Source organism: Vibrio renipiscarius (genome assembly GCF_000827885.1).
Taxonomy (GTDB): domain Bacteria; phylum Pseudomonadota; class Gammaproteobacteria; order Enterobacterales; family Vibrionaceae; genus Vibrio; species Vibrio renipiscarius.
The window spans coordinates 807399-863803 of sequence record NZ_JTKH01000024.1; the positions used below are offsets into that span (position 1 = coordinate 807399).

Genomic DNA, 56405 nt, shown 5'->3' on the forward strand with positions numbered 1-56405 from the left:
CGTGCCACTAATAATGAAGGAAGCGCTCATGAATGAAGAATTTATGACCGATGAAGAAAGAATTGAACTGCAGCAGAACAATCCGCTGCACGGCCTAAAATTGGAAGACATGCTGCAGCAGCTTGTTGATCAGTACGGCTGGGTAATTCTAGATACCGCAATGCGCATGAACTGCTTTAACACTAAGCCTACGATTGCCAGCAGTGTGAAGTATCTGAAAAAGACAGAATGGGCTCGTGAACGAGTAGAAAACTTCTATTTGTACCGTTTTAAGCGCATGCCTAAAGCGTCAGAGTATGAATACAACTTGCCACCACGCGCTCGTACATTCCCGCATGGTTTGACTCCGCGTGAGCCAATGGAATTGACGGTTGAGTCTCTTTTAGCTTCTCAAGCGAAAGCGGCGTCTGCGCATAAAGAACGCGCATCAAGACAACGTGCAGAGCGCGCTCGTTTCCATCGTCGCTAGTTATCGCCAGTGGCGGTTTTGAATGGCATGACGTCGTCATTGCTCTTTGATTCCCGTTCAAAACGTCGAAAAGCCAAACGTAAATCGTTTGGCTTTTTTGTGCCTGTTTTTCGTCGAAGCGATCATATAGATGCAAGGTGAACTTAGATCCAAGACGAACGTAGCCACTTTTCATTTGATTGAACACGCCTCTTAAATTGACCTTAAAGTACGCTCATTTCTTTTTCGTGGTTAACACCTTATCTCGTGATCATGGGTGAATATTTGGCTCATTGAATGGGCGTTAATAGGCACATTCATCTGGCCACATAGCCCGACCGATTGGGTGGTTTAGCGTGTGATTTTTCAGGGTGATTTCTCACCCTGTGATTTTGTTGGTTTTAGGTATTATGGCGAAAATGTAAGCATCCAAGTGCACTTGCTTTTCATTTTATTCTCATTAAATGAGATGAAATTGGCTATAATATGCTGCAAATTCTTATTTTTTGAGAATGCGAGGGGTTTGCTTACTAGTAATGTCCGGCATCAGAAGGCAACCTAAATATTCGAGTTATAGATCACATTATGAATCTGTGATGCAGGGAATGAGAAAAAGGAAGAAAGAGATCATATGAATCAGGTTATATCTGTCGGCCCACAGGAGTCGTTTTTAGTCGCAATTTTCGTTCTATTTTTAGGTCAATTCATTAATGCGAAACTGCCGATACTAAAAAAATTCAATATTCCTGAACCGATTGTCGGTGGCTTGATCGTCGCGTGTGCAATTACGAGCTTGCACTTCCAAGGAATCGATTTAGTTTTTGATTTGCCATTGCAAAACACCTTTATGTTGATGTTTTTCGCCACGGTAGGTTTGGCGGCAAATTATACTCAGTTGATCAAAGGTGGCGTTAAAGTCTTTTTGTTTCTAGCAGTAGCCTCTGTTTACATCCTAATCCAAAACGCGGTAGGTGTGTCGCTTGCGAGCATGTTCGGCTTAGACCCACTAATGGGATTGATCGCCGGTTCGATTACCCTTTCTGGTGGTCATGGTACGGGCGCTGCGTGGTCACAAACGTTCCAAGACGTGTACGGACTGGATAACGTATTAGAAATCGCGATGGCCTCAGCAACCTTTGGTTTGATCATGGGCGGCATTATTGGCAGTCCTGTTGCTCAGCGTTTAATTGAGAAGCGCAAATTAGAATCCGACTACGGCCATACGAATCAAACGCACCAAGAGTTTCCTGAGTTGGTGACGTACAACGAACATGAAGAAGATCGTGTCACGGCGAAGAAAGTCATCGAAAGCTTAGCGCTGATTCTATTTTGTGTGGTTGGTGCTGGTTACGTAGAAGAGTGGGTGAGTTTATTTGGCATTAAATGGCTGATGATCCCAGATTTTGTTTACGCCTTGTTTATCGGTGTTGTCATCACGAATACGCTGGAAGTGACCAAAGTACGTAAGCTAGATCTAGAAACCGTCGATATTCTTGGCACTGTGTCACTGGCGCTGTTCTTAGCGATGGCATTGATGAGCCTGAAATTGTGGAACATTTTTGACTTAGCGATTCCGTTCCTTATCATTCTTGGCGTGCAATCGACGATTCTGGCGGTATTTGCTTACCACGTAACATTCCGTATCATGGGCAGTAATTACGATGCGGCGGTGATTGCAAGTGGTCATTGTGGCTTTGGCCTAGGCGCAACGCCTACTGCGGTCATGAATATGGGCTCAATCGTGAGTCGCCATGGTCCATCACCACAAGCGTTTATGGTGGTGCCAATCGTGGGCGCATTCTTTATCGATATCGTCAACTTAATGATTCTACAAGGTTGCATTGCTTTTATTCATTAATGCCCCAGTAGAGTGCGATGAAAGACAGGTTTAGGCCTGTCTTTTTCTATTTTGGCGGCAACAAAAAGCGCATTGAATGCGAATGATGCAGTCGTCAGTGCAACTCAAGAGAAAAGCAGGATATACTGTTACTGTATCTATGATTTAAAGGCAACTTATGAGCGACTCATCTACTGTAACTGTTCCACAAGATCCAATGGCACGCTTTGATGCATTTTTTAAAGCGATTATTGAAAGCAAAAAAATCTGGCTATTGATTGATGAGCACGGAAGTGTATTGCTGAACACGGATGATGAAGAATGTGTGCCAGTATGGCCATCTGAAGCGCATGCGCTGCAATGGGCAACGGAAGAATGGGAAGGCTTTACTGCGGAACCGATTTCTCTTGCGAAGTGGAAGAGTCGTTGGACTCGCGGCCTAGAGCAAGACGACCTGTCGTTAGTGGTATTCCCAGACGCTGAAGGTGAAGGCTTAGTGCTTTACCCAGACGAATTTGAAGCTGAAATGATGAAGCGTGAGCGTCGTTAAGAACAGCGATTGAAATACGTCATCATGTGAATGGTCACGATTTTGTTTAAAAGCGGGTGGCATGAAAGTGTCGCCCGTTCTCTTTGTGATTTTCCCCTGAAATACCCCTCTGTCATTCTTCTTTATTCTCTCACGCCCTCAACGATGCTCTCACTCCGTCAACCACGCACAGATGCTCCTTATGGTGGTTGTCTGTTTTGATGTCGATGTTCTTTTGAATCTTTACCTGCATTTGTTAGAATGCCGCCCTTCGCAGGCAGTGCCATGCCTTATCATGCAAGGTTAGAGAGACAAGATGAACGATACACTCACGATGATTGGATTAATTAACCCGAAAAGCCCGGAAAATGTGGGTGCAGTAATGCGCGCGGCGGGATGTTATCAGGCTAATGCCGTCACTTATACGGGTGAGCGTTACGACCGCGCAGTTAAGTTTGCCACGGACACGAAGAGCATGATTCAAAGCATCCCATTAACCGGAGTGGATTCGGTTTTGGATGACTTACCAGCGGATATTAAAGTGGTTTGTGTTGAATTGGCGGAAGGTGCGACACCGTTGCCGTATTTCCAGCACCCAGACAAAGCCATTTATGTGTTTGGCCCTGAAGATGGTTCGATTCCCCAAGAGGTGGCCAATCGCGCGGATCACGTGGTTTATGTACCCACCATTGGTTGTATGAATCTAGCGGCATCGGTCAACGTATTGCTTTATGACCGTTTAGCGAAATCTGAAAATATGATTCAAGGTGACGACTTGATTCGTCGCAGCCGTGATAACAAAAACAAACTGGTGATCAAAGCGGCGAGTTGCGCGGAATAAGCTGTGTTTCGGCTGCGTGATTAGAGTGGGTACTTAGCGGGTATCGATTCTATTCTTTCGTTTGAATCTTTGGTTTCGTATGATTTTCTGGCTTCGTATGAATAAATAAGGGCTTTCACAGAGAAGCCCTTAAGAACAATCAAGACGAGACTAGAGCATCTAGTGTCGGCTACTTATTGCGATTGTCGAGATAAGTATCTTGCAGGATATACATGCGTTTCACATCGCAGTATGCGCCATTAACGAATATCTCTTTGACTAAATGTCCTTCCTCAACAAAGCCACTTTTTTCGTATAGGTGGATGGCTTTTTCATTATTAACCGCGACGTGTAAATAAATCTTATGCAGGTTTAATATCGTAAACGCGTAGTTTAACGCTTTATTAATTAGCTGACGGGCATAGCCGCAACCTTGGTAGTCCGGAGCAATAATGATTTGGAATTCAGCGTTACGGTGAATTGAGTTAAGTTCGACTAATTCGACTAAGCCAATAGATTGCTGCTCCGAATTTTCTGCGATAAAGCGACGCTCGTTGCTGTCGTGAATATGTTTACGAAACAGGTCTTCCAACTCGTAGTAAGATTCATACGGCTCTTCAAACCAATATGACATGATTGAGCGGTTGTTGTTGAGTTGGTGAATGAAGCGAAGGTCTGTTTGCTCAAGAGCGCGTAAGCGGATTTCGTTATCCATGTTACTTTCCATTTATGAATTAAATAATGCATGCGGCATAGATTGCAGAGAATTATGCTGCGACGGAAACATAGCACTATTGCTTGAAGCAGGGAATCAAATTTATGCGGTTCTGGTCATCTCAAACGGTCGTGATTTTTAAAGCAAAACTGACTATTCTTAAGTCGATGAATTTTAGGGTGTATTAAGGCTATGGAAAAGGTCGTCGATTTAAATCATTGGCAAAAAGCGCACGTGAAGTCCCAGGAAGAGCTGCAAGCGTTGTTTGAGGCATTACAGACCCGATTTCACGCTCAGCCTTACTTAGCATTGCCTCAACGTTTGCAGTTATTAAAGCAGCTTAAGGAGGCGTTAGTTAGCCACCAGGCGGCGCTGCTTGAGGGGCTCAATGACGATTATGGTTATCGCAGTGAGTTTGATAGCACTCTGTGTGACTTGCTGCCATCAATTGAGCACATTCATTATACCTGTAAAAACCTTAAAAAATGGGCCAAACCCTCTCGACGCCGAGCCGGTTTAACGCTTGCTCCTTCACGAATCAAAGTACGTTATCAGCCACTGGGCGTTATCGGGGTGATGGTGCCGTGGAACTTTCCTATTTTCCTAAGTATCGCTCCGGTTGTGACGGCCATTGCCGCGGGAAACCGTGTAATGGTAAAGCTGAGTGAAAATACCCCTCACACCAACCAAGTTCTGAGTAAAATTTTTGCCCAGCTTGATCACCACGTGTGTGCGATAGAAGGGGATGTCGGCATCTCGCAACACTTTTCGCAGCTGCCGTTTGACCATTTGTTGTTTACGGGGTCTACCAAGGTAGGCCGACTGGTGGCGGAGCAAGCCGCTAAAAATCTCACGCCAGTGACGCTGGAACTTGGCGGAAAATCACCGGTGATTATCGCACCCGATGCCGATATTGATCACGTCGCATCGATAGTGTTGATGGGGAAATCACTGAATGCGGGGCAGATTTGTGTCGCACCAGACTATGTATTGTTGCCTGAAGATAAACAGCAAGCGTTTGTGGAAAGCTACCTGAGGCAGTATCGGCAAGCGTATTTGAATCAGCCCCAAGAATTAGGCATGACGCGGATCATCAACCAAGCGCAGTTTGAGCGCTTAACGAGTTATGTTGATGACGCCAAATTAAAAGGTGGCAAGGTGTATACGATTGACGATGTTGATTTGGCTGAGTGTGAAATGCAGCCCCATCTCATCACAACGCTAAGCGATGACATGTGGGTAACGGAAGAGGAAATCTTTGGTCCGATTTTGCCTATTATCGGCTATCGTCACGTCAATCAAGCATTGGAATACATTGGTAATCGACCGCGCCCGCTTGCGATTTATTTGATGAGTCGAGATCAACAACTCATTGAGCAAGTGAGCCAACAAACGCACAGCGGCGGGTTGTGTATTAACGATGCTCTATTGCATGTCTCTGCTCATGACGCGCCTTTTGGCGGCATCGGCGATTCTGGCATGGGGCATTATCATGGGGTGGAAGGTTTTCGTCGCCTGTCTCATGCTAAAACCGTATTGAGCACGCCGAGTTGGTTGCCCCGCGCTCGATGGATTATTCACTATCGTGTGTGGATGAAAAAAGCGTTGGCGGCCATGTTCATTAAATAAACAGGCATCAAATAAAAAGGTATTAAATAAACAGGCATCAGATAAATAGGCATTAAGTAAAAAAATCAGGCCCAATGGGCCTGATTTGATGAGTGCATTTTATATTCTGCCGAGTTACCTCAGTCTTTTAACCCTTAATTACGGCGCTTCAGAGATAGGTTCTGGTGCGTAGTGTGTTGGGTTTAAATTTGTCAGCTCAGGGATAATGGTGGCGACAGTCATGGTTGACCATGTTCCTGCAACAATACCGATGAACATGGTGATCGAGAACCCGAATAGTGGTTCTCCACCCAGTAGCCACAGAGAGGCCACTGAGATTAGGGTTGTCCCCGAGGTGATGAGAGTACGCGACAAGGTATTCAAGATCGCTTGGTTATTCAGCTCAGCGATGGGCAACTTCACATTGGCTCTAAGCAGTTCGCGAATTCGGTCAGAGATGATGATCGAGTCATTCAGTGAATAACCCAACACCGCCAGCAGTGCGGCCAGTACGGTGAGGTTAAACTCCATTCCTGTTAGCGAGAAGAAGCCGAGCAGAATAAACACATCGTGCATTAGCGCCAGTAAGGCTCCGGATGCGAGACGCCATTCAAAACGGAAACTCAGATAAGCCAAGATCACCATGAGCGTGATCATCACCGCGAGGCCACCTTGCTCGGCCAGTTCTTGCCCCACTTGTGGGCCGACTAAACTGACATTAATCATTTCCACATTGTCTGAAAAGCTAGCAAGTAGCTGACGAATTTCAGGCTGCTGTTGGATGTCTTCGGTTGCGGCATAACGGAGCATCCATTGACCGTCATCACCGGTTGATACGACGGAGACAGGCTGGTGCAGAGCCGCTTCTAGCTTGGTTTGAATCTGCGACGCAGTTAGGCTGGTATCTAAACGCACTTCACTGATCATACCGCCGGTAAAATCCAAACCGAAATTAAGGCCTTTGGTCGCGAGTGAAAAAATCGACACCAAGATCAAAAGGCAAGAAATGAAGCTACCGGCATGACGCCATTTGGTTAGTTGTTTATTGGTAATCATAATTAAACTCTCACTCCGCGACGTGAATCTTTACCCCAAATTAAATTGATCATCGCGCGAGACGCGAAAATGCCCGTAAACATACTGGTGAGCAAGCCAAGGCCAAGGGTCAAAGCAAAGCCTTGAATTGGGCCATTACCAATCATGTATAACGTCGCCGCAGAAATCAGCGTCGTAATATTGGAGTCAAGGATGGTGGCGAAAGCACTGCTAAAACCGAGATCAATTGACTGAGCAAGGCTACGACCTTCACGAAGTTTTTCTTTAATGCGTTCAAAAATCAGCACGTTGGTATCCACCGCCATACCGATGGTCAACACCAAACCGGCAATGCCGGGTAGGGTTAATACGGCGCCGGGAAGTAAGGCGATAAGACCAAGCAGCATCACCATATTCACCACCAAAGCCGCATTAGCGACCCAACCCAATTTACGATACCAAACGGCCATAAAGAGCAGAGTAAGACCCATGCCTAATGCCAAGGCGGCAAAGCCATTTTGAATATTCTCCGCCCCTAGAGATGGACCGATAGTGCGTTCTTCTACGATGGTGACAGGCGCGGTCAATGAACCCGCACGAAGCAGTAGCGCCAGATCTTGTGCATCGTTCAGTTGGCCTACGCCGGTGATTCTAAAGCGGTTCCCGAGTTGTGATTGGATGGTCGCAACGCTGATGATGGTGTTCGATTGCTCGACATTTCCTTGAGCATCGCGGCTGTATTCGCTGTACCCGGTCGCCATTGGTTTACCGATGTGGTTGCCTGAGAAATCAGACATCATTTTACCGCCGGCAGAGTCGAGGCTGATGTTGACTTCTGGCATGCCCATTTCACCCATTCCCGCACGCGCATCCACGATGTGCTCGCCGCTTAAGACTGGCTTACGAGTTACGTGTACTGGACGGCCCTCTTTGTCCATGATCATTTCTGTGCCATTGGTGCGCTCAGGTTTGACTTCATAGAACGCAAGGCTTGCGGTGGCACCAATCACATTTTTTGCGGCTGCTGGATCTTGTACACCAGGCAGTTCAATACGAATGCGATGTTCACCTTGACGCTGAACGGCCGCTTCAGTGATGCCGAGTTCTTCAATACGGCTGCGCATGGTTTGCAGGTTTTGCTGCACGGTTAAGCTGGTTAGCGTTTGTTTTTCTGAATCCGCGAGCGCCATAATCAGGTCGTTATCACCGTTCCCTTTTACCACCCACTGTGGGTATTGGGTTTTAATGTAATGACGTAGAGTGGCAACCGATTCTTCATTAGGCGCTTTGATGCTGATGTCTGCATCGCGATCCGCTTCAATACGCACGCCGCGAATGCGTTCTTCGCGCGCATAATCTTTGATCGAATCTTGTGCTTGCTCTGCATGAGAACGGAAGACTTCGTTCATATCCACATCAAGCAAGAACTGTACACCGCCGCGTAAATCTAGACCAAGTTTGATCGGCGTAAAGCCCATATCCAATAGCCACGTTGGCGCCGCGGGCACCATCGCTAACGTGACGATGTCTTCTTTTGGTGCAAACTCTTCTAAGATGTTTCTGGCTTTGTTTTGATCGTTGTTGTGCTCAAGTACAACGGTGGTTTCGTTGTCTTTTTGGCTGATGCGTTTGACGACGATGTTGTGCGCATCAAGCTGTTGTTGTGCCGTCACCACAGAGATTGGCGCGGCTTTATGATTGAGAATGACAGCGGCATTTTCACCAAACCATGACGGTAATGCGCTTAATAACATAATGATAATGGTGGTGATGAGGACCACGTACTTCCATGCCGAATAATGATTCAACACACTTCGATTGATTTTTTGTTTTTGCATAACACTTTTCTCTTCGGCAACGCCGATAGGAGTGAAATAGTGCCGCACCTAATCGCTAAGTTACAGGTTCTCTAAGAACCACTTTTATCGCCTAATGCACGTGTTTACGCGGCATGAGACTCAAAATTTAGGTGTGACAAATTGTGCCCAGAGAGGGCAAGAGAAAGAGGTTAGGCGTCGGCTTGGCTAATAAACCGATAGAGTAGGTTGGATTCTTTCCAGCCAGCGATGCGATGCGAGGTCGCGGGTGGATTAAGCGTCCAGTCGTGCCATTCATCGAGCGCGAAGTAGACACTCAAGCGCAGGGTCTGAGCATGGCTATCACTGAACTCAAACACTAACTCATAGTTAGGTTCTGCTTCATGCAAACGCTCAGGGATAAATGAGCCATTCCGTAAAATGGACGCAAGACTAGGAGAAAGCGATTTTGCTGGGGCACGCTGCTCGATATGCACTTTGTGCGCAGGGCTAGGAACGTGCTGTTCGCTGGTATCGTGATGAAGATTGGTATCATGATGAACGATCAGCTGAATCGGTTGGGTGAGTAGCGGTTTCGTGATAGGCGCATTGGCATCACTGGCTGCTATTGCTGCGCTAGCTGAAAAACAGGCGAGCAGCAGGCTAAGCATTACGCTCAACATACGACACCGCTTTATCCACTGCTTAGGCATACAATAACTCACAATATGATTCGCGATCATCATAAGCCTGAGTTTCAAAATCGACAAGCAGTGAATTGTTTTGTAATCAGAATTTTTACTTCTTTGGCCGTTGTCTTGTGTTTTTAAGTGAGGATGACTTATTTTAAGTTTCTGATTTCACTAGTTTTGTATTTTATTGCGAATACACGAGCGGGGGTTGGTCTGCTTTTGTGTGAATTTTGCGCATTTGAGCCTGTTATTGGGATAAACGCGTTATTTTTCATCGAATGATGAACCTCTTAACGAGAAAAAGCGGATAAATTGAACGTGGAATTCTGCCGTGTTTAGGGGTTTACAATATTCAGTAGATGCCGCAATCTCAATGCTCCGCTTCTAATTGAGTTCAATTACATGTACGCACAATCGTCTTCTCATAATATCAAACTGATTGCCTGTGATATGGATGGCACCTTGCTCGATGAATCCTCGCAACTAGACCCGCAGTTTTTCGATATCTATCGCCAGTTGTCTGATCAAGGCGTTATTTTTGCGGCGGCGTCTGGCCGTCAATATGCGAGCTTGCAACAAACGTTTGCACCAATTCAACATCAGATGATGTTCATTGCTGAAAATGGCACCTTGGTGATGCATAAGGGGGAAGAGCTTTATAGTTGCCCGCTAGACACGAAGACTGCGCACGACGTTATTGTTGAGACGCGTAATATTGAAGGGGCGTACATCGTATTGTGCGGTAAAAACTCAGCTTACATTGAAACGCAAGATCCTATCGCGGTGGCTGAATTCAGTAAGTATTACCATGCTTGCCACTACGTTGAAGATTTACTCGACGTCGATGATGAGTTTATCAAAGTCGCTATTTGCCATTTTGACAGTACAGAGAAGCATGTGTACCCGTCGTTGAATGCAAAATTTGGCGCAACCAATCAAGTGGTCGTCAGTGGCAAAATTTGGTTAGACATCATGAACGCCCAAGCCTCAAAAGGGGCGGCGATTGAACATTTGCAGAATACATTAGGCTTTACTTACGAGCAGACGATGAGTTTTGGTGATTACTTTAACGATGTTGAGATGTTAAAAGCGAGCTACCACTCTTATGCGGTCGAAAACGCCCACCCAGAAGTGAAGAAATTGGCACGCTTTATTGCACCGAGCAACCGTGAGTCGGGAGTGATTCAAGTCATCAAACAAACGGTGTTGAAATAAACGCATTCGGCAACGGTGAATAACGGTTGTCGATAAGTCATTCAATTTTTGATGCTTTCTATGATGACAAAGTCCCAATGCGAGTACGAGCCTTGGGACTTTGTTTTTGAATGGAGCAATGGCCGTACAGCCTAGCCTAATTTTGTCATTCTATTAATGGTAAAGCTGGCGACAGCACCCTCTGTGGCTTTCATGTACGCCGCTAAATGATCGTTGTTTAAATGCGTTTGTAACAGCGCTTCTGATGCCCAGTTTTCGTAAAAAACAAAATGCGCTGGGTTTTCGTTGTCTTGGTGCAAATCGTAGTTAATGCAGCCTTCCTCTGTACGCGTGATCTCAATTAATTTGAGCAATTCGCTTTTTACAAATTCAACTTGATCGGGTTGTGCGACGATATTCGCGACGATCGTTAGATTGGCCATCGAAGATTCCTCTATTTATCAATTTATCTATTTTCAGCCTTGGCTGTTTGCCCATGTCGGCTGTTCATCATTCATAATTCACCGTAAGCATAGCCTGTGATGGAAAAAGAAAAATGGTACGTGGCTAAAACCTGTTTCAAATAAAATTTGATAATCCCATCAAGAACCGACTTATCCCTCACGATTGAATTGGTCGCGATACTGCGTCGGCGACACGCCGACAATGCGCCGAAAGTGGTGGCGCATACTCTCTGCACTGTTAAAACCGGCTTGTACCGCCAGTTGTTCAATATTATGGGATTCACTTTCCAAAAGTCCTTTGGCTAATTCGGTGCGCTGAATGACTAACCATTCTTGTGGCGTGAGGCTCATGCTGGCGCGAAATTTTCGGTCAAACGTGCGGCGTGACATATTGGCTTTTTGTGCCATTAAATCAATCGTGATCGGTTGTCTTAAATTCGCTTTGGCCCATTGTAGTGATTCTGAAAACTGGTTAGGAACATGCAGCATCGGTGTATCGACAAATTGAGCTTGGCCTCCGGTTCGGTGCGCTGAAACCACTAGCCGCTTGGCGACTTGGTTGGCAATCGCATAGCCAAAATCTTGCCTGATAACGGCCAATCCTAAATCGAGTCCTGCGGCGCTGCCGGCAGAGCAGCCATATTGGCCATCAAATACATACAATACATTGCTGACGTAGTTCACATTGGGAAAGCGCGCACGAAATTGGGATTCAAAGGCCCAGTGTGTTGTGGCTTTCTTACCATCGAGCAGCCCCAGTCCACCAAGCAGAAACGCTCCGGAACAAAACGAAATGATGCGTTTATTTTGCTGGGAAAAGTGCAGTACCTCGGAGGCGGTCAGAGCATCGATAGTGGTGTTTCGAGTTGGCCAACTGGGGACGACCAGCATATCGTAATCGTTCAGATCGGTAACGTACTTGGTTTGCATGACGATGTTGCCAGTGGTGGTGATGGCTTGGTTGGTCAGGTTAACGATTTCCGCCTCATACCATTGTTCAAATTCTGGCCGAGACAGGGCAAATATCTCGACGGCACAGCCGAGCTCAAAGAGGGACACATCGGGGTGGGAAAGTATGGCAACGCGCATGAGTGTCTTCCTTAACATTCATTTAACTTGGCTTGATATTAACGATCGTTGACTTAAAAGCCAATGGTCGAGCGTGACGTCGCAATGAATAATGGTTAAACACAAACCGTTATCGATGAACAAGGAGAGGTTATGTCGAGTGTTGTATCAAGAGTACCTGCGGCACCCAGTGAGGAAGCGTTGCGCCATTTTAGAGGGTTACTGGCGTTTGAAACGGATTGTTGGGATGTTCACCATGCACTATCTAATCAAAGACAAGATTTTGTTTTAGTCGATATCCGTGGTCGTGAGTGGTTTGATCGAGGGCATATTGCCGGTGCGATCAATATCCCCCACAGCCGTTTGAATGAAAAAACCTTAGCCGAGTTTAAAGCTGACTGCCTTTTTGTGGTCTATTGCGCGGGACCTCATTGCAATGGAACCGAAAAAGCCGCGATTCGTTTGGCTACATTAGGTCGCCCGGTGAAAAAAATGATAGGCGGCGTTACCGGTTGGCTTGATGAAGGTTTCAACTTAATCGGCTCATAATTGCATCATGCTGGTGGTTGCTTGTATCAGGTGACGTTTTTCTATGCTGACACGGTCTTAATGTTAATGAATCTATGCATAAACTGCATAGATTAGCTGACGAAATATCATTAGGAAGTTATCACGTTGAGCCCTAAACTCCGCGCTCATTTTTATCTCATGGACTTTGTATGTTCTCACAATCGCTGACCGCGCAACTCACCCGTATGGTGTTGTTGCTGGTTTTGACGCTCGTTGTCGTTCATCACAGTGAGCCATTACTTGAATTGCTTGCACAGCAAGCCGTGGATATGGGTTGTCATCAACAAAATGGCGCGGCAGCACCTGATGCCCATGCACACCATCACTAATTGATCAGTAAGCGTTTTACTGATCAGCACATTTAGATGAGTTAATAAAAAATAATATGAGTATTTTCCGCTTTCCATTATTGGTATGGCTTGGGATCGGCATTTTGATCACCAGCCTCGGTATTCGTCAGTCATTTGGTATCTTTATGATGCCAATTTCTGAACACTTTCAAACGGGTCGTGAGTTCTTTAGCTTTGCGATTGCGTTGCAAAACTTGTTGTTTGGCGCTTTTCAGCCCTTTATTGGTATGGCAGCGGACAAATTTGGCTCAAAACGCATTATCTTTTTAGGTGCACTTTCTTATGCGTTGGGTCTTTATTTAACCTCGATTACCTCTGAAGCGAGCATGCTTTACGTGTCGCTAGGCGCATTGGTTGGTCTTGGCTTAAGTTGTACCAGTTATGTGATCGTGCTGGGGGCTGTGGCGAAAGTCGTTCCGGCTGAGCATGCGGCGAAAGCCTTTGGTTTAACGACGGCGGCAGGTTCGTTTGGCATGTTTGCTGTGATCCCTGGTGCGCAGTGGCTAATGATGGATTTTGGCTGGCAACAAGCGATGCAAGTCTTTGCGGTGTTGTGTACGGTGATCATGGCGTTGAGCTTGTTCATGAAAACGGCGCAAAGTAACAGCGGTGCAAACGCTCAAAATGGTCAAGAAGAACAGACATTGGGTCAGGCGATTAAAGAAGCATTTAATCATCGCGGCTATTGGTTGATCCATGCGGGTTTCTTCGTGTGTGGCTTCCACGTGATGTTTATTGCCACGCACCTGCCAAGCTACTTAGCGGATAAGCATTTGCCAGCGTCTAGTGCGGCGATGGCACTGGCGTACGTGGGTATCTTTAATATTTTCGGTTCATACTTCTGGGGTGTGATGGGCGATCGCTTTAATAAGCGTTACGTGATGTCTGCATTATACCTAATGCGTACAGTGGTTATTGCGGGCTTTGTGACTCTACCCATTACTGAAAACACCGCCGCCATTTTTGGTGCAGCGATCGGCTTTTGTTGGTTAGGCACGGTGCCGCTGACGTCTGGATTAGTACGTCAAATTTTCGGTGCGCGTTACCTTTCAACGCTCTATGGTTTGGTTTTCTTTACGCACCAGGTTGGCAGTTTCCTTGGCGCGTGGGCGGGCGGTCGTATTTATGATTACTACGGCAGCTACGAACCTATTTGGTGGTCGACGGTTGTATTGGCATTCATTGCCGCACTGCTGCATATTCCAATCAATGACAAGCCTGTCGCTCGTTTAGCAACGGCATAATCATTAACCGTAATATTACCGGTAATCAAAGAGCTGAGTTATACTCGGCTCTCTTTTTATTTATCGTTTATGGATTATCATGTTCTCGGAATGGATTACCTCTGAGGCTCTGATTGCAGCAGCTTTGATCTTTGTTGGTTCGTTTGTCCAAACATCGATTGGATTTGGCTTGGCTGTTGTTGCATCACCGCTGCTATTTCTTGTTTCTCCTGATTACGTTCCAGCGCCAATTTGTTTAGTGGCCTTGTTTATTTCGCTGTTGAATGCACTGAAATACCGTTCGAGCATTGAAATCGGTGGCTTAAAAATGGCCCTGATCGGCCGTGTTCCTGGCTCGATCGCTGGCGGCGCATTGTTAGTGATGGTGTCTGGGAGTGCCTTGGCGCTTTGGTTGGGGGTGTTAGTACTCTTTGCTGTCTTAGTGAGCTTATTGCCGATACGTATTGAACCTACCCCTATGCGCATGGGTATTGCCGGTTTCTTCTCTGGTTTCTTCGGCACCAGTAGCGCGATTGGTGGACCACCGATGGCGTTGTTATTGCAGCATCAAGAAGCTAACCAATTGCGTGGCAACTTGTCGGCCTTTTTTGTTTTCAGCTCGCTGATTTCATTGGGTGTGCAAATTCCGGTTGGTTTTCTAAACTTGCATCATCTATGGATTACATTGCCATTGTTGCCTGCGGCTTATCTAGGTTACCGATTGGCGCGTGCAACCACAGACTCGCTACCGAAAGAGAAGATTCGTATTGGTGCATTGGCACTTTGTTCGGTCAGTGGCGCAACAGCTGTCTGGCAAGGCCTGATGGCGCTATAATTCATGTTAGGTTCATCGTAATGATGAATACTGGGTGTCTGATTGATGGGTAAAGCCATCAAAAAAAGCAAAACGATCGCTAACAGAACATTAGATGAACCAGATTCACTCTCTATGTTTTCAATGTTCATTTTTTAAAAGAGGGTAATGAATATGCGTACGCTAGGTAACATCATTTGGTTTTTGTTCGGCGGTGTTTTTATGGGATTAATGTGGTGGATGTTTGGTTTACTCGCCTTCATTAGTATCATTGGTATTCCATGGGGCCGTGCTTGTTTTGTTATGGGTAACTTTTCTTTTTTCCCATTTGGCCAAGAAGCGATTTCTCGTGATGAATTAACGAACGAGCGTGATATTGGTACCAGCCCACTTGGTGTGATTGGTAATGTTATTTGGTTCCTATTAGCGGGCATTTGGCTGGCGATCGGTCATATATTATCGGCGGTGGCTTGCTTTGTTACCATCATCGGTATTCCATTTGCGTTGCAGCACTTGAAGCTGGCGGTGATTTCGTTAGCCCCAATTGGTAAAACGGTGGTCTCGAAAGAGGAAGCGGCGGCGGCGCGTTACTCCATGCGTCGATAGTTTTACCCGTAAAAATTAGACACTAAAAACGCCGCGATTTCGCGGCGTTTTTTTATATTAGAGAAGCGGCGCTTAGTAGGCTTTAATGCCAAACGCTCTTAGCTTGCTCGGCAAGATCTCATCGAGCCTGTCAATGTCATCGCTGGTGACTTCAATTAAGGCAAACTGGTGCTGTTGGTAGAGCGCAGTGATGTCTTGCTTTTGTTGTTCGTCCGTCGCCTCGGCGTCATCGCCCCAGTATTTCAGGTAAACCTTGCCGCTCGGTAGGTAAAAATCACACGCTTGATTGTGTTCGATCGGTAACGGGCGGTCATAAGCATGCACGATGCCATTCATATAGAGCCAATTGTCGATAATCAGCTCACCGCGTGAACGCACATAGTGCCCATCTAAGGTACGGTGTTTTGCCGCGAATTTTTGTTGAAAATTCACATACGATTTATCGGTGGCATTGTTGCTTGCTTCTTGGCCGGTAAACTCTATGACGGTTTGCTTTAAGTGTGGATTGTGAACCGCAGTATCATGCCAAATGACATAAGCTTGCTGACTCTGGTTATCAATGCGTTGCTGGCCGCCATGCATTAATCCTGAGGGCGTCACATGCCAGCCGTTGTCTGTTTTGTGTATCCAACCGAGCTCATTGAGTAACTGGTTTATCTTTTTTGCATTGAGTTGGAATCGTTCGCCTATTTGCGTGGCGGTGAGATGTTTGCCCGCCGTTAAAGCGTCATCAATGAAGAGATTTTCCGGCCAGATAATGTATTGACCAAATTTGGGGTGAGCGAAGTACTCCCCGCCGAACTTACGGCCGATGTCGGTTAAAACCCAGTTGTCTTCACTGCGATTGATATAGCCCGCGTGCTTTAGGTCACTAAACAGTTGCTTCACGTCGACATCGCGCATTTTCGCCAGTTGTGAAGTGGATACCTTTTGTTTCGTCATGGGTTCACCTAAGCGGTCATCAATGTGGAATCGCCTTGGTTGAGCGATATAAAGAGAAGTGAATCGGCAGGCGGGTAGTGTGACAGTTCTATGGTCAATACGCTATGGTTTCGCTGCGGTTTTGAGTTGGGGCTCGCGCAGAATGGACGCGGGGGGACGCCGTCCATTCTATGCCTTCTTATGATGGCGAGTGTTACGCGTGGTGGCAGGCCAATCGTTATGATTTAAACGTGTTTAAAACCACTTGATTGCGACCGAGCCCTTTTGCTTGATAGAGCGCCTTATCCGCTTGATCTATCGTAATATGTTGGCTAACCCAAACGCGAGTGACCCCCATACTGATCGTATAATGCAAGGGTTGGTCATTGTGTAAATAACCTCTTTTTTCAATCAGCTGGCGGAAAATGTCGCACTGCTCATACGCGTCGTTTTCATCCGTGGCGTGGAACAACACACAGAATTCGTCGCCCCCATAACGAGCATGACTAATCGCACGTGGTTTTGAGAAACACGTCTGCATAATCTCCGCGGTTTCTCTAATGATTTTGTCGCCACATTTATGCCCATGCTCATCATTAATACGCTGAAAACGGTCGATGTCGACTAGGGCAAAAAACACATGTTCATTATCAATATTTTGATCAATGGCCGCTCGAATGATGTGTTTATTATCCAACTGCGTCATCACATCTTTACTCATGAGTTTTTTATGCAATAGCACATTCGACAGAGCGATTTCAGAGTAATCGCGGATCATTCGCACAAGGGTATGAAAATTAGGAAAAAAAGCCTTGATATAGATAACGGCAATCAGCTCCTTGTTACTAAACAGAGGAAGGCTGTAATGACGTGAACGAATCATGAGTTTTTTCGCCAATGGGTCCGCTTGGTGTTTCCCTTTATATTGAATGTCTCCCGGCATAAAGTACGACGCTAAGTTCGCATCACACATGATGATGGTGCTATTACCATGAAAATCGAGTGTGCTGAATTGGTCATTTTCACTATCATAGAGACAAAATTGAACCCCTTGATGGGAGAGAAAACGGTCTACGGTAGCCCGGAATTGAGACTTAAAATCGGCCACTTCAGTTTGTTGGTTAAGCAATCTCAACGCATGGTTGAGTTGATGAATCAAATAACTGATTGAAATAATGATAAAAAGCAACGAAGCAATAAAAATGCCCGTTAACGTGAATTGATTGGACGCCGCCAAAATATCAGAACGATCCGTCCCCGAAATAAACACCCAGTCTAATGGGTTGTTGGCATCAAACACGGTCATCTTGAATTGATCTTGGTAATAATATTCGTGGCGGCCAAATTGTTGGCCTGATGCGATTAATTCACTAACGCCCCCATGATAACTGATAGAAGGCGAACCGATACGAGTCGGGTCGGGATGGAAAATCAGTCTTTCAGTATGACGATCAATCACAAATACATAGCCATCATTGAGCGTGCGTAATCCGCGCAAGCTTTGCGTGGCATGCATCAAATCGAATTCAAGCCAAATTTGGTGTTGATGATCAGGGGAGTATTTCACTGCGAAAACCCAGTACCCAGGCGTCTTTTCATACAATGAAGAAATCGCGATATTCGGCGACATTTTAACTAATGGCGTCCAAATAATATTGGGGTCTTGTTGAGCCTTTGTCGAATGCAAGAGAACGGAGCGGGTCTGCATTGTCTCATTATTGACATAAATAACATCCGCGTAAATTGGGGAGTGCTTCAGTATGCGCTTCGCCGTGTAATTAAACTGAGTGATCGATTTTGCATCGTCCAACAGAAAAAGTTTACTAGAGGCGGCTTCTATTTGAGCTGAAACCAAATGAGAAGCGGTGTTTAGGTTGGCAAAAGATTGAAGATATGCGTTTTGCTCAGAGGTTTTAAATTGCTGATAAGCGAAATAAGCCATACAAAAAGATAGCAGTATGACATACGGCCTGAGGGCGTGCGCGACGAGTTTAGGTAAAGCCATGGTAAAGATGTGCCAACATTTTATAAATTAGTGTGATTTGTGTCGTATCTTAAACGTATTCGTTATGCGCTTCAATGCGTAAATTATCAGCAAAAGTGGACAGGTGACGGTGGTGAGTAGAATTTAGGAGCAAATAAGTTTGCTCCTAAATTGGGGTGGAAAGGGGGCTCTATTCTGGTGAATAGTGGAAAACGGCAATCGAGGTTGGCTCAAGCAATACCTCTTTGCCATCAATAGTTTGATGAAGGTCAAAATGGCTGGTATTACAAATCATGGTCCATTGTTGAGCATCGTCCGTTGGGAGAGTGAATCGGGCAGGCGCATTTGTCTGATTGATGCAGTACAGTAACTCTTCGCCTTGCTCGCCTATACCCAGGTGCAGTGCCACCGCGGTTAATCGGTTCCAATCATCGTGCGAAAGGTCGGTACCATCTAAGCGACGCCAAAAAATGCGATTATGATTACGTTGCTCACCACTAAAGGCGCGAATAAACGGCACCATGTAAGTTTGGCGCGCACTGACCATATTGGCTAACCATTCTTTAAATGCTTGTTGGGTTTCCTTCAATTCCCAATTTAACCAACTGATCTCGTTATCTTGGCAGTAGGCGTTGTTGTTGCCTTTTTGAGTATGAGAGAGCACATCTGCCATCAAAAGGTGTGGAATACCAAATGAAAACAGTAAGGTAGCAATAAAATTACGCTTTTGTTTTTCACGCACCGCGAGAATCGAAGGGCGATCGCATTCGCCTTCTAAGCCATAATTTTCTGAACGGTTATCGCCATGACCATCTCGATTTTGCTCGCCATTGGCTTCGTTGTGTTTTGATTTATAGGAGACTAAGTCTTGTAGGCAAAACCCATCATGATAAGTGATGTAATTGACCGTTAAACGGTAGGGCCAGTTGGCCGCACTGTAGAGATCTCTCGATCCCATCATGCGCGTTGCTAACTCTGTTAAATAGCCGCGATCACCTCGCCAGAAGCTGCGGCTGATATCGCGCAATCGGTCGTTACACTCATTCCACCCGTTCGGGAAATTACCGACTTGATAACCATTTGGGCCGATATCCCAAGGCTCTGCAATCAGCTTGGTTTGTTTTAGAACAGGGTCTTGAGCAACCGCTTTGAAAAAGCCGCTGTTGGGATTGAAGTTATCGCCTTCGCGGCCAAGGGTGGCGGCCAGATCAAAGCGGAAGCCATCAATTTGGTACTCTTCCACCCAATAGCGCAGCGTATCCATCACTAAGTTTAATGAGGGCTGATAGGCCATATCGAGCGTGTTACCACAGCCGGTATAATTGGCAAAGTGATGGCCATGCTTAATGTAATGGCGTTTATCGAGCGCTTTGAGGTTGAATACAGGGCCATCGGCACCGGCTTCGGCAGTGTGGTTGTAGACAACGTCGAGGATCACCTCAATACCATGGCGATGCAGTTCGCGGATGGTGGTTTTAAGCTCAAATACGGCGTCGTATTCAGCGTAACGTGGATCGGGAACCATAAAGAGGTAGGGGTTATAGCCCCAATAATTCACTTTATTCATCGTGATCAGATGAGGTTCATGCATACAGGCAGCAATCGGGAGTAGCTGCAATGTATTGATATTCTGTTCGCGATAAAACGCCAGCATGGGTTCACTGATCAAACCGAGGTAGCGACCTTGCTGACTGGTTGATATTTCTGGATGGCGTTTGGTGACCCCTTTCACATGCGTTTCAAAGAGAACCATTTCATCTCGAGGACGATTCGGTTTTACCACATCTTGCCAGTCAAACTTAGTGTTGATGACAACACACTTGGCAAGTTGGTGGCTCTTCTTCGAATTGAACGGCAAGGTGTATTTCAACTCTCGCTCTAACGCTTTGGCATAGGGATCGGCGATATAGTGCTCATCGCCATTGATGGCGGTGATGTAACCGTATTTTTGTCCCGGTTGAATATCAGCAATATAGGTATGTTTAATGCCGGCGTATTCGTTCTCGAGTGAGTAAAGCGTGGCTGCGCCGTCATCGTCGAATAAGGCTAACTGGATATCCGCGCAGTTAGGCGAGTGGATCGCGAAGTTACACCCTTGTTCATCAAGAGTGGCTCCGAGTGGGAATGGGCTAGAATTAGGCACTGTCATCGATTCAATAATTTTGTCTTTGTTTTCGTGAAGTAAAAATTGTTATCGTCCTTGGATTACAAGTTTCAAAGACCACATAATTTTATATCAGAGATGAATGATTGATGCAGCATACCGCTATCTCAGTACCTAAATAGTGAACTGTATGGCATTTTGTACGACATATTCGTATGCGAATTTTGAGTATTTTCCTCTCCGTCGCAAAATTAAGCCAAAAAAACAGCAGACTCAGGTTGAGTTTGCCCATGAAAGGGCTGGAAATAAGAGTAACCCAAGACTTGAGAATCCTTTCATGGTTAGGGGGCGAGGCAAGGGCGTAGGATCGCAATGAAGATTTTTGTTAACAAATTTCCAACCATCTAATTATCTGATTAATAAATGGTTATGTCATCTGTTTCATCAATGATGCAATTAAATGCCATGTGGGGCTTTGACACTCTTCGCTGTTTTCCTACGCTTAATAGACGTCAATGTAAGGAGAACAAAATGGCGACTTTAAAACAGGATATACCAAATCGAGTGACGATTTATCATGATGACCTTGATCAGGAAAAGGCAGTGAAAAATGCGCTTTCTCCGGAAAAACCCCGTTATTTCAATGGCTCACCGACTTATCAAGCAGAAAGTGTTGAGTCATTTAAGCAAAAATTAGCCGACGTGGGTTTGTCACTTGATCGGTAGAGATAGCGATGATTAAACGCCAAAGGTCACCTTGTTGTGGCCTTTTACTTTTCTGCGCAGAGGGTTTTGTGCCGCAATTAGGCTCGGAGAGAGACCATCGTCCGAGGTTTTATGCGTAGATTCGGCGAATAACTTACGCTAAGGTGAATTTCAATCTTGCCAAGATAGAGGGGAAGAAAGGTTGGATATTTCTGTTGGTCAAGTCGCTGAACGTACCGGCGTGGCCGTTTCTGCATTGCATTTTTATGAGCAAAAAGGGCTGATCAGTTGCTGGCGCAATAATGGCAATCAGCGTCGATATGATCGTAGTGTGATTCGCCGTGTTGCCGTCATTAAAGCGGCGCAACAAGTGGGTATGTCTTTAGACGAAATCGGCCGTGCATTTGCGTCGTTACCCAAACATAAAGCCCCAACGAAAGCGCAATGGGAGGCGATGGCAACGCAATGGCATGCGGATTTAGAGCATCGGATACTTCAACTTAAATCATTGCAGAATGACTTAAATGGTTGCATTGGATGTGGTTGTTTATCACTTGATAGCTGCAATTTGCGTAACCCGGAAGATTCGCGGGCAACGGAGCACAGTGGTGAGTCTCTATTAACGCATCCTGAAGACGCTCTTTAGTGACGATATGAGTTGGCTGAGGTGTATAGCGATGACCACAAAAGAGGGTGTTCGCCTCTCTTGTGGGTTTGGATCAGAATTAGGCCGTTGTCACTAATTCATAGCTGATCATATACAGCTGGTCGAGGTTAGGATAAATCTCACCGATTAATCGCTTTAACTCATCTAATGGTAGCGCTTCTTGTTCGGCATGGAATTCACTAATGTCATCGAACAACAAAGGTTCTACGGACAAAATCTTAATTTCACATACTTTCTGGTCGGTTTCTAAAGTAAACACTTCGACTTGTGTACCCGGAACATAGTGACTTTCTGCTTCATCTCGAATCGTAATGGTCTTCATGCCTGACGTGATCAGAGGCGTTAGAAATTCAAAGAAAGTAATTTTAGTTGGCGCTTGGCTCATGAGGTATCCACTCTAGGTATTTTAAGTGGAGAGTATACGCCAAAAAGCAGTCAATATTGAATGATTTGGTGCTCGTAAATCGTGAGTGGTATGCGGTGAATGTATCGATGGGGCAAGAGTGAGGGTATTCGCAGCTTGAACTAAGAAAAGCAGTGATAAAGCGTCGAAAAGAAAACGCGCTGGTTAGGTGATAACCAGCGGATTTTGCTATCGCTGATTACGCTGAAAGAGAATGTTTAAGGCAAATATTGGTATTCGTGAATGAACCAACAAACGCGACAATCATCAACGGGCCAAGTAGGCATGACATCAATGCGCATGCTGCTTGCTTTAAGGGGTTAGTCTTAGGTGGCGTAAAAAACTGACTAGCAAAAAAGATGAGTAAACCTGCAATCGACCAAACAATCATAATATCCTCTATTTTTCCTTGAGACCTATTGTCTCTGTAAACAAGATAAAGGCTTTCTGCTCGAAGGTGTTATGCGGGCTGTCACACTTTGCGATGGTGATGCGATAAATAATTTAGGTTAGCCATCAACTCGATTACTTGGTGATCACTCATGGCGGCGTATTTTAGTGACACGAGACATGACAAAGGGTGAATAGAAAAGAGTGACTTTCTTGCTTGGTGCCGTCTAAGCAAGAGATTTCTTAATCCAGATTATGGTTTTTCTGCTTAAGAGTCGTTACCATGCCGCCCATATTTGTGACAATGCACTAATGAAGAACAGCCCTGCAATCGCAGGGCTGTTCTTTTTGGTTGTAAATAGCGCAACCAATAAAATCCCTTGCTCGAGCTGCAGAGCGTTCGCGATTCATCATGGGTGATATCGCGCCTTGCTGCGCTGAACAAGGGCACAGAATGATATAGAGGAAGAGATTTGAGCATTTTGTTTTCACCATCCCGCATTGGCGGAATGACGTTAAAGAACCGTTTTGTTCGTAGCGCAACATGGGAAAATTTGGCGACTGAAGATGGCCACATGACCGATAAACTTTACGATGTTTATCAAGAACTGGCAGAAGGCGAAGTGGGCTTGATTGTGACCGGTTATGCCAACATCGTGGAAGAAGAAAAACCGAACGCTGGTATGATGGGGATGTACAACGACTCTTTCATTGCAGAGTACCAAAAACTGACGGATTTAGTGCATCAATATGATTCTAAAATTGTCATGCAGCTCGCTTATGGCGGTACTAAAACCACGTATAATGTGGGTGAGCGAGTCATTTTTGCACCAAGCGAAGTCGCCGAGCGAGGCACGCAAACGCTTGGAAAAGCGATGACACAACAAGAGATTGATTACATTGTTGAGGCATTTGCGTTAGCCAGTAAGCGTGCGCAAGATTCAGGTTTTGATGGTGTAGAAATTCATGCGGCGCATACTTACCTAATCAACCAATTTTTAAGTCCTTATTATAACCGCCGCGATGATCAATACGGTGGGAGTTTGGAAAACCGTATGCGCTTCTTGGTGGAGATCTACGCGGCGATCAGAGCGCTCGTGGGTGAGGATTTCCCAATCTTGGTTAAGCTGACAGCCACGGAATTTTTCGAGGGCGGCTTAACGTTTGAAGAGACTCGTCTAATTTGTAGAAAGCTGGAGCAATTGGGTGTTGATGCGCTCATTATCTCTGGCAATATTCATGGTAATGCCAATACCTTAGTCGGAGAGTCTTTTGACGGGTTTACGCTGCAGCAAGAGGGCTACTTCCATGAGTATGGCCACGCGGTGAGTCAAGATGTCAACGTACCGGTTATTACGGTGGGTGGATTGAGTGATTTTGACGCAATAGAACGCATGGCGACTCAGACCAATATCCAATATTTTGCGTTATCGCGCCCTTTGTTGGCCGAGCCTAAATTGATTCAACGCTGGAAAGAGGGAACTCGTCACGAAGTGGATTGTGAACGTTGTTCTAAATGCCGCACTAAGCGCGGTAATTTCTGCGTGGTTTATAAGAAAAGAAAATAAACCATCCTCTGCATGTCGCAAGGATGCTAGAGACGCTTATGTTTTGTCGGATTTCAATGATCGCAGCAAGGCGAAGCGTCGCTTGACAGAGAACCGTGATGAAAACAGAAAAACAGAAGATGTTAGCGGGAGAGCCGTATCAAGCGTGGGATGAAACGCTTTATGCGGAGCGTATTGCTTGTCGTAAAACATTACAGCAGCTCAATAATTCGTTGCCAGATACAGATGAGTGGCGTGAAGCTATTGACCGTTTGATCCCCAATGCTCAAGGGGCGTATATCGAACCGCCTTTTCGTTGTGATTACGGTGAAAATATTGTGGTTGGGAAAAATTTCTTTGCCAACTTCAATTGCGTCGTACTCGATGTGGCGAAAGTCACTATTGGCGATAATGTGTTGTTTGGCCCGAATATTCAACTTTATACCGCTGGGCATCCTTTGGATGTTAAGGGGCGTGTAGAAGAGGGGATTGAATTTGGCTTGCCAATTACGATTGGTGATAACGTTTGGCTTGGTGGCAGTGTTGTTGTGTGTCCAGGGATCACGATTGGTGATAATTCCGTGGTGGGTGCGGGCAGTGTTGTCACAAAAGATATCCCACCTAATGTTGTCGCGGCTGGCAACCCATGTCGTGTGATCCGACCGTTAGCGCCTTCTGATCAATAAGTATGATTCATTGGAATCACTGAAATAAAAACGCCTAAGCAGAACTTAGGCGTTTTTTATGATTGCGATTAAAAGTCACGTTTGCTTAAAAGTCACATTCGGCGTTGAACACCAAGCGACGATGATCGTAAGGATGGTCGAACGCTAACTGTTCCGCATGCAGGTGAAGTCGGGCGTCTTTTTCGCCATATAAGCCATCGCCAACCATCGCCATGTTTAATCCCATATGATGCGCACAATGCACGCGAAGCTGATGGGTTCGGCCCGTTTTGGGATGCATATAAAGCTTACTACGACCCGCTTCAATCTTGATCAATTGCCAATAGGTTGTCGCCGGTTTACCGTGTTCAAAGCACACTAATTGGCGTGGGCGGTCATCAGGGTCGCCGCGCATTGGCAGATTAATCTCACCTTGAGTCTCTTTCACCACCCCTTCTACGAGCGCGATATAACGTTTCTCTACTCCACGAGTAATGAATTGTTTTTGTAGACTTTTATTGGCTCGGCGCGTTAAGGCGAAGACCAATAAGCCGGACGTCGCCATATCTAGGCGGTGCAGAACAAAAGGCCCTTCAACGTCAGTAAACATCGCTTGTACGCGTGTGTACGCAGAGTCTTTGATGGTTTTCCCCGGGACAGACAAGAGTCCAGAGGGTTTATTGACCACCACAATGGCGTCATCTTGATAGACGACTTGCAGTGCTTTGTCTGCCGCCCAGTTATCTTCAAGTGGATTTGGGTCTACCTCTAAGCCTTCCAACATATGGCCAAGAATCGGGTTACATTTCCCGTGGCAAGATGGGTAAAACTTCGTGTGTTGGCGCACTTCTGATTTTGGTGAAACACCCCACCAAAACTCGGCCATCGCCAATGGTGTAAAGCCGTGTTTATAGGCGTAGTGCAGTAGCTTAGGGGCGGCACATTCACCGGCGCCTGCTGGTGGCACGGGATTGGTGCTCGGTGCAAAGATTGCTTTGAGTGATTTTTCTTCGCCACGCGCGTTGAGGAAGCAATATTGTTCAAACAATTTGTTTTGCAGCGCGTTAGACAACACTTTGCGTTGTTGCTTCGCTTGGTGTATTTCATCCGTTAGAGCTGTTAATTGGGTTTGAATTTGGCTGATCTTCTCATCCCATTCTAGCTTTAGGTATTTGAGTACGTTTTTCTCAGCCACGCTTTGCTTGGCAAGATCATCCACCACGGTCTTTAATGGCTCGCCGCTCAACGTTTGCTCAGCTTGTTGACGTTGCAATTTTCGCTCTGCACGGCCATCAATCATTGCTTGGCGTTGCTGCGCTTCCAGTGCTTTGTAGTCGGTTTTGTATTGCGCTAACTGCTGGGAAAGCTCTGCCACCAACGGGTTGGCTGTTAATGTTTTTACTTGGCGGTTCAGATCGGTGATTTCTTCAAGTTCAGTACGGAAAAAACACTCTTCAGCCAGCATGTCGAAGACCGGTGGCACAAAATGTGGCAATAAGTTTTGCTCAGCAATTTTGCCTGAAAATGCACTGAGGTAGCCGAGTTCACCTTGAGGTGATCGCACTAACAAGACACCGAACATTTTACCAGTACCGCTATTGGCTTCTGAGGTTGAACCGTCATGAGACAGTGTTTGATCCGCGGTTAGACCAAAATCATGTTGCCATTGGGTTTGCGTCGCCAAATGGTGCTGCAACTGATTGGCCGCTAACACACAAAGCGGATGAGGCTGATAGTAGAAAGGAAAGGTGAAGGCGCTTGGCAATTCAAACGACTCAATAGCGGTGTTAAAGCGGGTAAATAATTGCTCTGGTTGGTGCATGGTAAACTTCTATCAGCGGCTCGATGAGGCGCGATTTTACCTGTTTAAACGAGGAATGCCACCTTGCGTTGCGACAGAGCTTGGCAAGGTGGTGAAAGTCGATGAAGCTTCGGGAAAAGGGACGTTAATCGATAGCGATTATTTCACGTAGTCCGATTGCATACTCGCCAGCCAATGGTGCGCCGTGCCATCACTTTTTTCTACCCAAATATCATTGCGGTACTGCTCGATACGGCCTTTTACACTCAATTTGAAGGTGTTGTCTTTGACCGAAACCACGCGAAGAAATTGATCGGACGTGGTCAATATTGGGTCGCTGTCGCCTAATTCTGAACCGTTGGCAATCAAGAAATATTGATTCAGTTTATTGAGTTTACGGTCGGTTGAAATGATTTTGTAGCCAACCAAGCTGAACTCTTCCCCAATCGGTGTTGAAGACATTTGTGGCCCAAGTGAGGTGTGGGTAGGAATAAACACCCAAGCGGCCACAGCACCTGCAATCAATACAAGTGTAAATAGTGCGATTTTAATTTTTGACATAATCGGCTCTGATTAAAACAAGCGAACAAAGATGGGGGTTAGTTTAGCTTAGCCAGGCGAGTGAGCAAAGCGGCAATCCTGTTCGATTAACGGCAAGCTGTCGGGTTGTTGCTGTCAATGTCGGCAGGAGGTCAGCGTTAGGAGGTTAGCGTTGACGCGAATAGGATAGAAAAAGCCCCGCAAGAGAAATTTGAGAGTGCGGGGCTTTTGGCAGTGGGATTTTGTGTGTGGTTATGTGTCACGCTCACTGAGCATGATTGGCATCATTTCTAAGTATTAAGCGAAGAGGTGCTTAGCATGGAAACGCAAGTGCTCTTCGATAAAGCTCGAGATAAAGTAATAGCTGTGGTCATAGCCTGCTTGCATACGCAAGGTGAGATCGGAACCGTGCAGATCCGCAGCCGCTTGTAGGGCGTTAGGCATCAATTGTTCGTGTAAGAAACCATCCGCATCACCTTGGTCAACCAAGATTGGCAGTGCAGACTTCGCTCGTTTTAATAATTCAGAACTATCGTATTGCTTCCACGCCTCGACGGACGATCCCAAATAAGCAGTAAACGCTTTTTGTCCCCAAGGACATTGAATCGGATTGCTGATTGGGCTAAATGCCGAAATGGAACGATAACAGTCACTATTTTTTAGACCAATAGTAAGCGCGCCATGGCCGCCCATGCTGTGGCCTGAAATCGATTTGAGTTCACTGACAGGGAAGTTTGCCTCAATCAGTTTTGGTAATTCAGAGACGATGTAATCGTACATTTGAAAGTGCTTTGCCCAAGGCTCTTGTGTTGCATTTAAATAGAAGCCAGCGCCTTGGCCAAGGTCATAGCCTTCATCATTCGCTACATTTTCTCCGCGTGGGCTGGTATCTGGGGCAACAATGGCAATGCCGAGTTCAGCCGCAACTCGAAATGCGCCCGCTTTCTGCATGAAGTTTTCATCAGTACAGGTTAAACCCGACAACCAATACACCACTGGCACAGGGTGGCTTGGCGACGCATTCGGTGGTAGAAAAATAGCAAATCGCATTGGGCATGCTAAGACATCAGATTGATGGGTGTATTGTTTGTGCCAACCGCCAAAGACTTTTGCTTGGCTAATGTTTTCGATGGTCATAAGAGTCCTTAAAAATAAACACCCCTCTAAGCAGAGAGGTGTTTTATTCAGTCATATTGACGGTATTGTTTGCCGGTCTTAGTTGCTGGTACAGCGACGTTAACGCAGGAATCTATCTATTTATTTATCCATGTGTAGAACAGTACGGATAGATTCGCCTTTGTGCATTAGTTCAAAGGCTTCGTTCACGTCTTGCAGACCCATGGTGTGAGTAATGAACTCTTGAAGGCCAAACTCACCCGCCATGTAACGGTTCACGATTTCTGGAAGCTCAGAGCGGCCTTTAACACCACCGAAAGCTGAACCACGCCATACTCGACCAGTTACAAGTTGGAACGGACGAGTTGAAATCTCTTGGCCTGCACCTGCAACACCAATGATGACCGATTCGCCCCAACCTTTGTGGCAGCACTCAAGGGCTTGACGCATTACGTTTACGTTACCGATACACTCGAAAGAGTACTCTACGCCGCCGTCAGTCATCTCAACGATAACGTCTTGGATTGGCTTGTCGAATTTCGTTGGGTTGATGCAGTCTGTCGCGCCAAGCTGTTTTGCTAGCTCGAATTTGCTTTCGTTGATATCAACACCAATGATGCGGTTAGCACCCGCCATGCGAGCCCCAATGATGGCAGAAAGACCGATGCCGCCTAGGCCGAATACCGCAACGTTGTCGCCTTTTTCAACTTTCGCCGTGTTCAGTACCGCGCCCATACCGGTTGTTACACCACAACCTAGAAGACAAACTTCTTCAAGTGGTGCTTCTTTGCTTACTTTCGCTAGAGAGATTTCTGGAAGTACAGTGTACTCAGAGAAAGTCGAGCAGCCCATGTAATGGAAAATCGTTTCGCCGTTAATAGAGAAGCGGCTTGTGCCGTCTGGCATTAGGCCTTTACCTTGCGTTTCACGAACGGCTTGGCATAGGTTTGTTTTACCCGATTTACAGAACTTACATTCGCCACATTCAGCGGTGTAAAGTGGGATAACATGGTCACCAACTTCAACACTTGTCACGCCTTCGCCGATCATCTCAACGATACCGCCACCTTCGTGACCAAGAATTGAAGGGAAGATACCTTCTGGATCGTCACCTGATAATGTGAATGCGTCAGTGTGACAAACACCGGTAGCAACGATGCGAACGAGAACCTCGCCCGCTTTAGGAAGTTGTACATCCACTTCTTCCATTTTTAGCGGTTCACCAGCAGCCCAAGCAACCATTGCTTTTGATTTAATGTGAGTTTGACCAGGTTTGATTTCAAGCGTCATTGGATCTTCCTTTTATATAACCGATGAATGATTCATCGGTAACAGAGTTTGATGTAAAGAGTAGCTGAGGTTTTTGTTTCACGCCTCGCTCTTCAGATGCGCCTATTTTATGTATTTCACAAGGAATGATAATCCGGCTAAACTGTAAATTATTTTTACATATACGTAATAATGTGAGAAATCGAGTATGGCTATTTGGGAAGGGGTGAGTGAATTTGTTGCCGTGGCAGAGAGCAATAGCTTTACCGGGGCGGCGAAAAAGCTCAATACGTCGGTGGCGCAGGTTAGCCGTCGTGTCGCGGCGCTAGAAGATCGCTTAGCTGTGAAGTTGTTGCATCGCACAACTCGAAAGGTGACGTTAAGCGAAGCAGGGCAGGTCTATTTTGAGCAATGTAAGTTATTGGTTGAAGGCCTTGAGCTTGCAGAGCTTGCGGTAACGCAATTGCAGACCGCACCAAAAGGAAAATTGAAAATCACGGCGCCAGTCACGTATGGCGAGATGCATATCGCGCCTTTATTGCATGAATTTTTACTGCGTTATCCGCAATTGGATCTGACGTTAGATTTGAGCAACCAAACCGTAGATTTGATTGAAGGGGGATTTGATGTGGCGATTCGTCTTGGTCGCTTGAGAGATTCCACGTTAATTGCGAAACGCCTGGCGTCTCGTCAACTCTATGTATGTGCGAGTCCGGATTATATTCAACGTTATGGCGCCCCTCACACACTTTCTGAGCTTTCACATCATCAATGCTTGGTTGGGTCAGTCGAATACTGGCATTTTAAAGAAAAAACATCGGAGAAATCCCTACGTGTCAGTGGTCGTATTCGATGCAATTCTGGTTTTGCGTTATTAGATGCGGCTAAGCGTGGTTTAGGGTTAGTGCAATTACCCGACTACTATGTGCAAGCGGGATTAGACAGCGGTGAGCTGATTGAGGTGTTGAAAGAATACCGAGATGAGCGAGAAGGAATTTGGGCGCTTTACCCACAAAATCGTAACTTGTCGCCAAAAGTACGTTTGCTGATTGATTTTTTGGTCGAAAAAATGGCGGAATAGGGCCGTTCAGTACCCACCAAGATTGACGATGCTCTACCACCATCTATGGTAGAGAACCGCCACCTTGATCATAATAAAAAATCGAACATCATTCGTTTATCTATTATGCGTCGTTTTCTTGAGCATCTTGCTGCTTGATGACTTTATGGCCATCTTCAGAGACACCACGCTTCCAATAGCTGCTGATGTAAATGAAATCGCGTTCAATTTCTTGATCATTACGTAAGTATTGACGTAACGCGCGCATCGCGTCGAATTCACACGCAACCCAAGCAGAAACCTGACCTTCTAACCAAGCGACAGAACGAACTGCAAGCGCAAGATCCGAGGTGACCCACTTCACTTCAATACCCGCAGGGATGTCCAGTGGCTGGATGTCGTCTTCATGCTCGACTTCAATCACAGCGTAGCCCTTTGCGTTCTCTGGCAGTAACTTTATTTTTGCCGACAAAGCAGGTAAAGCGGTCATGTCTGCGGCTAATAAAAACCAATCAGCATCATGATTGAGGCTTGAAATGGTGCCGGGACCGCGGATTTCAATGCTGTCGCCTATTTGCGCTTCCATTGCCCAGCGAGAGGCAAAGCCACACAAGTTGTCTTCGGTAATATGGCGAACAAAATCCACTTCGATGGCGTTTTCATCCATCATAAAACGACGAATTGTGTAGGTTCGCATCATCGGACGCACGCCTTCAGCAACCGTTGATAGGTCAGTACCACCCTCCGCATTGAACAGCAGCTTTATATAGCCGCCTTCACAGTCGGCTGGAAAGTTGGCCAGTACGTCACCTTGAAGAATAATACGCTGCATGTTCGGAGTAATGGTTTCACTGCTACGAACGGTGACACTTTGAGATTTTGGGGCTTGATGCATGTTCTACTCGATAATCGTTCTTTATTCCATTTGAGAATAACACTCAATATCGCCACAAAATAGTATCTTTAAACTAATTTACATTTGTAACGGTATCGATTCGATGTGATGGATGACTCACCAGAAAGAAGTGAGGTGCGCCGCTCATTGTCGTATTTGGTCATTTATAACATTGGCAGTGTCGAGGCAATGAGCAGTAAGGCCATTGAATAATTAAATGAACGAACCCTAAGGCGGCTGGTTAATAACTGTTGGAGTTTTTGCCCTGCTAAAGTCCAAAAGGAAACAGACGGCACGTTAGCAAGCGCATAAACGAGCGCAATAATGACTAATCCTAATCCGCTGTTAGACGGGTTATAAACACTCACCGCAGTAAGCGCCATTGACCAACCTTTAGGGTTAACCCACTGAAAACAGGCGGCTTGCCAAAAACTCAAGGGTTTATAGTGCGTATTTTTCTCTTTTGGCGGCTGGCTTCGGGCGATTTGCCATGCGAGATAAGCAAGGTAAATTAAGCTGATGACTTTTAACCCGTGATGGATCATTGGGTATTGGTCGAAGATAGCGATTAAGCCAAAGCCAACCAGTATCACCATGGCAGGAAATCCAATCGTAATACCTAACATGTGAGGAATGCTTTTGTTAAACCCGACATTCGCTCCTGATGTCATCAGCATGATGTTGTTTGGGCCGGGTGTAAACGTGGAGACAAACGCGAATAGAGCCAGTGCGGTGAGTTGTTCCCATGGCATAAATGAATCCTCTTTAATTTTTGTGTAATCGTCATTGTTATCTGATGCACTGATAGACAGCACTCAGTGCACCCCGCAACACTTATGCGTCTTGATTTCGCTGGGTGTTGCTCAGCGCGTTAAACCATTTCGACGTCGTCGCGAATGCTGCGGGATAAACAATATTCTACGTAGATATAGGCTCAATTTTGTGCTTTTATTGCTCAATATGGGTTTAAATAAACAAGAAAAGAACGCTATGGATAGGTTTGAAGAGAGAATATTGCAAGAACTCAAAAAGGATGGTCGCATCTCGAATGTCGATCTCGCGAATACGATTGGATTGTCTCCTTCGGCGACGTTGCGTCGAGTACAAGACTTAGAAAAACGGGGTGTCATAACGGGCTATAAAGCCACACTCAATACCGTTGAGTTAGGGATTGGCTTCATTGCTTATGTGTCTATCGGTTTGGCCAGTCACAGTAAAAAGGCGCAATTAGAGTTTGAAGCGCATGTCCGTGATGTCGATGAAGTCGTCGAGTGCCACAATATTACCGGTGTAACCGAATACCTCTTACGGGTAGAGACCAAAGATCTCATTAGCTATAAACAATTTCATGCGGACGTTCTTGGGGAGTGCCAACACGTCACGTCGATCACAACCATGGTGGTCATGGGGTCGCCAAAAGAGGCGCGATAGTGATGGCGTGCCGATGAGGCGCAAGGTGAGCGAACCGTTTGCCGGAAAACTTATTTCGCATGAAACATAAAGATCACATTTGTGACATTTATTGTTCACACTTCCCCTCTAACTTAGTCACCAGTAAAAACAATTGAGCGGAAAGCTCATGACTAACTTAGGGAAGAGAACATGAAAAAAGCAGTAGTGGCATTGGCTGTATTTGCGGGTTTAACGTCAGGGTCTGCATTGGCCGCCACGGTGTATAGTGCCGATGGAACCGAGCTAAAAGTGGGTGGTCGTGTTGAGTTTCGCGGTGATTTCATTGGCTCTAAAGGCGCTGAAATCGATGGGTCGATGAAAGATAGCACTCGTGCCCGACTGAACCTAAAAGGCAAATCTGAAATTACCGACTCATTATCAGCATTTGCGGTTTATGAAGCAGAACAAGATACCGGCACGAGTGAGTTTGAAAACCGCTATATGTTTGCGGGTGTAGAAGGTGATTTTGGTGCGGTGTCATTTGGTCGCCAAGACATGGCTTCAGTGATTATTTCTGACCTAACGGATATCACGGAATTTTCGGGTGTTCAGCAAGTGATTGGTTCGGCCAGTGATAAAGAAGACAGTGTTTTCAAATACGCGGGTGAATTTGATGCACTGCAAGTTCAAGCTACTTACCAAGCCAATGAAGCCAAAGACACCGACGGCTACGGTGTGTCAGGACTTTATTCATTGCCTATGGGCTTAGATCTTGGCGTTGCCTTATCAGGGGCGGATTTGGGTGAAGGTGCCGGTAGTCAATCGGAAGCGCTGTTTGGTGTTGGTTTTACGATTGAGAATCTATACCTTGCCGGTACTTACTCTTTTGGTGACCTAGACGATAAAGCCACGGGCACGGCAGATGAAAAATTCACGGCGATGGAATTGGTTGCACAATATCAATTCAACAAGCAATTATCAGCCGCTGCGCTTTATACTAAGCAAGAAAATGAGCAAGCAGATGGTGCGAAAAATGATGATGTTGAAGGCGTTGAATTGGTTGGCTACTACAAATTCAACAGCAACTTCCGTACTTATCTTTCGTACTACATAAATGGCTTAGATGAGAAGAAAGATGCTGCAGGTATTATCACGGAAGGTGAAGATACATTGCGTCTAGGTGTACGCTACGATTTCTAGTTAACCGCATGATTCAAAGATGAAACGCTGCCCAACTTAAACGTTGGCGGCGTTTTTGTTTTTTGTCCTCTGGATTTAAGGAGTAAAGCAGATTAATCGAATTGTGTGACTTTGATTGTTATTTTATCTGGTTCAGTTACAATGTGCGCCTGTTCGTAGGAAGGGGCATCCGTATTTGTCTCTAAATGCGAATAAAACCAAATTCACTAGTCGCTTTAAAATAAGTTAAATCGATTAAAATCAGCAAGTGTTGCTTGGTATGCAACACCACTGTAAGGATTATACATGCCTATTATTACTCTTCCTGACGGCAGTCAGCGTCAATTTGACAACCCAGTATCTACTCTTGAAGTAGCGCAATCTATCGGCCCTGGTCTTGCTAAAGCAACCATCGCTGGTCGTGTTAATGGTCAACGCGTTGATGCATGCGATCTTATTGAAGAAGATGCAAGCCTAGAAATCATCACAGTAAAAGATGAAGTAGACGGTTTAGAAATCGTTCGTCACTCTTGCGCTCACCTTCTAGGTCATGCAATCAAGCAGCTGTTCCCTCAAGCTAAAATGGCGATCGGTCCAACGATCGACAGCGGTTTCTACTACGATATCGATCTAGAAGAGTCGCTAACGCAAGAAGATCTTGAAAAGATTGAAAAGCGTATGAAAGAGCTTGCGAAGACCAAGTACGAAGTTGTTAAAAAGAAAGTTAGCTGGCAGGAAGCGCGTGACGCATTCGAAGCGCGTGGCGAAACTTACAAAATGGAAATCTTGGATGAGAACGTTGCACGCGACGATCGTCCAGGTCTATACCATCACGAAGAATACATCGACATGTGTCGTGGTCCTCACGTACCAAACATGGGCTTCTGCCAACATTTCACTTTGTTGAATGTTGCAGGCGCTTACTGGCGTGGTAACAGCGACAACAAGATGCTGCAACGTATTTACGGTACTGCTTTCCACGATAAGAAAGCACTTAAGGCGCACCTGACTCGCCTTGAAGAAGCGGCGAAACGCGACCACCGTAAATTAGGTAAGCAGCTTGACCTATTCCACATGCAGCAAGAAGCACCAGGTATGGTATTCTGGCATCATAATGGTTGGTCAATCTTCCGTGATCTAGAAGTATTTGTACGCTCTAAGCTAGACGAATACGGCTACCAAGAAGTGAAAGGTCCACTTATTATGGATCGCGTTCTTTGGGAGCGCTCTGGTCACTGGGACAAGTACGCAGAAGCGATGTTCACGACCTCTTCTGAGAATCGTGATTACGCATTGAAACCGATGAACTGTCCTGGTCACATTCAGATCTTTAACCAAGGTTTGAAGTCTTACCGTGATCTACCATTACGTATGGCTGAGTTTGGCTCTTGTCACCGTAATGAACCATCTGGTGCACTACACGGTATCATGCGTGTACGTGGCTTTACTCAGGATGACGCTCATATTTTCTGTACTGAGAGTCAAATCCAAGAGGAAGTGACGAGCTGTATCAAAATGGTTTATGATACATACCAGACATTCGGTTTTGACAATATTGTTGTTAAACTATCAACGCGTCCTGAAAACCGTGTTGGTTCTGATGAGATTTGGGACCAATCTGAAGAAGCGCTTAAGCTTTCTCTTGAATCTATGGACATCCCATATGAGATTCAAGAAGGCGAAGGTGCATTCTATGGTCCTAAGATCGAATTTACTCTGCATGATTGCTTAGACCGTGCGTGGCAATGTGGTACAGTACAGCTAGACTTCAACCTACCGAATCGCCTTGGTGCGACTTACGTAGGTGAGAGTAATGAGCGTCTAGTACCTGTTATGATCCACCGTGCAATTCTAGGCTCTCTAGAGCGTTTCATCGGTATTCTAATTGAGGAATACGCGGGCTTCTTCCCAACGTGGTTGGCTCCTGAACAAGCAGTAATTATGAACATTACTGACAAACAGGCCGATTATGCACAAGAAGTAGCAAAAAAATTGCAAAAAAGTGGAATTAGAGCCAAAGCGGACTTGAGAAATGAGAAGATTGGCTTTAAAATCCGCGAACATACATTGAAACGTGTACCGTTTATGCTAGTTTGTGGCGACCAAGAGATGGAAGCAGGCGAAATCGCAGTCCGTACACGTAGAGGCAAGGATCTTGGCAAATTTAAAGTGGATGATTTAATTACATACATCCAAGCCGAGATTACTAGCCGTAAGCTCAATCTGGAGGAATAAGCTATTAAAGGCGGAAGACGCGGCCAACAGCCGGTAAAACAAAACCCGCACCGTTTAAACGGTGAGATTCGTGGCGTACGTGAAGTTCGTTTAACTGGTGCTGACGGTGAGTCAGTTGGTGTTGTATCAATTCAGGAAGCTGTAGCTGCTGCTGAAGAAGCAGGTATGGATCTTGTTGAGATCAGCCCTAACGCGGAGCCACCAGTCTGTCGCGTGATGGATTACGGCAAATTCCTCTTTGAAAAGAGCAAATCTGCTAAAGAGCAGAAGAAAAAGCAAAAGCAGGTTCAGATCAAGGAAATTAAATTCCGACCTGGAACTGATATTGGAGACTATCAGGTAAAACTACGCAACCTGACTGGTTTCCTTGAAGACGGCAACAAAGTGAAAGTAACTATTCGCTTCCGTGGCCGTGAGATGGCTCACCAAGACATCGGTGTTGATGTTCTTCGTCGCTTGAAAGAAGATACTATAGAGTTTGCTGTAGTTGAATCATTCCCAAGCCGTATCGAAGGCCGTCAGATGATCATGGTACTAGCCCCTAAAAAGAAGTAATTAACGGCCTTACAAGTAGAAATACTCAGTCGTTATAAGACGGCTGAGTTTTTTTCGCCCTAATTACTATTGTTATAAACAACTCAACAATGCGGAGTTATTCATCATGCCTAAGATGAAAACCAACAAAGGTGCTGCTAAGCGTTTTAAGAAAACTGCTGGTGGTATTAAGTTTAAGCACGCTACTAAACGTCACATCCTGACTAAGCGTACTACTAAGAACAAGCGTCAGCTACGTCCAAATGCAATCCTTCCTAAGTGTGAAGTGGCTGCAATTGCTCGTATGATGCCATACGCTTAATTCTTTTTAGTTTAATAATCGTTTAGTTTAGGAGAAGCATAATGCCTCGCGTAAAACGTGGTGTACAAGCTCGTGCACGTCATAAGAAAGTTCTAAAACAAGCTAAAGGTTACTACGGAGCACGTTCACGTGTTTACCGCGTAGCTTTCCAAGCAGTTACCAAAGCTGGTCAATACGCTTACCGTGACCGTCGTACCAAGAAACGTCAATTCCGTCAACTTTGGATTGCACGTATCAACGCGGCATCTCGTCAAAATGGTCTATCTTACAGCCGTTTCATCAACGGTCTTAAGAAAGCATCTATCGAGATCGATCGTAAGATTCTTGCTGACATCGCAGTATTCGACAAAGCAGCATTTGCTGTACTAGTTGAAAAAGCGAAAGCTGCTCTTTAATTAGATCGCAGTTCAGGTTAATGAAAGGAGAGCTTAGGCTCTCCTTTTTTCTTATTGGTCCATTATTTCTACTTCTGTTCTTTCCTCATTTATCCATGGTTCAGTTCATTCGGCGAATGCGAACTGCCATATTGCTCGCGCTTCTTCCGTTAGCCCCTCATCATGATTATTTCCACATTGGGCTTCTATTCCAATCCACCTAAGTCTTTGCTCACTCTTGCGGGTTAAAATTGCTGATAACGTCGTTTCATCGTTTTTAAATCGTGCTGCAATGATAATCATGAGTTAACCACCATCTGCGCCTGATCTTCGCGTAGGCGGTTCTATTCTTCTTCTTGTTATCTCACACTATTATTCTCAATTACGCCCTCAGCATCACTCTCAGTGGGTTATTACATACATTTCATTGCATTGTGCGACAAATAGAATTCGATGGCATTAGTGTGCAAGCATAGAACTGAGGCAAGATAGATGCTTATTTTTTAAGGTGCATCTCAAGTTAATGGCTAACGACAATAGCGAGTGATTGGATACTAGAGGGATCAAAGTTTGCGGATTTACTATCGTCATAATTCATTGTGTGGACGTCTAAATGGCAATGGGAAGAAAATACCAATCTTGAAGCGTTGGTTATATTCGCTTTCAAGTGAAGAGGAGTTGCATCCATTTTCACTAAGCGACATTAATGCAGTGTTGTTCAATCGACATCATTCGATAGGTTGCTCGCTAAAAGCCCCCCTTAAATACGTTAGTTGGCAAAATGAGGCGCAATGGTATGAGTTGTTTGAGGGGGAGCAAGTCTATTTGCCTAAATGCATTATTTTCACTAATGGTATCGAGTCTTATGCGATCGTTGTCATTGGCTATCATTATGAATTGCGCGTTTGGCATGATAACGCCCGCGTCGAGCGGACGAAACCACAATGGTTCTCTCATCAACCGGTAGTGGATGAGAAAGAGCTACAAGCAATAACCACAAGCTTTAGGCAACTGCTTTGTCATATTCAACGTGAAAATGACAAAGAAATGGAACACCCAAAATTTGAGTGAGAGTGCGGTGGCAGCAACGTTTGTTTTTTACTCGCTTGCCAGAGGGGGAGCGAGTACATTTTACCGATGCCAAACTTATCCATCATCGCGTTATCAGGTTATCCTATCGATACACATCGCTTCTTTATCACTTTTCATCTCGTTTAGATTATCACGAGCCTCATCGATGGCCTGTTTGAGCTTGTTGTCAAAACACGCTGCCGTACCATAGCTAAAAGCGATGCGTTCCTGCTGATAAGATTGATTAAATGAGTCAATGAAATGCTGAGCACAGTTCACATCAATAACGGTGATAAATTTATCGCCTTCAACTCTAAAGACATAGCCGTTGTTTGATGTTGAATGCATTAATTGAGCAGCGAAATTGACCAAGACCTTATTGCCAACATCGTGTCCTTGAGTTTGATTGATTCTCTTGAAATTATCCAAGTTAAAATAAAAGACTTGGTAAGCCCCGAATGGGATGAGAGGGACCGTCGACAAGTTGTAGCATTGCGTCAGGTTGTCAGTCAGCGTTAATGTGTTAATTCGATTAAAGTGTTGGAATAGGCCATTAATAATGCAGCCGTAACTCGCGATTAATAGTCCCTCATCAAGTAGGGCATCAGCAAATGGGAAACGGTGACTGATGAGTTGTTCGATGATAATAATTTCGGTGATCGAGTCGTAAACACCATTGGCGATGGCAAGATAAAGCCCGAACTTTATCATTTTAGAGTTAATCAGTTTACCAATCATCGAAGAGAGCAGTAATACGCAATATAACCGGGTGACTTCTAGGAAATAATCATAAAAAGACTCAAGCGGGATCTGAAACACGACAACCGGCACGATATAAATGACCGGGACGATAGAAAACGTAATGGCGCTTTTGATGATCCAGTTGGGCAAGTTGTGATTATTGAACAGTGAACGCATGAAAACCTAGAAAAAACGAATTAGAATCTAGCCAATACTAGCAAATCGTCAGTCACAATAATGCAAGTTATTGCACACAACGGAAAGATGCTCTTCCTGCCTATTGATAGGGCCGTTCGCGATAGTCAGTATGCGCGTCACTGTGATATGGCATATATCGAGTGACCAGAGAAAGGGGGGATGTGGTGACGGGGGCGAGAGGAAAAATAAGGCGCTATTGCGGATGAATAGCACCTCTTTATCAAAGTATTACCACATCAGATCATCAGGGACCACGAAGTCTGCGTATGGGTCATCTTCCACGGGTACGTCCGCTTCAGGCTGTTTCTGTTCGATAATAACTTGCTCATCACGTTGTGCGATTTTGTTGGCGACAACGCTTGGAATAATGACATAGCTTTCTTCATTACGTGCAATCGTCAAAATACCGCTGATCAGTTGTGAACGAGTCATGTTATCCACATACAGCGATTTGATGAGCGTGCCGTCAGTGAAGTTGTATTTGATATCGCCATTTTTAAAATCGATTTTATTCATTTCGATTAATTGTTTGATTTGGGCGCGGACTTCGTTGTTCAGACGCTGTTCGTTCTGCTGCGTGCTTAATTCTTTATCACGCTCTTGCTGTTGGCGCTTATTTTCTTCAACAGCCGCTTTTACTTCACGAGCTTGAACGCGAGATTTCTTCGAGCCCTTTTTCGCTTTATTCAGTTTTTTTTCGTTTACTAAGCCTGCTTTTAACATTTGCTCTTGCAGAGTTAACTTTGCCATGGTCATTCCAATCTGATTTTATCTCCGTGTATTTTATCGGCTACACCGCTGCAAATAAAGTTCGATCAAGAACAATCGTGATGATTCTGGTTATCTTCAGCGATAAAGGGGCGATAAACGGGGAGGAATACGTCGAATACGACGGTGTTTGTCTATGATCTTACAAAAGAAGCGCGCTATCGTTCGATTCAAGCGCACCTTCTTTCACGGTGACATACTGTGCTCGTGGGGATTACGCTGGCGTTTTAGCTGCGTAGGTTGCGACAAAGCTTGTCACCGCAGACTCGATAACCTTCTTGAGCTCTTCACAACTAGGTGGTGGCTGATGGGCTAAGAGTTGTGGCCAAAAAACAATCGCTTTAATGCTGCCAATGTATTGTTCCACTGCAAGCGGAATGTCATCAACGACCAGTTGGCCGGCCTCAATGCCTTGTGTGATCCACTGGCAAAGCCCATAGCTATCTTCGATAGCGTTAAATTTTTTCATTAGCAGTGCAGACGTATTTGCGCATCGTATGCATTCAGCCATGACCAATCTAGCAGTGATTTGAAAATCAGCGGTATTGATATAGCACATTTGCTTAAGCGTCAGTTCAGACAGCTGTTGAGCAACTGAAACAGAAGGTTCAAATTTCAACTCACATTGGTCATTAAAGCGACACATTAGCTTGTCTACAATAACTTCGAATAGAGCATCTTTGTTTGGGTAGTATTTGTAAAGCGTGCGCTTAGAGACGCCAGCATGCTTAGAAATACCTTCCATACTTGCTTGCTCAAAGCCTTTTTGCAAAAAAACCTCAATGGCAGATTTAATGATATCTTCTTGTTTTATATCGCTTCTTTTTATCATGGTTCGCTTCCAAAAGAATTGCCATGGCAACAAAAGTAAACGGTAGTGTTTACTTATTGTTAAGCTGTAACTAAAGTATACACCATCGTTTACTTTTATTGATAGCGAATAGGTCATGAAAATGAGCAATAGAGTTAAAACGTCTTTGGCTTTTCTTTTTGATAGTAAGGCCGCCCGCCGCCGCAAAAAAGCGCAGCGTAGAAAGCAAATTCGAAAGGCGAGCGAGTCAATCCGAATGCAACGTATCGCTGACTCGGAACAATTTCGCGGAGGGCGGGTAAAGGTGAATATGCCCAGTGTACCGAGCACGCAAAGCATGTCGGACATCTTGTGGACATTTTTCTTTAAGCGAAACGCACTGAAACCACAAATTGAATTGCCTTATCAAGCGATCAATCCACAATGTTTTGAACGGCCTTATAAAAAGCCTCGAGTCACCTGGTTAGGGCACTCAAGTCTTTATATTGAAATCGAAAATAAAAGAATCCTGATTGATCCGGTGTTTGACTATGCATCCCCTTGGGTGGCGAAACGGTTATTTGCGAGAAATGTAAAAGTACCGATTAAACGCGAAGATCTGCCGATTCCAGATGCAATCGTTATTTCCCATGATCATTATGATCATCTGGAAGAGTCAACGATTCGCTACTACGCCAACATCGCAGAGCAACGCCAGGTCCGGTTTATTGTGCCTTTGGCCGTGGGTCGCCATTTGGAGCGTTGGGGTGTCGAACCTAATCAAATCGAAGAATTGGATTGGTGGCAATCGACGCAGCTCGGGCGTTTAACTTTCACCGCAACCCCTGCAAACCATAACTCTGGACGCACAGGGTTTGATAGTAATCAGACGCTATGGGCATCTTGGGTCATCAAGGGCACCAATGATACTTTGTTTTATAGCGGGGATAGCGCCTACGATGCGCATTTCAAACAGATCGGAGAGCGCTTTGGTCCCTTTGATCTCGCGTTTATTGAAGTGGCCGCTAATGTAAAGGATGGCCAAGGATTCCCCGTTGAAAACTGGGGGCACATGCAAGCAAAGCATACAATGCAGGCTTTTCATGATTTAGGCGCGAAACAATTGATGCCAGTGCATTGGTCGACGTATGAATTGTTTTCTCACCGTTGGGATGAGCCAATGATAGATTTGCTCGAAGAAACAGCAAAATACGCCATGCCTTTGGTCACTCCTATGATTGGGCAGAGTTTTGAAATCCGTGAACAGATCCAAACGGAGCAGTGGTGGCATATGCCCATGCTTGAGTCGGTTAAAGCAAAATTCAGCTATCAAAGTTAGCGGATACCCCCTTTTGAAATAAGGGGGTTCCACTTTGATTAAACGTCGATTAACGGCGAGTATCTAGAGGCAAAATTACAGCGTGGAGGCTGTTGGCACTTCAGTGCGAACGGGATCGAACTTGAGCGTTTGTGTCGGGAAGGCAATGTCCGCATCATGCTGATGAATAATCGCCATAATTTGCAACAACACATCTTGCTTGACTTCGTGGTAGCGGATCCAGTTGACCGTTTTGGTAAAGGTGTAAACCAGTAAATCTAATGATGATGGGCCAAACGCGTTGAAGTTGACGATCAGTGTTTGGTTGGCATCAATATCGGGATGGTTTTCTAACATGTGTTTAATGTCAGTGACGATTTGTGCGACTTTAGCGCCGTCATCATAGCGAATACCAATGGTTTCATTAATTCGACGATTCAGCATTCGCGAAGGGTTTTCAACCACAATGCTACTAAACACCGAGTTTGGTACATAGATAGGGCGTTTATCAAAGGTACGAATGATGGTCATACGCCAACCAATGCGCTCAACCGTGCCTTCAATTTGGCGATCAGGGGAACGAACCCAATCCCCAACTTTGAAAGGGCGATCAAAGTAGATCATCATGCCGCCAAAGAAATTCGATAATAGGTCTTTGGCCGCCAAACCGACAATCAAACCACCCACACCACCAAAGGTGAGTAAGCCTGATAGGCTCAACCCAAAAGCTTGCATGACGGTCAGTGCGCCAATCACAATAAAGAACAGTCTAGCGACTTTAGCAATCGCTTGAACGGTCGTTTCATCGCGGTTTTTCTGATCGAGCACGAATGTTTCCACGTTATTGATCAAACGCATCGTGATCCAAACAAAAATACCAATCACCAAAATGAGCTTGAGTGTGCTTAGCCAGTTAAGCGTTGAACTCATGTGGTTTTGGAGTAAAAAGCCGAGTGAAATTGTGGCAGGCCAACACCAAATTAAGGTACTGATGGGGGTTTTAAGCGCACTTAGAGTGAGGTCATCCCAATGAAATGAGGTTCGGCTCACGAGCAACTCTAAGCGTCCATAGATCAGTCTCCAGGCTATCCAAGCAAAAAAACTGGCGACAGTGATAAACAGTACGTTTGTGTCGAACTGCTGAGTAAAATAATCCCAATTTTGCGGGATTAGGTTTTTAAGTTCGTTCATTTTCAGAGATCTTATTATTCAATGGAGAACGACCTGTCATCGCATGAGGCCGTCCGAGTTAAGCTGCATTCGAGTATATACATAACATGCAGGAGCGAATACGTATGGGCTTAATAATGCACTAATTTGTAAGTGAATTAAGGTATTTATGAAAGCACATTGTACATTTACTCGTGAATTCGTCATTCATCGCTCATCTGTTGCTTGAAATGTGACGGCTAGATTGCTGGGTGCGAGTGTCATAGTGTGGTTTTGGTGGGCGGGATACGGGGCTTCTACCGGTTTTATTTCTGTGTCTTATTGTGTGCAACCCTAAGTTAATGCTTGTTGCGCTTTAAGTTTTAGGATAAAAGATCAAGGTTGCGGTAACCTAACGTGTCCGTTAGGTTGACGATTATTATTTAGCCAGCTCAAGGAAGAAAAATGAAACATAATGTTTATTTTGAAGGTAATGTTCAATCACTTGCATTTACACAACTTAGTGATGAATCGAGCGTGGGTGTTATGGCGCCAGGCGAGTATACCTTTGGCACAGCAGCACCAGAAAAAATGACGGTCGTTAAGGGCGCATTGACGATCAAACGTGAAGGTGAACTTGATTGGACGACATTCCGCGACGGTGAATCGTTCAATGTTTCTGGTGACTCTTCGTTTGAATTACGCATTGAAGTTGCGACGGCTTACTTGTGTGAATACCTATAAGTTTAAGGTATAAACCGCCTAGAATCGTCAGTGTAAAAACGCCCTCAGAGAGGGCGTTGTTGATCATAAATATTGTTGATATTGTTATTGTTGATCTTCGGAGGGTTTAGGCTCAAGACCGTAAGGCAAGCGGCTGAATATGTGCGGTTGTCTGGTGTACGTTGGTGCTTGATTCACTTGCTGCCAATCCAGCAACATGATCGCTAAGGTGTTGCGATGCTCGCCTTGACTGAAGTCGAAATCCCCCGTGACAGAAGGCACCATGCCTTTTTGTGTATTCACTGCTGCGGCAATCGCTGCGCGTGTTTTTGCAACCACCGGATCGTTTTCAAGCCCGGCGAGCAAAAATGAAATCCCCACTTCTGCGATTACGTCTTCTTTGGCACGCACAATAATTTCATCGATATTGGCTCTGAAATAATCAAAGATCCACTGATGCTGCTGTTCACTGACTTGCTTTTGGTAATACTCGGAATCGGCAAAAATAATGTGGGTCATGCCATAGAGCTTATTACCATATTGCTGTGGTGACAGTTTGCTGTCTTTATTATCGGGATAGGTTTTTTGAAAGGCTTCAATAAATTCAGGCACAACATCTTGTTCGCCTAATTGACGTAGCCAATAGACTTGATTAGCAAGTTGAGCTGCCCAAGCTCGAATCATTTCCGGGTCGGTCGCGTAATGATTAAAATCATAACGGCGGATAACCTTACGTAATTTATCATCTTGTTGATGTTGTAAGCCGTACTCATTCGCTCTTGCCATCGATCCTAATAAATCGACACCCAAATAGAGATACTCTGGGGTGTGTTTTGTCACTGTGAAGCGACGCATACTGCGTTCGTCTTCATCGTCTTTGTAGCCTTCAAGGCGCTGTTCAGAATAGAGATAAATTTGTTCTGGCGTATTCACCTCAGCAGCAAAGTAATTCAAGCGACTGGTGACTCGGGCTAGATCACTCCATATCGCGGCCGAGTATTTATCATCTAATGTTTGACGATACATACGCAAACCGTAATGGCCTTCTTTAAAAGCGGGCAGCGTATAGAGTTGCTGTTCGTAGGTTTGGCGAATTAAATCAGCAGATTGTTTGTACTGCTCAACGTGTTGTTTCGTTTGATTATCAGCACAAACAGAATGCGATAGGGTTAGGCCAAGTATAAGGGCGAGAAAGTGGTGGCGCATCGAAATTCCCTAATAAAATGATGAGTCTATACGATAGCAAACATTAGCCTAATCAATGTAATTAATCCGTCAGATTCACGCAAAGTTGTCAAACAAGGTGCGCTGATTGCGCCATACCGGTGTGGTGCATGGGTGTTGAGCGTGGGTGTTGTGAATGAGTGTTATGAATGCTGGATTCTAAGAATATAGTTTTCTCGATCCTCCAACGCCGATCGCTGTTAATGAGTGAATGATCAATAAAATGACATTTTATCGAGAAATTATAGGATGACGTATTATAGTTTTATTGAAGGTGATGAAAAATAAATTCATATGCAAATGAATGGTTAAGCGATGATTCCAGTCATGCTATGGGTCGGATAAAGCGTGAGTTTATCAAGGAGACAACATGAGACATTGTCGATGCAGACGTTGGTCGCTATCTTTGCTCTGCATTGCTTTTATTCTGGTCTCTGTCTCGTGTATTGAATATTTAAATTATCACCAAAAAACATACTTAATGTCAGCCATGCAAAAAAAGGCGGAAGAGAAAGTCTCATTGGTACGAACGCGCTTAGAAGCGCTCATTTTCTCAGACGTTTACATCCTCAACAGCATTCCTGTATTGATGGCTGCTAATCCCAATATGAGCGTGAATGATTGGTATGATTTAGCGAACCGGTTGAGTGAGCGCAGTAAACATATCCGGTCCATTAGTTTGGCGCCAAATGACATTGTGGAATATGTTTATCCATTAGAAGGGAATATGCAGGTGCTTGGCACTCATTATCGTCACCTTCCGGAACAATACCAATCCATTGAAAAAGCGCGATTAACCCAAGATTTCGATATATCAGGGCCGATCCCTCTACTACAAGGTGGCCAAGGTGTTATTGCCCGTATCCCTATTTTTACCGATCCTCCATTTAACTCGCAATATTGGGGCTCTTGCAGTGTGGTGCTGGATCTCGATACATTGCTTGAAGACGCAGGGGTAGGGGCGCTCACCGAACAGTATCAGATCGTGATCAGTAGCGTTAATGAACTTGGGGCGACAGGCCAGACTTTTTTTGGGGAGTCAGCAACGCTTAGTCACGCGGTTGTGAAAGAGAATGTCTACTTCCCCTTTGGGCATTGGGTGATTGCCATCGCAGAAAAGCCCACCTCTCTGTTATCGGTCAATAGTATGCAGTCGCACAGTGTACGTCTCATTGGCTATGGAAATTTGATTTTTTTATCACTAAGTTTTATCGCTATTTATCGCATGTATGATTTGGCTAATCAGCGATCACTACATGATCCGCTGACGGGATTGCCCAATCGCCGGTATTTTATGTCTACGCTTGAGCAACAATTCTTATTGGCGAAGAGCGCCATTGTGGGCGAACGATTTGCATTGCTCAATATTGATTTAGATAAGTTCAAATGGGTGAATGACCAATTTGGTCACAATGCGGGTGACCAAGTTTTGCTCGCGGCAGCGCATCGCATAAAAAGCACGCTTCGCTCATCAGATGTGATTGCGAGAGTCGGGGGCGATGAATTTTTGGTCTTATTGCCTCGAGTCTTGAATGCCGCGGATGCTCAATTGGTCGTTGAGGCGATTGAACGATCGCTCAGTCATACACCCGTTGAATATGGCGGGCATAGCATTCAGGTTCAAGCGAGCATTGGTTGTGCGCTTTTTAAACAGCCCTTTAATTCGGTAGAAGAAATGCTGAAAGCCGCAGATGACAGCATGTACCAAGCAAAGAAACAGCGACGTGATTTGCAAATTGCAATTATATAATTCGCATAATCTTATTAATTCGCATTATGCAAAAAACGTATGCAAAAAGTTTTCATGAAACGAGGACGAAAGTCCCTAAACACGGGGGGTTAAAAATAATTTAAAAGTTGGCACGCATCGTGCTTTATTAGAAATGACCCTTCTTAAGCCGAGGGTCACCTAGCCAACTGACGTTGTTAGTGAACCGAATTTTTGTTCACAATCATACATAGCCAATCACCTTTATTGTGATTGGCTTTTTTTCTGCCTAAAATTCCTCTGAGCCACCATTGTCTCCACAGCGCTGATAGCAACTTGGTTGTCTTGGGCAAACTGCGCCTCGTGAACAAATCACCCTCGCGTCAGAATAGAGACCACGTTCAACCCAATTAATATTGAGTATCTTGGCGATGGTCGTAAATTCTCGTTTAATGTGGCTAGGAATGGGGGCGCTTCCCCCATTTTTAACGCACAGTGCTTTGAGCTCTTCGGCGATGGCGCGTGAATGCCCACCTTGCGCATCGATCGCCGGATTCAAATCAATGCCCGCACAAAGAACTCGCTCATTACCCGCTGGATCGGTCATATTCATCGATTCACAACAATAGATGCGAGGTTCATCTCCTACGTGCAAAATAGAAATTTGTGCTGAACTCGCACTTTGTGGCTCAGAGAGTCGTCTAAACACCGCCCAGTGCTGGCAGGGGTCGTTGACCTTGCGCATATTTCCCCAAGGGAGAGGGATCCCATTGCCGCGATAGACCGCTTTAAGTTTGTTTTGTCCATACGCATCAAAGTAATGCCAATGCGGGTAAGGCGAGACGACGGTCATTCGTCGCATCGCCACTGAAGGAGAGACGCCCGCTTTTTTATGCACACCTATTTCGTAGCCATTACGGTCGAGCAATTGGCGAAAAGGCACTTTTGGACAAAGCAACGCCCCGGCGAAAAAACTCGATTCAAAATCGCGCCAGGCTTGCAAAATATCTTTGGAGTTAAGTTCTGAGCTGCTGCTTTGCTCTGGGTGGCTTTCCCAGCTATTCGTATGCCCAACAGACAGGACGCTTTTGAGGCCTTCTTTGGAGTGGAGAACACAATGGCCGATATACACGGCTAAGTCGTACTTTAATCGGGTCGGGTAATCACGCAAAATTTCATTTAAGAAAATGCTGCCTGGCGGTTCAAAAAACGAGGTGACGACTTGCTTAGCACTCACGCCGAGCTCATCCACCACATCTTGTGGGGCGCGTGATATCCAGCGTATGGTAAGCCCCATGCTACGTGCAATATCCATTAAATCTTGAGCCGACAAGTTTAGGCGCTTCAGTCCCACCTCTTCTGCGGCTCTTTCTAGATCAGGAAAATGGTTCTGATGACTTTCTTGATGCGCCCTTATAAGCAAGTGCGCAAATTGGCGACCGGTAATGCCGGTTTGAGACAGCATCTCTGGGATCGCGATCTGCAAAATATCTTTGGAGAAGAGAAAGCTGGGTTCCAGCGCCATACCACTAATCCCACCACGGTTCCCTTTGTCTGGTGTGATGTCCTCATGGGCTGGCTCGTCATCTAAAAACCACGCAGGGTCTTTTTGAAACACTTCCGCGATGACTTCGAGCATATCAATACTCGGCACACGCTTCCCGCGCTCTATCATCGACAGATAAGAAACCGATGGTGCATATTCCGGATTGATGCGAATGCAACGCGCAGAAAGGTCTTCCATCGTTAAGTGGTTACGTTTCCTTAGATTTCTAATTTTCGTCCCAAGGAAATGCGATTGGCGTATCAAACTTTTCGACAAGGTCATTTTGTAAAATTCACATTGTAAAATTTTTGTTGTGAAATTGTAGTTAAAAATTCGCTAGGCTACAAAGTATGCCAGTTCACAATTTTGTCATTAAATTGCGAAACAAATTACATGAAAGGCATAGGGACTTAGACAAGATGCTATCTGCGAGGGAAAGACGATGAATATGCAAACTTTCGATAATAAAGACATTCAAACGAATACAGCGCCATTTATTGCAAACGCAGTCTTTGCCGTGGAAGCGATCAATGCAGAACAAGCCGTCGAAAAACAACTTAAAGCGAAACAGCTATTAGACAGATTGTTTCCGCTAGAAAATGGTTCACACAGTGATGTGACCGCTTATGTGATTGATTACCGTCATGTGATGGCGTATTTCAAAGATGGCCGCCACAGTGGTTTGCAACATCCAAAGCATTTTGTTGCGTTTACTGGCGAGAAAGAAGACCCGCATTCGATTGTGCTGCGCGATGGTAATGGTAGCCATATGGAAGTGCTATTTGGGCATCACAAGGGCACGGGAGCGATTGAATACATCGATATTGACGACATTCAAATGGAAACGTGTACGACATTCCCACAAGCGGATTCAAGTGCTGCGATGCGCCATTGGATCAGTTTGGTGAAAGGTGACCAAAAAGGCCGTCCATGTGCATGCAGTGAAGATAAAGAGTACACCGCGAAGAATGGTGAAGATTATCGATTGGGTTGCTGTTTTAAGCTGTAAGACGAATTAAATCGAACAATGGATTCCAGCCAACGGCTGGAATTTTTATGCGTGAAATTCAATCAAAGAAAAATGAGGATTGCGGGTTACCGCTTGGAGAGACAGCATCTGCTCAGTAGGCAGTAATATCTCTTCTTGTTGGGTTTTGAGTAATAAGCACTCTTGATGATGTGCGTTATACCGCGTGTTTTGCGCGATGCCTTCGTAGAGGGAGTGATCATCGAGAGTCACTCGAACGACAAAGCGATAGAGGCAGGCTATTTCAAGATAATCATATTGCTGGCATGAGATCATAAAGGTTCCTTAAATGGTTTGAGCTCCACAATGTTGCCTTGTGGATCGGTCACATAGATGGACCGACCAAAGCCTTGCGCGCCATAACGCTCCACAAAGGGTTCGGTTTTAATCCCGTGATCGTGTAGATAACCCAATAATTCATTCTCGCTATCGGCTTTGATTTGCAGACAGAAATGATCGATATTACGGCCATTTTGTTGGGGGACTTTCCCGCCTAATTGGCCTAATTCACTTTCAACGGTGACAAGATCGATTAAAGCATGGCCCGCACGGAGTTGAGTTAACCCCAGAGCAGGTAGCGTACGCTCAATGCGACAGCCGAGAATACGATGATAAAAATTCAACATGGCATCGAGTTTATCGGTACGCAATACCAGGTGGTCTAAACCCACGATCGTTATCATCGTTTTCTACCTCTATATTCTGCCTTTGGTGATTATCTACTAGTTGGCTCTCGTATTTGGCTATTCGCATCCCCAATGCATTTGATGAGCCCTCTGGCGAGGGGGGATTTAAAACAACAGCTTGGCGGCGAGCAATAACATGACCAAGCCGATGATCGCTTCCAGTATTTTCCATGAGCGGGGATGACGAAACGTCGGTGCCAGCAATCTTGCCCCATAGCCCAATGCAAAGAAAAATAAGAAAGAACCCGAAATCGCCCCTAAAGCAAAGTGTAGTTTATTCGGCTCATATTGGGTGGAGATGGAGCCGAGTAAAACGACCGTATCAAGGTAGACGTGGGGGTTTAGCCATGTGAACGCGAGACACAGTAAGGCCGTACGTCCTGCGCTTGCTTGCGAATCCCCTTGAGGGGTCAAAATATGATTGGCGTGCCATGCCGAATAGAGACTGCGCAAGCCATACCAAATTAGAAACAGCGCACCACCGTAGCGAGCAAACAACTCAAGGTTAGGAAATTGCTGAACCAGCGCCCCAAACCCAGCAACGCCAGCGGCAATCAAAATGGCATCAGACACGGCGCAAAGCATACAAACTAAAAAGACATGATGACGTTGAATGCCTTGTTTTAAAACAAAAGCGTTTTGCGCACCAATCGCGACAATCAAGGACAAGCCCAACGCCAACCCAGCAAAATAAGTGCTCATTAGAAATGGGAGCCAGGTTGGTTGAGAAACTCGATTTCTTCGGCGCTATTTTTTCGGCCTAGGATAGCGTTTCGGTGAGGATAGCGACCAAAGCGGTCAATAATGACTTTATGCTTAAGCTCAAAATCGTAATTGTTTTCCATACCCGGCTGATTGAAGAGCGTGACGGCTTGCTGGTGAATCGCCGCGGACTCGCTATGCATGAATGGCATGTACAAGAATGAGCGTTCGACGATGCTCAATGATTTGTCGGCGTTTAACGCGATGGCTTCTTGTGCAAGCCCAAGCGCAAGAGCGTCTTGTTGAAACGCTTGCGGTGTATTGCGATACACGTTACGAGAAAACTGATCAAGTACAATGATTTCCGCTAAGCGGCCTTGAGGGGTGGTACGCCATGTGAACAGTTCGGCCTGTGAGGCTTGTTGAAGCAAGTGACCAAATTGATGGCGAATCTTCTCATCGACGTCCGCGTTGGCGACGAACCAATCTTTTGCTTCTAGTTGATTAAACCAAAAGTCGAGCACCTTTTGTGGCATGTGTATTCCTTCTTTTAAAGGGTGAAGCCTCTCAAGCTATGGGGTTAACAATATAGCTCAGATTCACGCTCGACAACACGGCAAGATAAGCGGCCGAAAGAAGGTTTGAGTGAGAAACGATCAGGGGAGTTGAATTTTGTTTTGGCAGGCCTATAATTTGTCGCCCGTAATCTACGTGCCCAATATTATGTCGATACTAAAAAAGCCTGACCGCATGACAGCGATGCAAGACATTATCACCCAAGTGTTGGATGAATTACCCTTGTATGAACCAGAAACGTACGTGTGTGGCAGTAAAGGAAATTGCGTCGGTTGCCCGAAAAAACTGTTGGAGATGGTTGACGGAGAACTCACCTATTGGCAAAGCGCTTTGTCGCGCGGGATCATTCCACAATTTGACGAAATTCGACGTTTTGGCAAGATGTGCAGTAGTGTGCGAAAAGGGTTGGCGCGGAATAATCTACTGCTGAAATAAACCGTTAACCAAGGCGGTTATTAAAGCCGGCTATTCAAGCCGATGCCACTGACGATACGAATAGAATGACAAGGGAAGCCAATGGCTCCCCTTTGTGATTTTTTAGCTTAAAAACGGGCTTTCTGAACGAAATAAGGATTATCAAACTTCTTCTCTGGGCCTAATTCAGACAGCACCAGCCTGTTCCAAAGTGAACGGTCAAACTCGCCTTTAGGAATGGAAGGATAGAGTGTCTCAACTTCTTCATAAGCAAAACGCATAAATTGCTTTTTCTTAATCTGATTGTATTTATTGGCAACTCGGTTGTGTTTCTGTATCCATTCGAGTTTGTAGCTATGCAAGGCCGGTTCTGCTTGTTCGAGAGGAACTCGAGACAAGTAAACACGTTTGTATGACACTTTCCTATCGACCATGGTGCGTAGCGCGGTTTGAATGTATTTACCATGATGCGTGATAGAAATATCGTCGAGTTTAAAGGGCTTGATATGCCAACCGACCGGAAAGAAATCCGGTTTCTTGAAGTATCGGTTGCGTGCGTCAATAACGTCGTGCAATACAATGTCCGACGTACCATTAAACGTTTGCTGCCAGCGGCCTATACGAATTTGTAAAGCCGTCGGTAAGCGATAAATATTGGTAAACTTATCTAGTTCCATAAGCGAAAACACTACTCAAAATAGCCGATATCACTCGAGATTAATGGCTAATTAGTTTTCTATAATTGAATGTATCAGTGTAATCAAAATCGCCACGCTCGAAAAGCATCAAGTTGTATACAATGATGACCTAAATACCGTGTCACCTCATGACTATTAAAGCGTTGTTAAGATTAAAAAATACAATGCTTGGCGTAGTCGGTTGCTTCATTTGCGGTCCAGTCGCCTTTTGCTTTTTCTGTCATGTCTTGACACCACGCTTCACTGCCCACTTCCGTGCAACCAATAACGAATAAGCTCAAGCCTAATACGGCGAATAATTTTTTCATAGGGCGATCCTTTATCAATGAGTATTCAAGTTTAGCGACATTCTCATCAGACGGATACTGTTCTTTATTCCAAAAATTTACCTAATCCGTTTTCTACGAAAATCTCGCGGTTGTTGCATTCCTTTATTCGATCAGAGCGCGGTTTTTGTTTGTGTTACCCCTTATCGAGGTGCACGTGACGTGATCAATATCGCTATTATTTGTGCTCAAACCGCCGCTGAAAAGATCAAAATCACACATATGAGGCAAGCTTGGTGCAAAGTCATCTCAGTTGATTATTATCGCCATCGATACGTTTCGATGAGCGTTGTTTTACGAACAAAACAGAAAGATTTTGTCGCTCATCGTCTATTCAATGTTGCAAGACGTGTAATCGAAAGGTCGATGAAATGAAAAAAACAACCCTACTTAATTCAGACATTTCTTATTTGCTAGCGACGCTAGGTCATACCGATGAGATGACCATTTGTGATGCCGGTTTACCGATTCCAGATGCAGTTACTCGCATCGATTTAGCCTTAACCCATGGCGTACCAAGTTTCATTGATACTGTCCGTGTGATTCTTACCGAGTCACAGATTGAAGGTGTCGTGATGGCAGAAGAATTTGCCAAGGTCAGCCCTGAGTTATACCAAGCCCTTATTGAGGAGCTTGATGCTGAACAAGCGCGCTGCGGGAAAACGTTCAATATTCAATATATTTCGCACGAACAATTTAAACGCCGTACGCACGACAGCAAAGCCGTCATTCGCACCGGTGAATGTACACCTTATGCCAACGTTATTTTTCAAGCTGGCGTTGTTTTTTAACCCATCCCTCAGACGTAGTAGGAAACAGAAAATGAAAAAAATTGCGGTGATAGGTTCAACCAACGTTGATTTGATTACTTACGGTAATCGCTTTGCAAAAGGCGGCGAGACACTAGAAGCCGAATCATTTTGTATTGGCAATGGTGGTAAGGGTGCTAACCAAGCGGTTGCCGCGGCCAAATTAGGGTCACACGTATTGATGCTCTCTAAGGTGGGGGACGACCAGTTTGGTGAAATGTCGCTAAGCAACTACCAAGCTCAAGGCGTGGACACTCAATTTGTTGAAAAAGTGGCTGGCATCAGTACGGGCGTGGCACCAATTTTTGTGAACACGGAAACCTCGCAAAATTCCATATTAATTGTGAAGGGGGCGAATAACTGTCTGCTTCCTAGCGATATTGACCACGCAGAAGAGACACTAAAATCTGTCGATTTAATCGTTCTGCAGCTCGAAGTTCCGCTGGAAACCGTCTACCACGCGATTGATTTTGGTCAAAAGCATGGCATCAAAGTGCTGTTGAATCCGGCGCCTGCGGTTGCTGAACTGTCGCTGGAATACGCGTGTAAATGTGATTTCTTCGTGCCAAATGAAACAGAACTAGAAATCTTGACAGGTAAACCCGTCTCAACGGTTGATGAGATCAAGCAAGCCGCAAGCGTTTTGTTTGAGCATGGCCTGAAAAACCTGATAGTGACCATGGGCTCACAGGGTTCGTTATGGATTTCTAATGAACAGGAACGATTGACTGCGCCGGTTAAAGTGAACGCGATTGATACCTCTGGTGCAGGGGATGCGTTTATTGGTTGCTTCTCTCACTTCTTTACCCAAACAGGTGATGTGCAGGTGGCGATTGAAAAAGCGTCGGCATTTGCAGCGCTCTCGGTCACGGGGAAAGGCACGCAGTCTTCGTACCCAACCGCCGCTGCGTTCAACGAATTTCAAAAAAATAATATCTAAATAATAATCTGTCACTTGAGGTGGTAAGCCACTGAAAGTGATGGGAAGAATGGAAGGTACCTTATGTTTATTCGAAATAATACCGTGCAACATGTCGACGGTTACCTAAACAAAACTCCAATATTCCAATTTTTGCTTCTGTCGACGGTCTTTGCGTTGTGGTCTGCGGCGGCAGCGCTGAATGATGTCTTAATCACACAGTTTAAATCGATCTTTGATCTTTCTAATTTTGCTTCTGCGTTGGTGCAATCTGCCTTCTACGGTGCTTACTTCTTAGTGGCGATTCCGGCTTCAATGGTGGTCAAGAAAACCTCGTATAAGTTGGCGATATTACTGGGCTTAGCGCTGTATATTTTTGGCTGTATGATGTTTTTCCCTGCGTCTCACGCAGGCACTTACACCATGTTCTTAGCGGCGATTTTCTGTATTGCGATCGGTCTGTCTTTCCTTGAAACCTCGTGCAATACCTATTCGGCGATGATCGGTGAGCCAGAGCGTGCAACATTACGCCTGAACATCTCTCACACGATCAATGCGATGGGCTACATCGTTGGTCTGCTGCTGGGTAAGCATCTTATCTTCCAAGAGGGTGTCGATGTTGGCCACATGATGGCAACGTTAACTGGCCCAGAGCTTGAAGTCTTTAAAGAGCAAGTGTTACAGCAAACGCTAGAACCATACAAATGGTTAGTGGGCGTGATTGCAACAGTGGCTATCTTGATTGCGATAACGGAATACCCGAACTGTAAAGCGGTATCCGATAAGAAAGAAGAACAGCCATCATTTGGTGAAACGTTGTCATACCTTGCGGGCAATGCGCGCTTCTTTAAAGGTATCGCGACTCAGTTTGCTTACGTCGGTATGCAAGTCGCAGTGTGGTCGTTTACGATTCGTCTTGCGCTTGAGATGGATTCAAACATGGTTGAACACGATGCGGCTAACTACCTTCTGTACGCCTTTATCATGTACTTCTTAGGTAAGTTGCTTGCTAACTACCTATTCACGAAGACATCGCAAGAAAATGTCTTGATGGGCTACTCTGCGGTTGGTTTCTTCTGCTTAATCTACGTAACGTTTGTGCCTAACTTCAGTGCTGTGTGGGTTGCGGTGGGTACTTCG

General features: G+C 45.3%; 60 protein-coding genes (1 of these 60 only partly in view). 31 read left to right on the forward strand and 29 right to left on the reverse strand.

What is annotated here, in order from left to right:
• Positions 1–43 precede the first annotated feature (43 nt).
• The 4 genes from OJ16_RS17225 to OJ16_RS17240 all read left to right on the forward strand — a co-directional run bounded on the left by OJ16_RS17225 (position 44) and on the right by OJ16_RS17240 (position 3655).
• Complete coding sequence (locus OJ16_RS17225) at positions 44–469, forward strand: VF530 family protein (RefSeq protein WP_040992754.1); 426 nt, start codon at positions 44–46, stop codon at positions 467–469.
• 610 nt (positions 470–1079) lie between these two features.
• A complete protein-coding gene (gene gltS, locus OJ16_RS17230) occupies positions 1080–2306 on the forward strand; it encodes a sodium/glutamate symporter (protein WP_040992476.1) in 1227 nt (408 codons plus the stop codon).
• A gap of 157 nt (positions 2307–2463) precedes the next feature.
• Entirely contained in the window at positions 2464–2835 is a 372-nt protein-coding gene (locus tag OJ16_RS17235; protein WP_040992477.1) for a DUF2750 domain-containing protein, read from the forward strand.
• A gap of 295 nt (positions 2836–3130) precedes the next feature.
• Positions 3131–3655 (forward strand): RNA methyltransferase, encoded by a 525-nt coding sequence (locus OJ16_RS17240; protein WP_040992478.1) that lies wholly within the window; start codon positions 3131–3133, stop codon positions 3653–3655.
• A 169-nt stretch (positions 3656–3824) separates the two neighbouring features.
• Here OJ16_RS17240 and speG read toward each other — a convergent pair whose 3' ends face one another.
• Positions 3825–4349 (reverse strand): spermidine N1-acetyltransferase, encoded by a 525-nt coding sequence (gene speG / locus OJ16_RS17245; RefSeq protein ID WP_040992479.1) that lies wholly within the window; start codon positions 4347–4349, stop codon positions 3825–3827.
• A 192-nt stretch (positions 4350–4541) separates the two neighbouring features.
• Between speG and OJ16_RS17250 the strand changes: the two genes are divergently transcribed.
• Positions 4542–5978 (forward strand): coniferyl aldehyde dehydrogenase, encoded by a 1437-nt coding sequence (locus OJ16_RS17250; RefSeq protein ID WP_040992480.1) that lies wholly within the window; start codon positions 4542–4544, stop codon positions 5976–5978.
• Between the two features lie 138 nt (positions 5979–6116).
• On the opposite strand, the gene secF is transcribed toward OJ16_RS17250, so the two are convergent.
• From secF to OJ16_RS17265, 3 genes are all read right to left on the reverse strand, one after another.
• Positions 6117–7013 (reverse strand): protein translocase subunit SecF, encoded by an 897-nt coding sequence (secF, locus tag OJ16_RS17255; protein ID WP_040992481.1) that lies wholly within the window; start codon positions 7011–7013, stop codon positions 6117–6119.
• A gap of 2 nt (positions 7014–7015) precedes the next feature.
• Positions 7016–8830: a protein translocase subunit SecD gene (gene secD / locus OJ16_RS17260; protein ID WP_040992483.1), complete on the reverse strand. Its 1815-nt coding sequence runs from the start codon at positions 8828–8830 to the stop codon at positions 7016–7018.
• A gap of 170 nt (positions 8831–9000) precedes the next feature.
• Positions 9001–9471, reverse strand: coding sequence for a hypothetical protein (locus OJ16_RS17265; RefSeq protein ID WP_040992485.1), 471 nt, complete (start codon positions 9469–9471; stop codon positions 9001–9003).
• A 411-nt stretch (positions 9472–9882) separates the two neighbouring features.
• Here OJ16_RS17265 and OJ16_RS17270 point away from each other — a divergent pair, with 411 nt between their 5' ends.
• The gene (locus OJ16_RS17270) at positions 9883–10695 is read left to right on the forward strand and encodes a Cof-type HAD-IIB family hydrolase (RefSeq protein ID WP_040992486.1); all 813 of its coding nucleotides are present in this window, start codon (positions 9883–9885) and stop codon (positions 10693–10695) included.
• A gap of 131 nt (positions 10696–10826) precedes the next feature.
• Here OJ16_RS17270 and OJ16_RS17275 read toward each other — a convergent pair whose 3' ends face one another.
• Together OJ16_RS17275 and OJ16_RS17280 are read right to left on the reverse strand one after the other, a co-directional pair.
• Entirely contained in the window at positions 10827–11117 is a 291-nt protein-coding gene (locus OJ16_RS17275; RefSeq protein ID WP_040992487.1) for a putative quinol monooxygenase, read from the reverse strand.
• A gap of 171 nt (positions 11118–11288) precedes the next feature.
• Positions 11289–12227: a helix-turn-helix domain-containing protein gene (locus OJ16_RS17280; RefSeq protein ID WP_040992488.1), complete on the reverse strand. Its 939-nt coding sequence runs from the start codon at positions 12225–12227 to the stop codon at positions 11289–11291.
• A gap of 132 nt (positions 12228–12359) precedes the next feature.
• Here OJ16_RS17280 and OJ16_RS17285 point away from each other — a divergent pair, with 132 nt between their 5' ends.
• The 5 genes from OJ16_RS17285 (at position 12360) to OJ16_RS17305 (ending at position 15769) form a co-directional block, all read left to right on the forward strand.
• Positions 12360–12755 (forward strand): rhodanese-like domain-containing protein, encoded by a 396-nt coding sequence (locus tag OJ16_RS17285; protein WP_040992490.1) that lies wholly within the window; start codon positions 12360–12362, stop codon positions 12753–12755.
• 170 nt (positions 12756–12925) lie between these two features.
• Positions 12926–13105 carry a hypothetical protein gene (locus tag OJ16_RS17290; protein WP_040992492.1) on the forward strand — a complete coding sequence of 60 codons (180 nt, stop codon included), beginning with the start codon at positions 12926–12928 and terminating at the stop codon, positions 13103–13105.
• 56 nt (positions 13106–13161) lie between these two features.
• Positions 13162–14370, forward strand: a complete 1209-nt coding sequence (locus OJ16_RS17295) for an MFS transporter (RefSeq protein WP_040992494.1) — start codon at positions 13162–13164, stop codon at positions 14368–14370.
• Between the two features lie 79 nt (positions 14371–14449).
• A complete protein-coding gene (locus tag OJ16_RS17300) occupies positions 14450–15184 on the forward strand; it encodes a sulfite exporter TauE/SafE family protein (RefSeq protein WP_040992495.1) in 735 nt (244 codons plus the stop codon).
• A gap of 153 nt (positions 15185–15337) precedes the next feature.
• Positions 15338–15769, forward strand: a complete 432-nt coding sequence (locus OJ16_RS17305) for a YccF domain-containing protein (protein ID WP_040992755.1) — start codon at positions 15338–15340, stop codon at positions 15767–15769.
• Between the two features lie 72 nt (positions 15770–15841).
• Here OJ16_RS17305 and OJ16_RS17310 read toward each other — a convergent pair whose 3' ends face one another.
• From OJ16_RS17310 to glgX, 3 genes are all read right to left on the reverse strand, one after another.
• Positions 15842–16711, reverse strand: coding sequence for a hypothetical protein (locus OJ16_RS17310; RefSeq protein WP_040992496.1), 870 nt, complete (start codon positions 16709–16711; stop codon positions 15842–15844).
• 217 nt (positions 16712–16928) lie between these two features.
• Positions 16929–18632, reverse strand: coding sequence for a diguanylate cyclase domain-containing protein (locus OJ16_RS17315; RefSeq protein WP_040992497.1), 1704 nt, complete (start codon positions 18630–18632; stop codon positions 16929–16931).
• Between the two features lie 232 nt (positions 18633–18864).
• Positions 18865–20823: a glycogen debranching protein GlgX gene (gene glgX / locus OJ16_RS17320; protein WP_040992498.1), complete on the reverse strand. Its 1959-nt coding sequence runs from the start codon at positions 20821–20823 to the stop codon at positions 18865–18867.
• A gap of 486 nt (positions 20824–21309) precedes the next feature.
• On the opposite strand from glgX, the gene OJ16_RS17330 reads away from it, so the two are divergent.
• Together OJ16_RS17330 and soxR are read left to right on the forward strand one after the other, a co-directional pair.
• Entirely contained in the window at positions 21310–21504 is a 195-nt protein-coding gene (locus OJ16_RS17330) for a hypothetical protein (protein WP_040992500.1), read from the forward strand.
• Between the two features lie 181 nt (positions 21505–21685).
• Positions 21686–22129 carry a redox-sensitive transcriptional activator SoxR gene (gene soxR / locus OJ16_RS17335; protein ID WP_040992501.1) on the forward strand — a complete coding sequence of 148 codons (444 nt, stop codon included), beginning with the start codon at positions 21686–21688 and terminating at the stop codon, positions 22127–22129.
• A 79-nt stretch (positions 22130–22208) separates the two neighbouring features.
• Here soxR and yqfB read toward each other — a convergent pair whose 3' ends face one another.
• The gene (gene yqfB / locus OJ16_RS17340; protein ID WP_040992502.1) at positions 22209–22535 is read right to left on the reverse strand and encodes a N(4)-acetylcytidine aminohydrolase; all 327 of its coding nucleotides are present in this window, start codon (positions 22533–22535) and stop codon (positions 22209–22211) included.
• An 881-nt stretch (positions 22536–23416) separates the two neighbouring features.
• Between yqfB and OJ16_RS17350 the strand changes: the two genes are divergently transcribed.
• A complete protein-coding gene (locus tag OJ16_RS17350) occupies positions 23417–24511 on the forward strand; it encodes an NADH:flavin oxidoreductase (RefSeq protein ID WP_040992505.1) in 1095 nt (364 codons plus the stop codon).
• Positions 24512–24609: 98 nt separating this feature from the next.
• Complete coding sequence (locus tag OJ16_RS17355) at positions 24610–25176, forward strand: sugar O-acetyltransferase (protein ID WP_040992507.1); 567 nt, start codon at positions 24610–24612, stop codon at positions 25174–25176.
• A gap of 85 nt (positions 25177–25261) precedes the next feature.
• Here OJ16_RS17355 and OJ16_RS17360 read toward each other — a convergent pair whose 3' ends face one another.
• From OJ16_RS17360 to OJ16_RS17375, 4 genes are all read right to left on the reverse strand, one after another.
• Positions 25262–26977 carry an RluA family pseudouridine synthase gene (locus OJ16_RS17360; protein WP_040992510.1) on the reverse strand — a complete coding sequence of 572 codons (1716 nt, stop codon included), beginning with the start codon at positions 26975–26977 and terminating at the stop codon, positions 25262–25264.
• A gap of 138 nt (positions 26978–27115) precedes the next feature.
• Positions 27116–27517: a hypothetical protein gene (locus tag OJ16_RS17365; protein WP_040992511.1), complete on the reverse strand. Its 402-nt coding sequence runs from the start codon at positions 27515–27517 to the stop codon at positions 27116–27118.
• Between the two features lie 276 nt (positions 27518–27793).
• Positions 27794–28633 carry an S-formylglutathione hydrolase gene (gene fghA, locus OJ16_RS17370; protein ID WP_040992512.1) on the reverse strand — a complete coding sequence of 280 codons (840 nt, stop codon included), beginning with the start codon at positions 28631–28633 and terminating at the stop codon, positions 27794–27796.
• A gap of 120 nt (positions 28634–28753) precedes the next feature.
• A complete protein-coding gene (locus OJ16_RS17375) occupies positions 28754–29902 on the reverse strand; it encodes an S-(hydroxymethyl)glutathione dehydrogenase/class III alcohol dehydrogenase (RefSeq protein ID WP_040992513.1) in 1149 nt (382 codons plus the stop codon).
• A 187-nt stretch (positions 29903–30089) separates the two neighbouring features.
• Between OJ16_RS17375 and OJ16_RS17380 the strand changes: the two genes are divergently transcribed.
• Positions 30090–30962 (forward strand): LysR family transcriptional regulator, encoded by an 873-nt coding sequence (locus tag OJ16_RS17380; protein WP_040992514.1) that lies wholly within the window; start codon positions 30090–30092, stop codon positions 30960–30962.
• A gap of 103 nt (positions 30963–31065) precedes the next feature.
• On the opposite strand, the gene OJ16_RS17385 is transcribed toward OJ16_RS17380, so the two are convergent.
• Positions 31066–31836: a siderophore-interacting protein gene (locus tag OJ16_RS17385; protein ID WP_040992515.1), complete on the reverse strand. Its 771-nt coding sequence runs from the start codon at positions 31834–31836 to the stop codon at positions 31066–31068.
• Positions 31837–32000: 164 nt separating this feature from the next.
• On the reverse strand, positions 32001–32588 hold the full coding sequence (locus OJ16_RS17390) for a LysE family translocator (protein WP_040992516.1): 588 nt from the start codon (positions 32586–32588) through the stop codon (positions 32001–32003).
• Between the two features lie 238 nt (positions 32589–32826).
• On the opposite strand from OJ16_RS17390, the gene OJ16_RS17395 reads away from it, so the two are divergent.
• The 6 genes from OJ16_RS17395 to rplT all read left to right on the forward strand — a co-directional run bounded on the left by OJ16_RS17395 (position 32827) and on the right by rplT (position 37893).
• Positions 32827–33267, forward strand: a complete 441-nt coding sequence (locus OJ16_RS17395) for an Lrp/AsnC family transcriptional regulator (RefSeq protein ID WP_040992756.1) — start codon at positions 32827–32829, stop codon at positions 33265–33267.
• 171 nt (positions 33268–33438) lie between these two features.
• Positions 33439–34428, forward strand: a complete 990-nt coding sequence (locus OJ16_RS17400; RefSeq protein ID WP_040992517.1) for a porin — start codon at positions 33439–33441, stop codon at positions 34426–34428.
• Between the two features lie 285 nt (positions 34429–34713).
• Positions 34714–36642: a threonine--tRNA ligase gene (gene thrS / locus OJ16_RS17405; RefSeq protein WP_040992519.1), complete on the forward strand. Its 1929-nt coding sequence runs from the start codon at positions 34714–34716 to the stop codon at positions 36640–36642.
• Positions 36643–36645: 3 nt separating this feature from the next.
• The gene (gene infC, locus OJ16_RS17410) at positions 36646–37197 is read left to right on the forward strand and encodes a translation initiation factor IF-3 (RefSeq protein ID WP_082030270.1); all 552 of its coding nucleotides are present in this window, start codon (positions 36646–36648) and stop codon (positions 37195–37197) included.
• A 106-nt stretch (positions 37198–37303) separates the two neighbouring features.
• On the forward strand, positions 37304–37498 hold the full coding sequence (rpmI, locus tag OJ16_RS17415; RefSeq protein ID WP_005599947.1) for a 50S ribosomal protein L35: 195 nt from the start codon (positions 37304–37306) through the stop codon (positions 37496–37498).
• A gap of 41 nt (positions 37499–37539) precedes the next feature.
• The gene (gene rplT, locus OJ16_RS17420; RefSeq protein ID WP_040992521.1) at positions 37540–37893 is read left to right on the forward strand and encodes a 50S ribosomal protein L20; all 354 of its coding nucleotides are present in this window, start codon (positions 37540–37542) and stop codon (positions 37891–37893) included.
• Positions 37894–37998: 105 nt separating this feature from the next.
• On the opposite strand, the gene OJ16_RS20085 is transcribed toward rplT, so the two are convergent.
• Entirely contained in the window at positions 37999–38175 is a 177-nt protein-coding gene (locus OJ16_RS20085; RefSeq protein ID WP_160289873.1) for a hypothetical protein, read from the reverse strand.
• A gap of 336 nt (positions 38176–38511) precedes the next feature.
• On the opposite strand from OJ16_RS20085, the gene OJ16_RS17425 reads away from it, so the two are divergent.
• Positions 38512–38943: a hypothetical protein gene (locus OJ16_RS17425; protein ID WP_201773368.1), complete on the forward strand. Its 432-nt coding sequence runs from the start codon at positions 38512–38514 to the stop codon at positions 38941–38943.
• A 93-nt stretch (positions 38944–39036) separates the two neighbouring features.
• Here OJ16_RS17425 and OJ16_RS17430 read toward each other — a convergent pair whose 3' ends face one another.
• The 3 genes from OJ16_RS17430 to OJ16_RS17440 form a co-directional block, all read right to left on the reverse strand.
• Positions 39037–39861, reverse strand: a complete 825-nt coding sequence (locus OJ16_RS17430) for a diguanylate cyclase domain-containing protein (protein ID WP_052810379.1) — start codon at positions 39859–39861, stop codon at positions 39037–39039.
• Between the two features lie 249 nt (positions 39862–40110).
• Positions 40111–40632 carry a DUF2058 domain-containing protein gene (locus OJ16_RS17435; RefSeq protein WP_040992523.1) on the reverse strand — a complete coding sequence of 174 codons (522 nt, stop codon included), beginning with the start codon at positions 40630–40632 and terminating at the stop codon, positions 40111–40113.
• Between the two features lie 232 nt (positions 40633–40864).
• Positions 40865–41482 carry a TetR/AcrR family transcriptional regulator gene (locus OJ16_RS17440; protein ID WP_040992524.1) on the reverse strand — a complete coding sequence of 206 codons (618 nt, stop codon included), beginning with the start codon at positions 41480–41482 and terminating at the stop codon, positions 40865–40867.
• A gap of 121 nt (positions 41483–41603) precedes the next feature.
• Between OJ16_RS17440 and OJ16_RS17445 the strand changes: the two genes are divergently transcribed.
• Entirely contained in the window at positions 41604–42779 is a 1176-nt protein-coding gene (locus tag OJ16_RS17445; RefSeq protein WP_328286857.1) for an MBL fold metallo-hydrolase, read from the forward strand.
• A 75-nt stretch (positions 42780–42854) separates the two neighbouring features.
• Here OJ16_RS17445 and OJ16_RS17450 read toward each other — a convergent pair whose 3' ends face one another.
• Complete coding sequence (locus tag OJ16_RS17450) at positions 42855–43949, reverse strand: mechanosensitive ion channel family protein (RefSeq protein ID WP_040992526.1); 1095 nt, start codon at positions 43947–43949, stop codon at positions 42855–42857.
• A gap of 423 nt (positions 43950–44372) precedes the next feature.
• Here OJ16_RS17450 and ppnP point away from each other — a divergent pair, with 423 nt between their 5' ends.
• Complete coding sequence (gene ppnP, locus OJ16_RS17455) at positions 44373–44651, forward strand: pyrimidine/purine nucleoside phosphorylase (RefSeq protein ID WP_040992527.1); 279 nt, start codon at positions 44373–44375, stop codon at positions 44649–44651.
• An 84-nt stretch (positions 44652–44735) separates the two neighbouring features.
• On the opposite strand, the gene OJ16_RS17460 is transcribed toward ppnP, so the two are convergent.
• A complete protein-coding gene (locus tag OJ16_RS17460; RefSeq protein WP_040992528.1) occupies positions 44736–45836 on the reverse strand; it encodes a DUF3541 domain-containing protein in 1101 nt (366 codons plus the stop codon).
• 499 nt (positions 45837–46335) lie between these two features.
• Here OJ16_RS17460 and OJ16_RS17465 point away from each other — a divergent pair, with 499 nt between their 5' ends.
• Positions 46336–47604: a diguanylate cyclase gene (locus OJ16_RS17465; protein ID WP_236688449.1), complete on the forward strand. Its 1269-nt coding sequence runs from the start codon at positions 46336–46338 to the stop codon at positions 47602–47604.
• A gap of 247 nt (positions 47605–47851) precedes the next feature.
• Here the strand turns inward: OJ16_RS17465 and OJ16_RS17470 are convergent, their stop codons facing one another.
• Positions 47852–49390, reverse strand: a complete 1539-nt coding sequence (locus OJ16_RS17470) for a DUF3612 domain-containing protein (protein ID WP_040992530.1) — start codon at positions 49388–49390, stop codon at positions 47852–47854.
• 160 nt (positions 49391–49550) lie between these two features.
• Between OJ16_RS17470 and OJ16_RS17475 the strand changes: the two genes are divergently transcribed.
• Positions 49551–50117, forward strand: a complete 567-nt coding sequence (locus OJ16_RS17475; RefSeq protein ID WP_040992531.1) for an aldolase/citrate lyase/malate synthase family protein — start codon at positions 49551–49553, stop codon at positions 50115–50117.
• Positions 50118–50162: 45 nt separating this feature from the next.
• Here OJ16_RS17475 and OJ16_RS17480 read toward each other — a convergent pair whose 3' ends face one another.
• From OJ16_RS17480 to OJ16_RS17495, 4 genes are all read right to left on the reverse strand, one after another.
• On the reverse strand, positions 50163–50411 hold the full coding sequence (locus OJ16_RS17480; protein WP_040992533.1) for a Rho-binding antiterminator: 249 nt from the start codon (positions 50409–50411) through the stop codon (positions 50163–50165).
• Entirely contained in the window at positions 50408–50818 is a 411-nt protein-coding gene (locus OJ16_RS17485) for a VOC family protein (protein WP_040992534.1), read from the reverse strand. Before OJ16_RS17485 ends, OJ16_RS17480 begins: the two co-directional genes overlap by 4 nt.
• 108 nt (positions 50819–50926) lie before the next feature.
• Positions 50927–51523 carry a LysE/ArgO family amino acid transporter gene (locus OJ16_RS17490; protein WP_040992535.1) on the reverse strand — a complete coding sequence of 199 codons (597 nt, stop codon included), beginning with the start codon at positions 51521–51523 and terminating at the stop codon, positions 50927–50929.
• Positions 51523–52059, reverse strand: a complete 537-nt coding sequence (locus tag OJ16_RS17495) for a DUF924 family protein (protein WP_040992537.1) — start codon at positions 52057–52059, stop codon at positions 51523–51525. Before OJ16_RS17495 ends, OJ16_RS17490 begins: the two co-directional genes overlap by 1 nt.
• A gap of 187 nt (positions 52060–52246) precedes the next feature.
• Here OJ16_RS17495 and OJ16_RS17500 point away from each other — a divergent pair, with 187 nt between their 5' ends.
• Positions 52247–52534 carry a hypothetical protein gene (locus tag OJ16_RS17500; RefSeq protein ID WP_173425020.1) on the forward strand — a complete coding sequence of 96 codons (288 nt, stop codon included), beginning with the start codon at positions 52247–52249 and terminating at the stop codon, positions 52532–52534.
• A gap of 107 nt (positions 52535–52641) precedes the next feature.
• Here OJ16_RS17500 and OJ16_RS17505 read toward each other — a convergent pair whose 3' ends face one another.
• The gene (locus tag OJ16_RS17505; RefSeq protein ID WP_040992538.1) at positions 52642–53190 is read right to left on the reverse strand and encodes an MSHA operon transcriptional regulator; all 549 of its coding nucleotides are present in this window, start codon (positions 53188–53190) and stop codon (positions 52642–52644) included.
• Positions 53191–53363: 173 nt separating this feature from the next.
• Positions 53364–53519 (reverse strand): DUF3012 domain-containing protein, encoded by a 156-nt coding sequence (locus tag OJ16_RS19840; RefSeq protein ID WP_082030271.1) that lies wholly within the window; start codon positions 53517–53519, stop codon positions 53364–53366.
• Positions 53520–53908: 389 nt separating this feature from the next.
• Here OJ16_RS19840 and rbsD point away from each other — a divergent pair, with 389 nt between their 5' ends.
• The 3 genes from rbsD to fucP form a co-directional block, all read left to right on the forward strand.
• A complete protein-coding gene (rbsD, locus tag OJ16_RS17510) occupies positions 53909–54328 on the forward strand; it encodes a D-ribose pyranase (RefSeq protein ID WP_040992539.1) in 420 nt (139 codons plus the stop codon).
• 31 nt (positions 54329–54359) lie between these two features.
• Positions 54360–55286 (forward strand): ribokinase, encoded by a 927-nt coding sequence (gene rbsK, locus OJ16_RS17515; RefSeq protein WP_040992541.1) that lies wholly within the window; start codon positions 54360–54362, stop codon positions 55284–55286.
• Positions 55287–55349: 63 nt separating this feature from the next.
• Positions 55350–56405, forward strand: partial view of an L-fucose:H+ symporter permease gene (gene fucP / locus OJ16_RS17520; RefSeq protein WP_040992542.1) — the 5' portion only. Its footprint extends 267 nt past the window's final position; 1056 of the gene's 1323 nt are visible here — the first part of the coding sequence; it begins with the start codon at positions 55350–55352; the stop codon falls past the right edge of the window.

Excerpts from the sequence above, each read along its gene's own strand:
- OJ16_RS17270 (WP_040992486.1), top strand. The coding sequence starts at position 9,883 with ATGTACGCACAATCGTCTTCTCATAATATCAAACTGATTGCCTGTGAT.
- OJ16_RS17505 (WP_040992538.1), bottom strand. The coding sequence starts at position 53,190 with ATGGAACTAGATAAGTTTACCAATATTTATCGCTTACCGACGGCTTTA.
- secF (WP_040992481.1), bottom strand. The coding sequence starts at position 7,013 with ATGATTACCAATAAACAACTAACCAAATGGCGTCATGCCGGTAGCTTC.
- OJ16_RS17330 (WP_040992500.1), top strand. The coding sequence starts at position 21,310 with ATGGCGACTTTAAAACAGGATATACCAAATCGAGTGACGATTTATCAT.
- OJ16_RS17445 (WP_328286857.1), top strand. The coding sequence starts at position 41,604 with ATGAGCAATAGAGTTAAAACGTCTTTGGCTTTTCTTTTTGATAGTAAG.
- OJ16_RS17355 (WP_040992507.1), top strand. The coding sequence starts at position 24,610 with ATGAAAACAGAAAAACAGAAGATGTTAGCGGGAGAGCCGTATCAAGCG.
- gltS (WP_040992476.1), top strand. The coding sequence starts at position 1,080 with ATGAATCAGGTTATATCTGTCGGCCCACAGGAGTCGTTTTTAGTCGCA.
- OJ16_RS17265 (WP_040992485.1), bottom strand. The coding sequence starts at position 9,471 with ATGTTGAGCGTAATGCTTAGCCTGCTGCTCGCCTGTTTTTCAGCTAGC.
- OJ16_RS17315 (WP_040992497.1), bottom strand. The coding sequence starts at position 18,632 with ATGGCTTATTTCGCTTATCAGCAATTTAAAACCTCTGAGCAAAACGCA.
- thrS (WP_040992519.1), top strand. The coding sequence starts at position 34,714 with ATGCCTATTATTACTCTTCCTGACGGCAGTCAGCGTCAATTTGACAAC.
- OJ16_RS19840 (WP_082030271.1), bottom strand. The coding sequence starts at position 53,519 with ATGAAAAAATTATTCGCCGTATTAGGCTTGAGCTTATTCGTTATTGGT.
- OJ16_RS17480 (WP_040992533.1), bottom strand. The coding sequence starts at position 50,411 with ATGATCTCATGCCAGCAATATGATTATCTTGAAATAGCCTGCCTCTAT.
- speG (WP_040992479.1), bottom strand. The coding sequence starts at position 4,349 with ATGGATAACGAAATCCGCTTACGCGCTCTTGAGCAAACAGACCTTCGC.
- OJ16_RS17495 (WP_040992537.1), bottom strand. The coding sequence starts at position 52,059 with ATGCCACAAAAGGTGCTCGACTTTTGGTTTAATCAACTAGAAGCAAAA.
- OJ16_RS17500 (WP_173425020.1), top strand. The coding sequence starts at position 52,247 with ATGTCGATACTAAAAAAGCCTGACCGCATGACAGCGATGCAAGACATT.
- OJ16_RS17460 (WP_040992528.1), bottom strand. The coding sequence starts at position 45,836 with ATGCGCCACCACTTTCTCGCCCTTATACTTGGCCTAACCCTATCGCAT.
- fghA (WP_040992512.1), bottom strand. The coding sequence starts at position 28,633 with ATGACCATCGAAAACATTAGCCAAGCAAAAGTCTTTGGCGGTTGGCAC.
- OJ16_RS17490 (WP_040992535.1), bottom strand. The coding sequence starts at position 51,523 with ATGAGCACTTATTTTGCTGGGTTGGCGTTGGGCTTGTCCTTGATTGTC.
- OJ16_RS17450 (WP_040992526.1), bottom strand. The coding sequence starts at position 43,949 with ATGAACGAACTTAAAAACCTAATCCCGCAAAATTGGGATTATTTTACT.
- OJ16_RS17275 (WP_040992487.1), bottom strand. The coding sequence starts at position 11,117 with ATGGCCAATCTAACGATCGTCGCGAATATCGTCGCACAACCCGATCAA.
- OJ16_RS17385 (WP_040992515.1), bottom strand. The coding sequence starts at position 31,836 with ATGCATCAAGCCCCAAAATCTCAAAGTGTCACCGTTCGTAGCAGTGAA.
- rbsK (WP_040992541.1), top strand. The coding sequence starts at position 54,360 with ATGAAAAAAATTGCGGTGATAGGTTCAACCAACGTTGATTTGATTACT.
- OJ16_RS17380 (WP_040992514.1), top strand. The coding sequence starts at position 30,090 with ATGGCTATTTGGGAAGGGGTGAGTGAATTTGTTGCCGTGGCAGAGAGC.
- OJ16_RS17290 (WP_040992492.1), top strand. The coding sequence starts at position 12,926 with ATGTTCTCACAATCGCTGACCGCGCAACTCACCCGTATGGTGTTGTTG.
- OJ16_RS17390 (WP_040992516.1), bottom strand. The coding sequence starts at position 32,588 with ATGCCATGGGAACAACTCACCGCACTGGCTCTATTCGCGTTTGTCTCC.
- OJ16_RS17240 (WP_040992478.1), top strand. The coding sequence starts at position 3,131 with ATGAACGATACACTCACGATGATTGGATTAATTAACCCGAAAAGCCCG.
- OJ16_RS17295 (WP_040992494.1), top strand. The coding sequence starts at position 13,162 with ATGAGTATTTTCCGCTTTCCATTATTGGTATGGCTTGGGATCGGCATT.
- glgX (WP_040992498.1), bottom strand. The coding sequence starts at position 20,823 with ATGACAGTGCCTAATTCTAGCCCATTCCCACTCGGAGCCACTCTTGAT.
- OJ16_RS17435 (WP_040992523.1), bottom strand. The coding sequence starts at position 40,632 with ATGGCAAAGTTAACTCTGCAAGAGCAAATGTTAAAAGCAGGCTTAGTA.
- OJ16_RS17360 (WP_040992510.1), bottom strand. The coding sequence starts at position 26,977 with ATGCACCAACCAGAGCAATTATTTACCCGCTTTAACACCGCTATTGAG.
- OJ16_RS17310 (WP_040992496.1), bottom strand. The coding sequence starts at position 16,711 with ATGACGAAACAAAAGGTATCCACTTCACAACTGGCGAAAATGCGCGAT.
- OJ16_RS17235 (WP_040992477.1), top strand. The coding sequence starts at position 2,464 with ATGAGCGACTCATCTACTGTAACTGTTCCACAAGATCCAATGGCACGC.
- secD (WP_040992483.1), bottom strand. The coding sequence starts at position 8,830 with ATGCAAAAACAAAAAATCAATCGAAGTGTGTTGAATCATTATTCGGCA.
- yqfB (WP_040992502.1), bottom strand. The coding sequence starts at position 22,535 with ATGAGCCAAGCGCCAACTAAAATTACTTTCTTTGAATTTCTAACGCCT.
- OJ16_RS17440 (WP_040992524.1), bottom strand. The coding sequence starts at position 41,482 with ATGATAAAAAGAAGCGATATAAAACAAGAAGATATCATTAAATCTGCC.
- rplT (WP_040992521.1), top strand. The coding sequence starts at position 37,540 with ATGCCTCGCGTAAAACGTGGTGTACAAGCTCGTGCACGTCATAAGAAA.
- OJ16_RS17375 (WP_040992513.1), bottom strand. The coding sequence starts at position 29,902 with ATGACGCTTGAAATCAAACCTGGTCAAACTCACATTAAATCAAAAGCA.
- OJ16_RS17225 (WP_040992754.1), top strand. The coding sequence starts at position 44 with ATGACCGATGAAGAAAGAATTGAACTGCAGCAGAACAATCCGCTGCAC.
- OJ16_RS17465 (WP_236688449.1), top strand. The coding sequence starts at position 46,336 with ATGTCAGCCATGCAAAAAAAGGCGGAAGAGAAAGTCTCATTGGTACGA.
- rpmI (WP_005599947.1), top strand. The coding sequence starts at position 37,304 with ATGCCTAAGATGAAAACCAACAAAGGTGCTGCTAAGCGTTTTAAGAAA.
- OJ16_RS17365 (WP_040992511.1), bottom strand. The coding sequence starts at position 27,517 with ATGTCAAAAATTAAAATCGCACTATTTACACTTGTATTGATTGCAGGT.
- OJ16_RS17285 (WP_040992490.1), top strand. The coding sequence starts at position 12,360 with ATGTCGAGTGTTGTATCAAGAGTACCTGCGGCACCCAGTGAGGAAGCG.
- rbsD (WP_040992539.1), top strand. The coding sequence starts at position 53,909 with ATGAAAAAAACAACCCTACTTAATTCAGACATTTCTTATTTGCTAGCG.
- OJ16_RS17305 (WP_040992755.1), top strand. The coding sequence starts at position 15,338 with ATGCGTACGCTAGGTAACATCATTTGGTTTTTGTTCGGCGGTGTTTTT.
- OJ16_RS17470 (WP_040992530.1), bottom strand. The coding sequence starts at position 49,390 with ATGACCTTGTCGAAAAGTTTGATACGCCAATCGCATTTCCTTGGGACG.
- OJ16_RS17485 (WP_040992534.1), bottom strand. The coding sequence starts at position 50,818 with ATGATAACGATCGTGGGTTTAGACCACCTGGTATTGCGTACCGATAAA.
- OJ16_RS17400 (WP_040992517.1), top strand. The coding sequence starts at position 33,439 with ATGAAAAAAGCAGTAGTGGCATTGGCTGTATTTGCGGGTTTAACGTCA.
- OJ16_RS17395 (WP_040992756.1), top strand. The coding sequence starts at position 32,827 with ATGGATAGGTTTGAAGAGAGAATATTGCAAGAACTCAAAAAGGATGGT.
- ppnP (WP_040992527.1), top strand. The coding sequence starts at position 44,373 with ATGAAACATAATGTTTATTTTGAAGGTAATGTTCAATCACTTGCATTT.
- OJ16_RS17250 (WP_040992480.1), top strand. The coding sequence starts at position 4,542 with ATGGAAAAGGTCGTCGATTTAAATCATTGGCAAAAAGCGCACGTGAAG.
- OJ16_RS17430 (WP_052810379.1), bottom strand. The coding sequence starts at position 39,861 with ATGCGTTCACTGTTCAATAATCACAACTTGCCCAACTGGATCATCAAA.
- OJ16_RS17280 (WP_040992488.1), bottom strand. The coding sequence starts at position 12,227 with ATGCGCGTTGCCATACTTTCCCACCCCGATGTGTCCCTCTTTGAGCTC.
- OJ16_RS20085 (WP_160289873.1), bottom strand. The coding sequence starts at position 38,175 with ATGATTATCATTGCAGCACGATTTAAAAACGATGAAACGACGTTATCA.
- OJ16_RS17475 (WP_040992531.1), top strand. The coding sequence starts at position 49,551 with ATGAATATGCAAACTTTCGATAATAAAGACATTCAAACGAATACAGCG.
- OJ16_RS17300 (WP_040992495.1), top strand. The coding sequence starts at position 14,450 with ATGTTCTCGGAATGGATTACCTCTGAGGCTCTGATTGCAGCAGCTTTG.